The following is a 57,671-nucleotide window of genomic DNA, read 5'->3' as shown; positions in this document are numbered from 1 at the left end:
TGTTTGACGCAATCCGAACGGAAAACCGCTTCGCACCTTCCTGGAACTGCTCTATTCGGCTGCCGTTGGCATCTCGAAATCCGCTGCCGCGTCGACGATCGGCGTGTCGCGGCGGTAGGGCCGCCAGCGAAGCTTCGCGCCGATCTCGCGCGCCAGCTTGTGGCCGCTGTGAACCGCATGGGCAATAGCGCCGGGCGCCAGCGTGTCGCCGATGCGATCGACGCTCTGGATGCCCGCCGCCGCAAGCGCATCCGCCTTTTCGGTCAGCGCCTCGAACAACTCGTTTCGCGGCAACCGCAAGCCGACGATCAGCACCGAGCGGCAAGCCACGCGGGTCTCTTCGCTGGTGAACAGATGCGCCAGCGTCGCCGTCTCGCCATCGAAGGATTTCAGCAGATGCAGCGTCGTCACCGGCACGTTGCGGCGCGCCAGCGCCCGGTGCACCAGCGGCAGCTCGTTGGTCATGATCGTCCATGCGGAGGCATGGCCGGACGGTGTCGCATAGCTGACCGGGATGCCTTGGGCGGCCAGATGCTCGGTGAGGACGCCGCCGATGTAGTAATTGTCGAAATCGAAGACCAGCGTCGGCCCCTCGGGGAGCTTGCCGGCGGCGATGTCGTCGGGTGTGAGCACGTCCGCATGGTCGAGCCGCCCGACGGGGATCTCCATCGACGAATAGAGCATGTTCGTCCAGCGCGCACCGGTCGCCAGCACCAGGCGCTCCGGTGCCAAGTCGATGATCTCGTCGGCGCCGAGCGTGCTCTCGGGATAGAGCGAGACATTGCTCATCTCGCCGATGCGGCCCAGTCGGTACTCGACGACACGATTCCAGGCTGAGAGCCCTGGCAACGTCTTCTCGAAGGTCAGCCGCCCGCCGAAGCCGCGGCTGGCGTCGGCAAGCATCACCTCATGGCCGCGGCGGCCGAGCGTCATGGCGCATTCGAGCCCGGCCGGTCCGCCGCCGACAATGAGGATGCGTTCGGGTCTGCCGGCGCGCTCGACGCGTTCGGGATGCCAGCCGCGCCGCCATTCCTCGCCGGCGGTCGGATTCTGGGTGCAGCGCACCGGCACGCCGTCGTGCCAGCTCGAAATGCAGATGTTGCAGCCGATGCATTCGCGGATCTCGACTTCGCGGCCGTCGCGGATTTTGGCAGGCAGGAAGGGGTCGGCGATCGACGGCCGCGCGCCGCCGATGAAGTCGAGCACACCGCGTCGGATCTGTGACACCATCGTGTCCGGTGAGGTGAAGCGCCCAACGCCGACCACGGGCTTCTTCGTCAGCGACTTGACGAAATCGATGACCGGCTCGTGGCTGCCTTCGCCGGTGAAGCGCGACGCCGAGCAATCCGTGGGGCTTGAGTCCATCTTCACGTCGAACAGGTCGGGCAGGTCGGCCAGAAGTTCGATCAGCTCATGGGCTTCCGAAGGCTGGTTGCGTCCGGGCCGGCCGCGCAGTTCCTCAAGGCTCACACGAAGCGCGACACCGCAATCCTTGCCCACCGCGTCCTTCGTCACCTCGATCATCTCGCGCACGAAGCGGACACGGCTCCCGATCGAGCCGCCATATTCATCGACGCGATGATTGTATTCCGGCAGCAGGAACTCGTAGCCGAGATAGCCCATCCCGGCATAGACATAGACGACATCGAAGCCGGCCGTGCGCGCCTTGCGTGCCGCTTCGGCCTGGCATCTCAGCACCTCCTTGATATCGGCCTTGTCCATCGTCTTCGGCCGCAGATTGCCCATGAAGCCGACATGCGTGGCCATCCACGAAATGCCAGATGGCGACAGCGGCGGCAGGCGGCTTGACCGGTTCATCACCGATGCGCCGCCATGCCATAGCTCCACGCCGGCAAGCGATCCATGGCGGTGCACGGCCTCCGTCATCAGCGCATGAGCGCGGATGTCGTTGTCGTCCCATAGCGTCGCGAAAGGCAGCGGCGCATCGTCCGAAGTCGGGTCGATCGAGCAGGCCCCCGTGCAGATCACGCCCCATCCGCCTTCGGCCTTGGCTTCGCGAAATGCCGCGCGAACGCGCGGCAGCGCGTTGGTCATCCCGCTTGCGTGCGGCACCTGATAGAAGCGGTTCGGCGCGGTCACCGGTCCTATTGCTACCGGCTCGAACAGGATTTCGTAACGGGGGTTGCACTGCATCGTGGCTTCTCAAATGCATTGTTGAACGATCGTTCAACAAAGATATGCGAGATCTCTCGTGGACGCAACCACAGAACATAACCACTGCACATTTTGGCCTCAGCGAAACTGAGGCATCGCGCGAGAGGGCAGCTAGTAAGAGATCCGATTTCGACATCCCGGTCCGGGCTCCAAATGCCACGGGAGCTTTGCGCCTCATGTCGGCCCTAGACGTCAGCTTGGACATCGCTCAAAACGGGGCGTTCTATCGGATCCATAACGCCCAAGTCTGACCCCTGATGGAGTGCCGGCGTCAAAAAGTGCGAACGACTTGGTTGCTACAGGCAGCAAACCTTGGCCTTGAACGGAAGATTTCCAGATCACCGGTGGCGCGTGGTGACAGTTTGGGCATGCCGTCGAAATGCGGGACCGCGTTCTTACGTTGCCGAACGCGCCTCGGCGCGATGCTTCCCATGTTCACGGCGAGAGCCGTCGAATTCATTCGCCGGCGTGCGCCTGGGCAAAAGCGCGCCGGCGTGCCGTTCTTCCTCTACCTGCCGCTGACCGCGCCTCATTCTCCCGTCGTGCCGAACAAAGAGTTCGAGGGAATGTCCGGCATCGGCGCATACGGGGACCTGGTCTGCGAGATCGATGACCTCGCCGGCAAGATCAGGAGCGCGCTTGCTGAAAACGGCCTGCTTGAGAATACCATCTTTGTGTTTGCGAGCGACAATGGACCGGAGTTTCAGACGGCGGACGATGAAGGCGCCTTCGAGCGCGCCCGCCGCACCGCGCTTGTAGTGATACAGCGGCGGCGGCTCCTCGAGCCGTCGCCTTAGTTATGGACAACCGGTGCGCCGCCTTGCGGACGAAGCGCATCACTTGTCAGGCGGTGGTGCCTCCGCGATTCCAATCACGCCCACGGTCGCCAAAAGCCTCCCACCCGTTCGCGGTGACGACCACGGTATCTTCCAGCTTGATATAGCCGCGCCTGTGTGGATGGGTGGTCTCGATGGAAAGGACCATGCCGGCTTCCAGTGGTTCGGGGCCATGGTCACCAGGGTAAGGTATCGGCCCATGGCTGGTCAGACGCGGGGCCTCGTGACTGATAAGGCCCATTCCGTGCGCTACGAAATCCAGTGCATTGGCGTGCGACGAGCGGCGGATTACGGCTTCGGCGGCCTCGAAAATCTCGGTGCCGATCGCGCCGGCTCGGATCGGTTTGCGGGATGCCATTTGGATCTCGTCGATCTCGCCCAGCAGGTCCTCAAGTTCCGCGTCAGGTTCGCCGAATATGGCCATGCGGGCGAGGTCGCCGATATAACCCTTGTAGCTCCCGCCAGAATCCAGCGACAGCACGTCGCCCTCGCGCCAGAAAAGCTTCTCTGTCGGTGCGCGGATATGGCTATTCCCCGCCGCGATCAGGCAGTAGTCGAACTCCATGCCGCGCAGGACCTCCTCGCGACGCATCGCCTCGGTCAGGGCCGCGGTCGAGCAGCCGGGCTTGTGTCCGGACATGACGCTCATCATGGCATCGACCACTTTGTCGGATGCGTCGCGTAGATATTCGAGCTCCCTCGGTGATTTGACAGCGCGGAAGCGTTCGAGCGGAACCAGCGCGTCGACGAGCGTGGTGTGCGGGAGGCTGGCACGAAGTGCACGCTCGGCATCGGCGCCAAGGAAGGCCGTCTCGATGCCGATGTGGGCACGATCCAGTCCGAGCGACTTCAAGTGCCTCACGGCCGCGTTCATCGCGCCATCGCCGTACCAAGCCTCGACAAAGTGCGGTGCCCAGAGTGCACCCAATTCACGTTCGCTTTGCTCGGTGCCGATGCCGATGTAGCAGGTCTTGTCGACATGGCCGCGCTGATACACCAGAAGCGGCACATAGCGACCGATGCCTATGGCATCGGCATGGGCGAAGAAGAAGAAACGGTAACCGCCCAGCAGATAGCGGATGTTGTGCTGCGAGGAAACGATCAGGGCGTCCAGGCCGGCCTTGTCAAGAAGGGCGTCGAGCTTGGCTGTATCGAAAGGAACCGCGCCACCGTCGGCGGTTCCTTTGCCCGGTGTCTGCCCATTCATGGTGATGCCTCCTGTCCGATGATAGTCTATTTCTGCTCGTCAAATTCCCGGTCGGTGATCACATTGTTGTGGTCCGCATGTCGCCTGGGCATCGCTAAGGGATGATTTTCCGGTTGCGGAAATCGGCGAGCATGCGCAGGAACATCTCCCGGCTGTCGACGACCTCGCCGAAGCCGGCCTGCCGGATATTGGTGGTGCTCGAGACGACGTCGTAGCCGCAGCGCAGCACGAAATCGGCGGCATGCCAGAGCGCGATACCGTCATAGGGCGTCGGCACCAGGCCGTGCCGCTTCACCAGCGCGTCCCATACAGGGGCTTTGTCGCGCATGGTTGCGGCGATCGGGATCGTCTGCAACGGCGCCAGCGGCATGTCGAAGAAGTCGGCCACCAGAGGAAAGATCTGCTCCCAACGGAAGAGGTCGCCGTTGGTGACGTTGTAGGCTTCGCCCGCCGGCGCCGCCACGGCTGCCCATTCGGAGGCGCGGGGCGAGGTGGCTGGCATCCGTCACTTGGACTAGAGCGCGATAGGCCTCCGGCGTTCCCGGATAGCGCAGCGGAACGCCGAGCGCCTTGCTGATGGCCGCGTAGACGGCGATCAGCATGACGATGTTGAAGCCGTCGCCGACGACCGAGCCGCAGACGACGTCGGGCCGCAGGATGACGGGCACCCAGTCCTTGCCGGCCGCCTCGGCGCGCACCCAGTCCTCCATCGCATAGTGGAAGTTCGGCGGCAGGTGGCGCGGATCGTCTTCGACGGCGGGCGTCTTGAAGGGGCCGAGATGGACGCCATAGTATTTGGCGCCCTCATATAGGATGACGCGGTCCAGCCCGCCGGCCGCCGCCTCGGCCTGGACGAAGGTGCGCAGCATGGTGAGATGCAGGTCGGCGAACTCGGCCGCGTCGCTGCGGTCCTGGTAGGCAGCGAAGAACAGATGCGTCGGCTTGCCGATGGCTGCGACGGCGCGCGCGACGCTGCCGGCGTCCATCAGGTCAGCCTGGGCATGGCGGATACCGCCTTCCGTCGCCGACTTGCGGCGCGAGAGCGTGGCGACGCTCCAGCCATCGCGCGAGGCTAGATGCTGCGCCAGGGCGTGGCCGATGACGCCGCCTCCGCCCGCCACGAGGGCAAGCCTCTCTTGCGCCATTGCGTCTCCTTTTTCGTGGCCGCCATTGCCGGCCGGCCACGCTTCTTCTCTCGGTCAGGTGAGGGCGGCGCCCGAGAGACCCGCCCTCGACAACCATGCGCCGCCTGGCCGTCAGCCGGGGCGCCGTCCGGGCTCTCCCTTCCCGAATGGGCAGGGAGAGGGCAGCTCGGCTATTTTCCCCAGATATTCTTGTAGGCGTCGATATAGCCGTTCTGCGGATCGTAGATGTTGTCCGGTCCGCCGTCCTTCTCGATGTTGTCAGCGGTGAACAGGTGCACGACCCCGGTGTAGCCGCTATCCTTCTGGCCGGCGAAAGCGCGGTTGAGTTCGTCGACCGACTGCCACGCCTGCTGGCGAAGCGGATCGGCCGCCGTGGCCACCTGGTACTGCTTGGTGCGGATGCGCTGGAAGGCCGCGGGCGAACCATCGTTGCCGATGTTCTTGGGCGCGTCCTCTGGAGAAATACCGGCGGCCTGAAGCGCGGGAGCCATGGCATCGAAGTAACTATCGTTGATGCCCATGGAATAGGTCCACCGCTTGCCGAAACGGGCGAGCAGTGACGTGGTGAGCTGCGGCACGCGGGCCTGCGTATCGTCAAGCGGGGTGACGACAACATCAAGCAGCTCGCACCCAGAGCACTGCTTGATGATGGAGGCCATCATGTCCGACTTCACGATCGCCATGCGATAGGTGCTATCGGTGAAGATGACGACGCCCGCCTTTCCGTTCGAATCGGCCACGACATAAAGAGCCGAAGCCTTGCCGACTTCCGGCGGGGCAGTATTGACGTTGAAGACGATCGGTGGATCGGCAATCGGCCCCGCAACCGGGCCGATATGCCAGCCGTCGACCTTGATGCCTTCCTTGGCCGCCTGCTGCAGGAGATCAGTATACGGGGCAATGTCGACACCGCCGAGCACGATGCCGTCCGGCTTCAGCGCGATGGCCTGCGACAGGGCCGTCGAAACACCGGCTGTGGTGCCGCCGCCGTCGATCAGGCGATATTTCCAGCCTATCGCGCCGGCCGCTTCCTCGACTCCCTTGCCGACAGCGCTGACGCTGGCAACGCGCTGGTCGTTGGAGAGGTAGATGATCGATTTGCCGACCACAGCCTTGGGGCCTGTGGTCGGGCCGGTCCACGGGCCCGACGGCGCGGTGGCGATGGCGGTGAGTTCCTTGGCCTTCTGAAGGAAGGCGTCATCAGCACGCGCGATATTTGCAGTCAGCAGGGCGATCGAGGCCGAGCCGGCCAAGATCGCGACAGCAGAGCGAAGTTTTGACATTTGAATCCTCCCCTTTCTGTTGAGTTCAGACATTTTGGTTTCCTCTCCATGACGTTCATTTAGTTGGTTTGATTGGGTAGTGATGGCGTGACGCAGAAAACCGTCATCAACCGCCTGGCTCCTCCTTTCGACGAGACACTGTCCGGCGGCGCTGTGCGTATCCTGCGATCGCAATCGAGACGATCAGGGTCAGTCCGTTGAAAAGCGGTTCGACATAGAAAGCGCCGCCGAGCTGCTGTAGCCCCGAGATGCCAACGGCCAGGATGAGCACGCCGCAGAGCGTGCCGAGCACGTTGAAGCGACCCGGCTTGATAGTCGTGGATCCGAGGAAGGCGCCGACCAGCGCCGGCAAAAGGTATTCCAGGCCGACGCTCGCCTGGCCGATGCGCAGCTTGGAAGCCAGGACGATGCCTGCGAAACTCGAGACCAGGCTGGATGCAATGAAGACGCCGATAACGTATCTGCGTACCGGAATGCCGTTGAGCATCGCGGCCTTTTCATTGGCGCCGATCGCATAGATATGGCGGCCAAGCGGTAGGCGTTCGGTAATGAGCCATAGGATTGCCGCTGCTACAAGGACGTAGAATGCAGCGATGGGAATGCCGCCGAACTGCAAACCGTTCAGGGCAATAAATCCGGCGGGCAAGGTGCCGATGATCTGTTGCCCGTCCGTGTGCCATAGCGCCAGCGCATAGAGGATGGTTCCGGTTCCAAGCGTGGCGATGAAGGAGTCGATTTGGGCAATCTCGACAAGGGTGCCGTTTATCAGCCCGCACAGTGCGCCGGCGCCCAGCACGAGCAGGCAGGCAAGCGGCCAGGGCAGCCCGTATTCCACCTGTAGACTGACCGCCAGGATGTGCCAGAGCACGATGCCGTAGCCGACGGTTAGGTCGATCCGACCAGACATCATCGGCACCATGGAAGCGAGCGAGAGAAGCGCGATTATAGCCTTGTCGCTCAGGATCGAGCGGAAATTGAGATATGTCGGGAACGTCGTCGGCAGCGCGATCGAGAAACCGATGATGATCAGCACCATCAGGATAGGCAGTCCGTAGACAGGAATCTGGCGGATTATCGATTCGCGGCGTGTAAGGCCGGCGAGTTCAGACCGCGTCGGCTCGATGGCGTTAGATTTGATCGTTTGCATGGGGCGACCTGTTGCCTGCCTGCGCAGGGGTTACGCGCGCGGAAGCGGCGGCGATGAGGTTTTCTGTCGACAGGTCTGACCGGTCGATCTCCGCCACGACCTTCCCGCGGTCGAAGACCAGAGCGCGGTGGCAGACCTTGGCGACCTCTTCGAAGTCGGTCGACACGATGAGGATTGCGGCGCCAGCCTTCAGGGCCATCTCGAAGAGCCTGTAGATCTCGGCGCGTGCGCCAACGTCGACGCCGGCGGTCGGATCGGCCAAAACGTAGACTTTGCCGCCAACATGCAGCCAGCGACCCACGATCACCTTTTGCTGATTGCCGCCCGAAAGAAGCTCAATCGCCAGTGCCGGATCGTTCGGGCGCAGCCCAACGTCCTCGCCAAGCTTGCGTGACCGGCGTGTCTCCGGGCCTGGCAACAGGAAAGAGAGCAGCCGACGCCCAGCGGCGACGGGATTCAAGAAGAAGTTCTCGCGGATCGACAGGTTCGGTACCACGGATTCGCCGACGCGATCGGCGCCGACGAAGTTGATGCCGAGATCCATCGCCTGCTTCGGGTTGGCTGGCCTGATTGGAACGCCGTCAAGGCTGATTAATCCGCTTGTCGCCGGGGCAAGTCCGAACAGGGCACGGCCAATGTTTTCCTGGCCGGCGCCGCGAAGCCCGACCAGGCCGACGATCTCGCCGGCGTAGATCTCTCCGCTGACGGGTCCGGCCGAGCCAATCATGGTCCGCTCGAAGATCAGCCGCGGCGCACCCTGTTTCTGCGGCGCCGTGCGCGCGACGGGCGCGGGCTGGCGCCCGACGATCAGCAGGATCAGCTCTTCCGGTGTCGTCCCCGCGATCGAACGCTCGCCGGCGACCTGGCCGTCTCGCAGGACGACCACGCGATCGGCGATCTCGAACACCTCGTCGAGGCGGTGGGAGACATAGATCAAGCCGACGCCGCAGGCCGAAAGCTGCCGAAGACTGGAAAACAGCCGGGTTACCTCGTCGGCTGGCAGGCTGGCGGTCGGCTCGTCAAGCACGATCACCTCGGCATTCGCGGCCAGCGCGCGGGCGATGGCGACCAGGGACTTCTCGATGCGGCTCAGGCTCTGGACCCGGATCTCCGGATCGATCACCGCACCCAGATGGCCGAGCGCGTCGCCGGCGCGGCGGGCAGCCTGATCCCAGTCGATCAGGCCGTTCTTCATCGGGTAGCCGAGCGTCAGGCAGATGTTCTCGGCGACCGTCATCCATTCGATCAGGCCGAGATCCTGATGGATGAAGGTGATTGGAAGACGCCTGAGCGCTGGTCCGGAGACCTGCGTGCCGCGAAAGTCGATGTCACCCGCGTCCTGGGTATAGACGTTGGCCAGGATCTTGATCAGGGTCGACTTGCCGGCCCCGTTCTCGCCAAGCAGCGCAAGCGTTTCGCCGGCATTCAGATCAAGGCTGACGCCGTCGAGCGCGCGGGTGCCGCCGAAGCTCTTGGACACGGCGCGGACCGAAAGCAGCGGGGCATTCTCTCGCGACAATTCGGCCATGGCTTCGGGTGTCGCTTCTGAACTGGCGAGCATGTGCGTCTCTCTCCCCGCCGGTGCGCCGATGCGCTCCGGCAACGCCGATCTATGTCGGCTTGACGACGTATCCGTAGGCGGCGTTGCTGCGCTGGCCGCCTTCGTTGAGATAAGCCAGCTTGATCTTGGCCAGGTTGTCCTGTTCCCAGGGCGAGAGGTCGCCCTCGGTGATCGGGATCTTGTAGTGGCGGGCAGCATTCAGTCCCAAAATTGAGCTTTTGACCCGGCCGTCCGGCTCTCCCATGGGCGCGTAGCCGAAGCGCTTCTGTAAGTCCTCCGGGATTTCCAGCCGGCGGAAGGCTTCGATCTGCCATTGCGGGGTGCCCTGCCAAACGGCATCGGTTCCCCAGAAGACGTGATCGTAACCGAGACCCTTTATCAGCATGCCGAGCATGGCCGAGGCTATTCGCGGGCTGGTGACCGCGACGCTGGCGAAGCTGGTGCCAAGGTCGGCGTAGACATTGCTGACATCATACTTTTCGGGGATACGGGCGAGGTCGCTGACCCATTTCAACTCGCCTGTACGCTCGTAGTCGGCAAGGTCCTGGACGAAGTCCTGAAGCTGTACAGCAAGCGCGGCGTGATAGATGACGAAGCTGAGCTGAGGCCAGTCCTTGGCGGCCTTGCCGACATCGTCGGCCGTCGCATACTGCCAAGCGTTCGGCATGGAGCTGGCATAGTCGGCCGGCAGCAAGCCCTTGTGCACGCAAACCGTGGTGATGCCGGCCTTCAGCGCCTTCTCGTAGAAGGGATACATCTCCTTCTCGTCATCCATGCGCCAGGGATAGCGCGCGGTCTGCGGCACGATCGGATCGCCGACGGTGTAACCCTTCCAGCTCGTCGGCTTCAGAACCTCGATGGCGCGGTCGACCTCGTCCATCCAGCCGGGCTGTTTGGGGGAAATCAGCGCATGGTAGTAGAGCCGCTTGTTCTTGGCTAAACCGTTGACGAAATCGGCGGCTTCCTTGATCTGATCATTCGACAGGAAGGTCTGGTCCCAGTCGTCGGTTGGCGCACCGGACAGGAGGCCAATGTGGGTGTCGCTGTCGAAATAAATCTCCTTGAGAAAATTATCGAACTTGTAGAGGTCGAGAGTCAGTTTGGCCGATGGCCCGAGACCGGGGTTCCAGCCATGGTCCGCGGCCCAGCGCGCGGTATCGAGGAGCCCATCCCAGGCATAGTCGTCGCGCACGAAATGCACCTGGTCGTCGAAGACGAACTGCTTTGCGAATTTCTTCTGGCGAGCCAGCGCTGCGCTAAGATCCTTCGTTTCATCCCTGTCGATGGCGAACAGGGATCCATAGACCTCATTCATGGCAACGAAGGCGGTTGCCATGCCCATCGGACTACGCAGGAAGCGCGGCAGATCCATGCCGAGCTTCTTGCCGTTTGTTTCGGCCATGCTCTTGATGCGCGACTCGACTTCCTTCTGCTGCTTGTTCTGCGGCAGCGGATTGAACTCGGCGTTGGAGACCATTTGCGTAGGCACGGGCGAACGAAACGCCACCTCGTCTGCCGGGGCCAAACCCGCCAGTTCTCGCTCGCTTAGGAAACTCATCAAGCTCTCCCTTCGATGCGGCGTGAACTGCATGGCCGATACGATCGAGGGAAATGCTATCGTCCGAGGAACGAGAAGTTAAATCGATATTTATTCGCCGTTTTGATAGATTTTTTCGATCAAAATTTGAAAGGGCAGAGCCCTTGACATACCAATCCTCAGCTACCCAGTTTAAAGGGCATCCCGTGTTGGCAAGGACCCGGCGATTTTGATCCCGTACACGACGGCAGGCGCCCTAGAGCTTTGTCGAGCTGTAGGACTGTCGCACGACACAAAGGCGAACACGGATGGAAATGCGTTCTCTGGGACCTGGCGGTCCTAAAGTCTCCCTTGTCGGACTCGGCTGCAACAATTTCGGTTGGCGAATAGACCGCGACGCTACGCGAAAGGTGATCGACGCCGCGGTCGATTGCGGCATCAATTTCTTCGATACGGCGGATATCTACGGCAAATCACAGTCGGAACAGCTTATTGGAGAATTGCTCGGCTCCCGGCGTAAGGACATCGTGCTGGCGACGAAGTTCGGCAAAGGACCCGGCGCGGTGGCAGGCGTGCGCGGCACGCGTGCCTACATCCGTCAGGCGGCCGCGGCCAGTTTGAAGCGACTGCGCACGGACTGGATCGACGTCTACTATATGCATGAGCCGGATCCTGGCACACCGATCGACGACACGCTTGGCGCACTGGACGAGCTGGTGCAGGAAGGCAAGGTGCGCGCCATCGCCGCCTCGAATTTCTCCGTAGCCGACATCAATGGGGCCACGGCCTCGGCGAAGCGCAATGGAACAGCTGCCTTTATCGCTTCGCAGGAAGAGTATCGCCTGACGGAGCGTCGCATCGAAAAGGACGTCTTGCCCAACCTCGACAGGCTCGGCCTTGGCCTGGTGCCATTCTTCCCTCTTGGTGGCGGCGCACTCACTGGAAAATACCGGCGCGACCAGGCCATGCCGCAGGGAACGCGTCTGACCGAGGTGGAGATCAGGGGGCAGAACCGTTTCCTCGACCCGCATTGGGATCATATCGAAGCGCTCAAGTCCTTCGCCGAGACCCGTGGCCGCACGCTCGTAGAACTGGCCTTGTGCTGGCTCGCCCAGCGTCCCCGCGTCGCATCCATCATCGCCGGCGCAACGAGGCCTGAGCAGGTAGAGGCTAACGCCCACGCTGCCGGGTGGAAGCTGACGCCAGCCGAGATGGCTGAAGTGGACACGATCGTTCCGGGCCCTGCCGTCGCGGCTTGAGCCGTGCGATGCGCCTGCAAGAAACGCGCTGCGCGATGACTGCCGCGCCGAGCCGAAAATTCGTGCTGGCGCGCCGCCCAGGGCGCGCCAGCATTGCCTTATGCCGCCAGGGCTATGATCTCGTGCACCTGCGCGCTCTGGATGTCGCCCGCTTCGCCAAGTCGGGTCTGGCTTGCGCGCTCCAGATGGGCGACGACGGCTCCGGCCGAAACCGTGGTAGGCGCCAGTTCCGAAATTCGGACAGGACAGCCCATGCGGCGGAAAAAGTCTTCGGTCAGGTCGATGGCGCGTTCGGCCGCGCGCTTGTCGTCGGCCTCGTCGACCTTCCAGACGCGGCGGGCATATCGCGCGAGCATGACCTGTTTGGCGCCGCGCTTGTAGCGCAGCAGCGAGGGCATGATCAGCGTCAAGGAGCGGGCGTGGTCGACGCCGTACAGTTCTGTCAGGGCGTGGCCAATCATGTGGGTCGACCAGTCCTGCGTGATGCCGGCGCCGATCAGGCCATTCAGCGCCTGATTGGCGGCCCACATTATGTTCTCGCGCGCCTGCGGCGTGTTCTGCTCGACCAGCATCGGCCCCCATTCGATCAGAACCTCGAGCAGCGCCTCACTGAAGCCGAACTGGACGGGTGTATTGCCTGGCGCCACCAGATACTGTTCCAGTACGTGGGTGAAGGCGTCGACGGCACCGTTAGCGCGCTGGCGACGGTCGAGCGTCGCCATGGTCGATGGGTCGAGGATCGCGAAGCGGGGCCGTATCGCCTCGCAACGGAACGGAATTTTCAGCTCCCTCACTGTGCTCGTGATGACGGACACGGGATTGCTCTCCGAGCCCGTGGCGGGCAGGGTCAGCACCACACCGACGGGTACGATCTGCTGGGGCCAGTCGTCGGCGCGGAGCTTGTCCCACGGATCGCCGCCGGCATGGACGACCGCGCCAAGGAACTTGGCGGCGTCCGCGACCGAGCCACCGCCGACAGCCAGGATGAGGTCGACGTTATCGCGGCGGACCTGCTTCGCGGCCTTGAGGATCGTCTCGTAGTGCGGATTGACCTCTATTCCCCCGAATTCAGTGACAATGGCTTCAGGCAGCGCTGCACGCACCTGCTGGTAGACACCGTTGCGCTTGATGCTGCCGCCGCCGTAAAGCAGCATGATCCGGCTCTTGCGGGGCACAAGCGCGCCGAGCTCGGCGATGCTGCCTTCGCCGAAGGCAATATGGGTGGGATTGCAAAGCTGGAATTGCATCATGGGCCTCATTGCTGTTTTGCGTTTCGCAATCGCTTGCCCGATGCGCGTAATGATTTGAAACACAGAACGCCCGCCTCCGCCAGCCCCGTTTGTTCAACGCCGACCATCGCCGCGGCCGGCAGAATTAGGAAACATCCTCATGCCTTCATCTCCTGCAATTTCGATTGCCGTCCTCGACGACTATCAGCGCATCGCCTCATCGATGGCGAATTGGCACGGCCTATCCACTCGCGCCAAGGTCAGCTTCTTCCACGATCACGCAGGCGATGCCGATGACCTGATTGCACGCCTGTTGTCATTTGATGTCGTCGTCCTCATGCGCGAACGCAGCCGGATAGATGCGACGGTGATTGAAAGCTTGCCCAGGCTGAAACTCGTGGTCACCGTCGGCACATGGAACGCGGCAATCGACATGGAGGCGGCCCGCAAGAGAGGCGTTGTCGTTTGTGGCACGGAAGGCGGCGGATCGCACGGGCCGTCAGCACTGACCTGGGCACTTATCATGGCGATTACGCGTAACGTGGCCGCGGAAGCGGCATCCGTCCGGGCGGGAGGCTGGCAGACCAGCCTCGGCTACGAACTCGCCGGCAAAACCCTCGGGCTGCTTGGACTTGGCACTCTGGGGATGGCTGTCGCGCGCTATGGCCAGGCGTTCGGAATGCGCGCCATAGCCTGGAGCCAGAATTTGACCCAGGAAATCGCGGCCGAGGCCGGCGTGGAGCGGGTCGAGAAGAACGAGCTGTTCCGTAACGCGGACGTGCTGAGCGTGCACTACAAACTCAGCGAGCGCAGCCGCGACCTCGTCGGCGAGGATGAGATCGCGCTCATGAAGCCAACAGCCTATCTGATCAATACCTCACGCGGTCCTATCGTGTCGGAAAAGGCGCTGATTGCGGCACTGCAGGAGCGCCGGATCGCCGGTGCGGCGCTGGATGTATTCGATCAGGAGCCGCTGCCGCCCGAGCATCCGTTCCGCTTCCTTCCCAACGTGCTGGCCACGCCTCATATCGGCTATGTCACTGAAGAGACGTATCGCCGCGCGTACGGCCAAATCGTCGAGAACATCCATGCCTGGCTACAAGGTTCGCCGCTGCGCGTACTGAACGAATAAAGTGTTCGCCGCAAAGATTGCCTCTGCTTATCATTATCCGGGCAAACAATCGATTTTTCCACCCTAATGCCAGCTGCTACTTTCGCGGCATCATGGGAGGAAATCATGAAAGCCACCAGCCTAACAGTTGCCGCCTTGGCAACGCTGCTAGCATCGGCCTCGGTCGGTACAGCATCGGCGGATCCCTTATGCAAGAAGGAAGACATCCGCTTCGTCAATTCGATGCGCGAGATCGCGCAGCCCTACCATGGTGACCTGGACAAGGGTGGTCGCCTGTTCCTGCAATCGGTCGGGCTGAGTGATAAGCAATACGTTCTTCAATTGAACCAGGGCGATTCCGACAAGCAGGTCTCGCTCATGCGCGCGGTGCTGGCCAGCAATCCGAACTGCTCAATCTTCAACGTCGAGCCGAACAATCTGCCGGCGGTCCAACTCATGGTGAAAACCGCCAATCAGACTGGCGCGTGGATCGTCACGCACTGGTCGCACCCGGATGGCTTCTATCCATATGACGGCAACGATCAGTGGATCGCGCACATTGGGGTCAACAGCTTCGATGCCGGCGTGTCGATTTCGCAGGCGATGGTCAAGGCCATGAACGGCCAGGGCGGCATCGTCGCGTTGCAGGGCATCCTGGACAACAAGCCCGCGCAACTCCGTTTTGCCGGACTGCAGAAGGTGCTGGGCGACAATCCCGGCGTCACGCTGCTGGACCAGCAGACCGCAAACTGGGACCGTTCGCAGGCGTTTCCGATCGTCCAGGCGTGGCTGTCGAAATACGGAGACAAGATCAAAGGCATATGGGCCGCCAACGACGACATGGCTCTCGGCGCTGTGGAAGCGCTGCGCGCGCAAGGCCTTGCCGGCAAGATACCGGTCGTGGGCGCCGATGGCATACCCGAAGCGATCCAGGCAGTGAAGAAGGGTGAGATGACGGCAACCGTCTCCAGCGACGCCTACTATCAGGGCAGCATAGGCTTCGCCATGGGCTACTGCGTGCTGACCGGGCAGGCGCCGACGCCAGCTTCGTGGACGAAAGAGCAACGCAACTTCAACCTGCGCCTCATCGCTATAACCAAGGACAACGTCGACCAATATCTCAACCCCCCGCCGGCCAGCGCCTATGCCGGCGACTGGGCCTGCGACAAGTTGTGGAGCCGGGACACCGGTCCTGCCGACTGAGATGGCTCCGGGACCGGCGTGTCTGATGCGCCGCGCCGGCTCCGCAACGCATGATTTGCCTGGATGGCAGAAATGAACAACGGCAGCGTTGGCGCGCAGGAGCAGCCGCTTCCATTGTCTCCTGCTCGGCCGGCACGGCGCAGGCTCTCGGGCGGCCTCGTGTCGTGGGCGCCGGTGCTGGCGCTTGCCGCGCTTGTCGCGGGCTTTTCCCTGGCGCAGCCGCAGTTCATCGGATTGGCAAATCTGCACACGCTGACAAGCCAGGCAGCGATACCGGTCATCCTGGTGACTGGAATGACTTTCGTCATTCTCCAAGGCTCGATCGACCTGTCCGTAGAGGGTGTCATGGCGGCCTGCTCGTTGACTTTTGCCCTGCTCGTCCACAACAGCAGAACCGGACTCGACCTCGGCGTCGTGGCAATTCTGGCTGGCTTGCTTCTGGGCGGCGGCTTTGGCTGCATCTCTGGATTGCTCGTCACGAGGCTGAAGGTGCCGTCCTTCATGGTGACCTTGGGTATGTGGTCCGTCAGCGGTGGCATCGCCATGCTGGAATCGGGCGGCCAGCCGCCGCAGATCCTGGACCTGCAACTGCGTGGCTGGGCACTGGGCGACACGCTGGGCATCCCGCATCTCGCCTATATCGCCGTCGCCTTCCTTGCCGCCGGCCAAGTACTGCAATCGAACACCCGCTTCGGTCGCTACAGCTACGTCGTCGGCTGTTCCGAGCCGATAGCGCGGCTGTCGGGCATTCGGGTTGACCGGTTCAAGGTGCTGGCCTTCGCGTTCGCCGGCCTGTCGGCGGGACTTGCCGCCGTGCTGGAGTCAGCACGGCTAGGAGTAGGTCACGTCGAGATCGGCGCCAACCAACTGTTCGTGACGCTGACGGCGGTGGTCATTGGCGGCACGTCGCTGGCTGGCGGACGCGGTGGTGTGATGCAGTCCTTTGTCGGTGTCCTGATCCTGACGGTTCTGTCTAACGGCATGATCTTTGTCGGCGTGACGCCCTATCTCCAGACCGCAATGCAAGGGCTCATCATTCTGGTCGCGGTTATCGCTACGAACTGGCATTCCCGTGACCGCCTCAAGGTGGTGAAATGAACGCGCCGCAGTTGTCCGTCGATGGTGTTGGCAAGAGCTATCCGGGCGTGCGTGCGCTGAACGATGTCAGCCTATCGATCGGCTCTAACGAGATCGTCGGTCTGATCGGCGAAAACGGCTCCGGCAAGTCGACGCTGCTGAAGATCATGGGCGGGCTCATCCGGCCAGACCAGGGTCGGGTGCTCGTGCGCGGACAGCCGCTGGCCAATTTCGGCGCCGCCGCCAAGGCTGGCATCGGAATGGTCTTTCAGGAACAGTCGCTGCTGCCGAACGTCACGGTGGCGGAAAATATCCTACTCGGCTGCGAGGGCGATTGCGTCCGGCTGGGTCTCTACGACTGGCGCAGACTCAATGAACGCGCGCGGCGGCATCTCGCCAAGTTCGGTTCGGACATAGCACCGGACATGCTGGCGGGCAGTCTCTCCTTTGCCCAGCGGCAGTTGGTCGAAATGGCCAAGGCGCTTGCCGTGGAAGACCAGATCGACAGCAATCCCATCGTTCTGCTCGATGAGCCGACCTCGGTCCTGGATGCTGGCGACATCGACAAAGTGCTCGGCCAGATCTTGCGCTTGCGCGAGCGCGCCTCGGCCGTGTTTGTTTCACACCGGCTGGATGAGGTGCTGCATGTTTGCGATCGCATCTATGTGATGAGCAACGGGCGTTGCGTGGCGGAGCGGACCGCCTCTGCCACGCCTGCAGAGCTCCAAGGCCTTATGCTTGGCCATTCTCTGGCACAGGAATACAGCCGCTCACAAAGCTCTTGCACTTTTGACAAGATAAGCCTGAGTGTGCGCAACCTTTCAAACGAACGGACATATAGCAACGTCAGTTTCGATCTGCACGCCGGCGAGATTCTAGGCATTGCCGGCGTCGAGGGGTCAGGCCGCGAAAGCATTTGCCGGACAATCTACGGCGCCGAGGCGCCGAGCTCGGGGCAAATACTGCTCGATGGACGCAATATTCGGCCTCGCGGTCCGCGTGAGGGTGTCCGGCTTGGCATCGCCTATATTCCATCCGAGCGCAGAGTCGAAGGCATCGTCTCGGAAATGACCGTGCGCGAGAACATGACGCTGGCACATCTTGGCGACCTGCAAAGCGGCATCTTTCTGGACTTCCGACGTGAGCGGCGCTTGGTCAGCCATTGGGTCGAGCAGTTGCGGATCAAGACCCCTTCAATGGATGCCTCGATTGGCCACCTGAGCGGCGGCAATCAGCAGAAGGTCGTGCTGGCCAAGTGGTTGATCGCCGAACGGCCGCGCATCCTTATTCTCGACCATCCGCTGCGGGGGCTCGACGTCGGCGCAAAAGCAGAAATCTTTCGACGCGTCCGTGAACTCGCGCAGAGCGGCATCGCAGTCCTTATCATCGCCGACACTCTGGAGGAACTGATTGCCTTCAGCGACACGATCCTTGTCATGCGCGACGGCGCGATCACTGCCCGGTTTGCCGCTGCCGAGCATGTCCCAGAGCCGATCGACATCATCCGGCACATGATCTAGCGATGCCAAAATCAGCCTTCCGCTTGTCATCCCTCGGGGTCAGTCTCGCACCAGCAGGCGTGCTCGTCGTGCTGGTCCTTGGTATCGGCGCAGTGCAGCCATCCTTCCTCTCGCTCTATAGCCTGAGCGTGCTGGCCGCCGAATGCGTTCCCATACTTTTGCTGTCGCTCGCGCAGACCGCGGTGATTCTGCTCGGCGCGATCGATCTGTCCATCGCCGCGGTCGCCTCGCTGGCTTCTGTGCTGGTTGCGCTCCTGCTGCCTGGATATGGTGTAGCGGGACTGGCTGCGGTGCTTTTGCTATCGACGCTGGTCGGTGCGGGGCAGGGCTACGTCCAGTTCAAGGCGCAGATTCCCTCCTTCGTGGTGACACTGGCTGGAATGGGACTGTGGTCCGGCGTAGCGCTGTCGATCGCGCACACCACTGTTCCGGTCAGCCGGAACTATGATCTGGTCGGGTGGATCGAAGGAACGCTCGTCGGGTTGCCGGTCTCCTTTCTGGTGAGCATCGCAGCCGGGCTGATGCTTTGGCTGTCATTCCGATGGTCCAGAATGGGGCGCTATGTGCGGGCGATCGGCCTTGGCGAAAGCGCGGCCATCCTTTCGGGCGTTCCGGTCGGGGGCATCAAGATCATGGTGTTCGCCCTCTCGGGGTTGCTTGCCGGCCTGACGGGCATCGCCTCCGTGGCGCGCACCTATAGCGGCAATCCAAGCGCAGCGACCAGTCTGCTGTTGCCGAGCATCGCAGCCGTCGTCGTCGGAGGCACAACGATCACCGGCGGGCTGGGCGGGTTCGTTCAGACGATCATCGGCGTTCTGGTGATAACGGTGCTGCGCGTCGGCATTGCTGTGGCTGGCGTCGATCCGGGCTATGAGCCGCTTTGCTACGGGCTGGTCATAATCGGCGCCGTCGCCCTGACAACAGACCGCATTCGCCTCGCGGTGGTGAAGTAGCCCTAACTGTTCAAACGAAAAGACGGTACTCAGCTACCAGATCGCGCATCAACTGGATGACCTCCTGCAAGCCCGAGTTTGCTTCGCCGGGTTGGTAGCATATGGAGACGCGGTGCCCGTCCATAGCAGGCACCACGTTCAACCTGCGGACCTCGCCTCTAGCGACCCGGTCGGCCATAACACGGGTGGGGATGAGCCCGACTGCGAGCCCGTTGATAACAGTTGGAATAGTCACTGAAAGACTGTTGCACATGCTCAACCTTAGAGGTGTCGCGCCCGCTTGACTGAACCAGCGCATGGCTGTGGTGTATAACCTCGCCGGCGGAGGCGGGATGATCAGGTGGTGCGCGCACAGGTCCGCGGGAGAGAGCGAGCCTAGCGGAATGTTGGTGTTTGGTCCAACATACCAGCTTAGCTCGTTCGTGCCGAGCGGCTCGCGGCGGATGTCGTGATCGATGTCGGGCTCCGACATAATGGCGACGTCGAGCACCTGCTCGGAAAAAAGCTTGCCAAGTGAGGCTGTGTCGCCAACCTGGACCGAGGTCTTCAGCGATGGGTAGCGCGACTCCAGACGGTTGAGCAACTCGGGCAGACAGATCAGCGCGAAGGTCTCGGTCAACCCCAGTCGCAATAGCCCCATCAAGGGATTGCGGGTCCGAAAACGATCGGACAGCTCCGTGGCAGTTTGCAGCATGCGGTCGGCATAGGCGATCAGTGCGGTCCCCTCAGCAGTGACGCTGATCTTGGGGCCGCGTCGCACGAAAAGCTGCGCGCCCAATATGTCTTCAAGCTCATGGATACGCTGGGAAATGCTGGGCTGGGTAAGCCCGATATGCTGTGCGGCGGCATGAAACGAGCCAAGCCGAACGATACGTTCAAAGGCAATCAGCTGGGCAAGGGTCAATCGCATGATTGGGCATACCTATCATATGGCGAGAGAACAATCAATTTTGCTAAACCCTTTCTCTTTGATAGGGTCAGCCCACACTCGCTCTCGGCGCATGGAAAAACGATGCGCGCTACCGCCCGAGCACGGGGAGGGAGGGTGAATAGGAGCGAAAACAAAGCTCTGTTGGGAGGAAGATGTGAAGAAGAAAGCATTGATTGCTGCTGGCCTGGCAGCATTAGGGATTCTTGCGGTTCAATCGACCACCGCTGCCGCAGATGACAGGCCGACAATCCCGGTCATCGTCAAGGATACAACCTCGTTCTATTGGCAGATCGTGCTCGCTGGCGCGCGCGCCGCCGGCAAGGAGTACAATGTCAACGTGCCGGAACTGGGAGCCCAGTCTGAAGGGGATATCGCCGGCCAGATTTCGATCCTCGAGAATGCCGTTGCCGGCCAGCCCGCTGCAATCGTCATCTCGCCGACCCAGTTCAAGGCGCTTGGAAAGCCGATCGATCAGGCCGCGAAAACCACCAAGGTCATCGGCATCGACGGCTCGGCCGACACCAAATCGCTGACCTCATTTCTCGGGACCGACAACATCGCTGGCGGCGCCGCTGCAGCCGATGCCCTTGCTGAAGGCGTCAAGGCCAAGACCGGCAAGGTTGAGGGCGACGTCGCGGTATTGACCAACATCGCGGGCCAGGATTCGGGTGACCGTCGCGTCAAGGGTTTCATCGACCAGGTCAAGGCCAAATATTCTGGTCTCAACATCGTCGCCAACAAGATCGCCGACGGACAGGCGACGACCGCCCTGAACAACACCACTGATCTCATCACCGCCTATCCCAAGCTGGTCGGCGTGTTCGCCAATGCGCTGGTAATGGGGCAGGGAGCAGGCCAGGCGCTCGCCGAGAACAAGGCGCAGGACAAGATCACGCTTGTGTCGTTCGACAGTGATGACAAGACAGTGAAGATGCTGGCTGACGGCGTGATCTATGCCATGGCGGTGCAGAATCCGTTTCGCGAAGGCCATGATGCGGTGAAGATCGCGCTCGATGCCTCGCAAGGCAAGGACGTGCCGGCCACCGTGGACACCGGCGTCACCATCATAACCAAGGCAAACATGGACTCCGACGCCTCGAAAGCCCTGCTCAGCCCGAAGGTAAACTGATACTGGCCAGATAGAAAACAGAGCGGAAAGCCCATGACAGGGCCGCACCTCCCCGGGGGCTCAGGGGCGTCGTTGGTGGCGTCTGCGTTAGAGATCTTGCCGTCGCGAGCGCAGACCCACACGACGCCCCTGATGACCCTGAGGAAGCTGGACAAGCAATTCCCCGGGACATATGCCTTGAAGGCTGTGGACCTCGACCTTCAAGGCGGTGAAATTCATGCCATCGTTGGCGAGAACGGCGCCGGCAAGTCCACGCTCATCAAGCTGCTGACTGGTGCGTACGAGCGAACGGGCGGTGAAATCCTCTGGCAGGGCAAACCGGTCGCGCTGGCAAGTCCACAGGAAGCCATCTTGCTCGGCATCAACGCCGTGCATCAGGAAATGGTGCTGTGTCCGCACCTCAGCGTCGCCGCCAATATGTTCCTGGGCGATGAGAATACGAAGCTGTCATTCCTGAATGATCGCGCGATGGAGCGCGAGGCGCAAAAAGTCCTCGATGACCTGGGTTTCGAACTGAACTCCAGGACGAATTTAGCGTCGTTGCGTATTGGCCAGCAGCAACTGGTCGCCACTGCCCGGGCAGCTATCCGAGGCGCCAAGCTGATCATCTTTGACGAGCCGACCGGGTACCTGACGCGGAATGAAACCGAGCAGCTCTTCAACCTGATCCGGCGCCTGCACAAGCAGGGCGTGACAATAGCGTATATCAGCCATCGGCTGGAGGAGATCTTCGAGCTGGCCGATCAGGTTTCCGTGTTGCGCGATGGTTCTCTGGTGTCAACACGCAACATCGCGGATGTCGATCAGGCGACGCTCATTCGCGATATGGTCAATCGATCGATCACCGACCTGCACTATAAGGAGAAGGTGGTTTTTGGCGACGTCCTGCTGGAAACGCGACACCTCCGGGGGCCGGGCTTCGAGGACGTTTCGCTAACCGTGCGCCGCGGAGAAATCGTCGGCATGTACGGCCTCATCGGCGCCGGACGCAGTGAATTTGTACAGTGTGTCTTCGGCCGCAACAAAGTGATCTCCGGCGAGATGATATGGCGCGGCAATGCCTACAAACCCGCCAATGAATCCGCTGCCATCAAAGCTGGCCTTGCGCTCGTGCCGGAAAGCCGGCGCGACCAAGGTTTGTGCCTTAACCTCAGCATCAGCCACAACATCAATCTCACGGTGTTCGACCAGCTCCGCCGCCACTTCATCGTCGACACGCGCGCCGAAGGCGACCGAGCAGAGAAACAGATCCTGGACCTGCGTATTGCCACACCGTCGCGAGCGGCGCTGACGGGAACGCTGTCGGGCGGCAATCAGCAGAAGGTCGTGATCGGCAAGTGGCTCAATCATGGTGCGGACCTTTTCATCTTCGACGAACCGACCGTCGGCGTCGACGTAGGTACCAAGATCGAGATCTATCGACTGTTCGCCCAACTCCTGAAAGCCGGGGCCGGCATCATTCTCGTCTCCTCTTATCTGCCCGAGGTCTACGACCTGGCGGATACGTTGCACGTGTTCCGGCGCGGTAGACTCGTGGCAACGCACAACCATCGCGACGCCAGGCAGGAAACGATCCTCTCTGAAGCGATCGGAGGCGAAGCGCGTCCGGTTTCGGCCTAGTTCAAATCCGGCACGCGAAGCTCAACCTCAGGCGGATAGGTGCTGACCATTTCCGACGGCAAATCAACCGAAGCGCAGTTGCCAATCTCGTAGATAAATTCGAGCTTTGCCTCAGTGTCGAGGTGATAGTGTACGTCCGGGCCGAATTCACCGGTCTGCAGAATGCCGATGCCTTTGGTCTGAAGGGCCTTCAGGATACCTGGAATCCGGTCGTCAGGGACGAACTCCTTTATATGGTGGAAACCGGCGCCCTTCTCTTCGAGAAACTCGGCGAGGTGGGTAGGACCGTAGACGGGTTGGATCAGTTCGATCTGCGTGTCGCCCATAGTTGTGGCGGCGATCAGAAACTTGAATGGCTCCCCGATTGGCTTGCCGTTCACGAGCAAGTTCTTCATTGTTTTTTCGGTGAAGGTCAGAACCAACCAAGGGCCGACGGCGAGATTGTCGATCCAGGCCTGCATGCTCTTCTCAAGATCCCTCGTCACGAAGCCGATCTGAAAAATCCGGCGCTTCGCGTTTTGTTTGGCGAGTTCTTCATTTGTCATGGCTTTTTCCAAGTGCTGAATTCGAAAACGTTAGCATTGGCAGCGACTTATAGAAAGGCGGACAGATGATAGAATTTTCTTATCCTCGTTAGAGGAAAATTCGATTTTTTCCGGTGTCTCGCGACTGATAGGGTTCAACTTTGCACGGTACCAAGCCGCCGAGAGCTGGACCGAAGTGCTCGCGATGCCGCAAGCCGGCTTACGATACCGTTGGAAATGGCCAAGCTTTGCGCGGCAGTGAGGAGCGCCATAGTGGAGAGTGAAATGACGGAACCCAGGCTGGCCGTAGTCGCCGGCGGGTTAGGTGTGATTGGACATGCGGTTGCGGAGCACCTTGCGTCGCTCGACGGATGGCAGGTCGTGTCTGTATCCCGCCGGCCCGGGCCATCCGGCGGCAAGTTTCGCCATCAACGGATGGATCTTCTCGATCCCGAGGCCACCCGCACGGGTTTGTCTGCGCTTGGCAAGCCAACCCATCTTTTCTTTGCCTCTTTCCTCCGTGCCGATCCTCAGCAGCAGGTTGATCTGCACGTCGAGATGCTGCGCAATTTCGTCAATGGCGCAGCGGCCGCCGGCGGCCTGAAGCGCGTCGTTCTTTACGAAGGAGCGATGTATTACGGATCCTATCTTGGACCATTCAAGACGCCGGCGATCGAAAGCGATCCACGTGTACTGCCGCCCAATTTCTATTATTCGATGGAGGACTGGCTGCATGCCGAGGCTGCAGGAAAGCCTTGGGACGTCGTGATACTGCGGCCAGACCTCGTCTGCACGTCGGGTTTCGCCGATGGGCATGGCTTCAACATTGCACTGCTGATTGCCGTCTATGCGACGATCTGCAAGGAACTGGGCCTGCCGCTGCGGTATCCCGGCTCGGCCGCGGCCTACCATGCGCTGGCTCAGGTGACGGATTCGGCGCATCTCGGACGCGCTTCCGCCTGGGCGGCTCTGGAAGCGCCGGCGGGCGAAGCCTTTAACGTGGCCAACGGAGACTTTTTCCGCTGGGAGCAGCTTTGGAATGCGGTCGCCCGCTTCTTTGACATGCCGCTTGCCAACCAGCAGCAGATCTCGCTCACCACGCTTATGTCGGACAAAGGGCCGATCTGGGAAGGTATCGTCAAGAAGTATGGCTTGGTGCCGCACCCCTATGAGGCGATCGCTTACTGGCCGGCAGGCGACTTTGTCCTGAACTGCGGTTACGACGTGATGACGAGCACCATCAAAATCCGCAAAGCCGGATTTCCTGATGCTGTGGATACCTGGGAGATGTTCGAGCGAATGTTTTCAGGGTTTCGCCGACAGCGGCTCATCCCGTGAAGTGGACACATTCCAATGAGCCACAAGGACGTTGCCTCCGCTGCTGACATCCCCTCCACCACCGTTCGGCGCGGTGCCGTTCCCGCGCGCTTCGGTTTCTTGCGAGGACTTTCGCTGGCTGGCCTGCTGCTGGTGATGTGGGCCGCTCTATCGGTGACGACAGACACTTTCCTGACGCATACGAACTTCGTCAACTTGGCTCGGCAAGCCTCGATCTGGTCGATCATTGCCATTGGCCAGACTTTCGTCATCATCACAGGCGGAATCGACCTGTCAGTCGGCGCGGTGATCGGCTTCACCGGCGTAGTGGTTGCTATGCTGATGCAGGCCGGGCTGCCTATTTGGCTCTCGATCGCTTTGACGCTCCTCGTCGGCGCCGCAATTGGTACTTTTCACGCGTTCGGCGTCCTGCGGCTTGGACTGCCGCCCTTCATCATGACGCTGGCTACGCTGACTTCGGTGCGCGGCATTGGGTTCATCATGACCAATGGCGCGCCGCTTTCCGGATTTCCCGACCCGTTCACCGATTTTTCCGTGGGTTCATTCTTGGGCATTCCATTGCTTTTCTGGGTTGTTATCGCTGTTGCAATTCCGGCATATCTGCTTCTTCATCACACAAGTTACGGTCGCTATATCTTCGCCACTGGATCGAACCGCGAAGCTGCACGGCTCTCCGGGGTGAACGTTACAGCGACGATCTATTTGGTATATATAATTTCTTCAACGCTCGCTGCGCTAGCGGGCGTGCTTACCGCATCGCGCATTGGAGTAGCCATCGCCGGGACGGGTGAGGGGTGGGAACTGCAGTCGATCGCGGCATCCGTCATCGGCGGTACCAGTCTGTTCGGTGCAATAGGCACCGCCTACGGACCCCTCTTGGGCGCGATGCTGATCAGCACCATCAATAACGGTGCCAATCTCGTCAATATCAATTCGTTCTGGCAGCAGGTGATTACCGGCGGCCTGATTATACTCATCGTCTTCATCGATCAGTCGCGGCGCAAAGGTCGCTGACTTTCAACGATTGGACCGTCAATGAAAAGCCAACATACGGCCATGGTAGAAATCACGCAGGCGGGGAGCGGGATCTGCGCGCGACTGGCGGGTGCGGGTCTGCGACCGACCAGGCAACGCATCGCCTTGGCCAAAATTCTGTTCTGTCGGGGCAACCGTCATCTTACGGTGGAAGACGTCTATGCCGAGGCACATCAAGATCGCATCCCGGTCTCTCTGGCAACGGTCTATAATACGCTGCATCAGTTCACGGAACTCGGCCTGCTTCGCGAGATCTCTGTCTCTGGCGGAAAGACCTTCTTCGATGCCGACACCAGTGAGCATCCACATTTCTTCATCGAGGACGACCAGAGCATCCGCGACATCACACCGGCGATGATGAATGTCGAGCGTGTGCCCGAGCCACCACCCGGCTTCGAAGTTGACCGCGTCGAGATCGTCGTGCGGCTGCGTCGCGTCACCTAGCCACAACATCCAATCGATTTTCAACTGGTAGCCGAGCTACTTGCCCGGACAGGCATTGCTTGACTACGCCCAGGAGGACGCAATGAAGAAAATCTTGAACGATCCTGCAAGGTATGTGGACGAGGCGATAGAGGGTTTGGTTGCCGCATATCCCGACATTTACTTTCAGCCCGAGCGGCGCATCGTTACGCGCGTGGGCGGTTCGACCAAGGGCAAAGTCGGAATCGTCACGGGTGGCGGCTCCGGCCATCTGCCCATATTCACGGGCTATGTAGGGCAAGGGCTGCTAGACGCTGCTGTCATCGGGGAGGTCTTTGCCTCACCGCCGTCCGACCGCATGGCGACCGCCATGCGGCTCGCCTCCGAGGGAGCGGGCGTTTTGCGGCTCTACGGCAATTATGGCGGCGACGGAATGAATTTCGACATGGCAGGTGAGATTGTGGAGTTCGAGGATCGCATCGCGTGCACCACCGTGCGTGTTGCAGATGACATCGCGTCGGCCCCACCTTCCGAAGCCGCCAAGCGCCGTGGCGTCGCCGGCATGGTCTACGCCTTCAAGATAGCCGGTGCCCGCGCGGAGGAGATGGCCGACCTCGCGGAGGTGACACGCATGGCTCAGAAGGCTGCTGATTCCTGCCGCTCCATCGGCGTGGCGTTGACACCCTGTATTGTGCCTCAGGCCGGTAAGCCGACCTTCCTCCTGGCAGATGATGAGATCGAGATGGGCATGGGCATCCATGGCGAGCCGGGCATATGGCGCGCCAAGCTCAAGAGCGCGGATGAGCTCGTGGACGAGATGCTCGACAGGCTGCTGGCTGACATGCCCCTCTCGCGAGGCGATCAGGCCTCCATTCTCGTCAATTCCCTCGGGGCAACCCCGCTTGAAGAGCTATATATTATGTTCCGGCGGGCGAAGAGCAGGCTTGCCGACCTGGGCGTCAACGTCATCATGCCATTGGTCGGCCGTTTCGCCACCTCGATGGAGATGACGGGCGCAACAATCACACTCGCAAGCATCGATGGCGAAATGGAGCGACTGCTTAAGGCGCCTTGTCACTGTGCATTCTGGAGCGTGCGGTGATGGTGGACACCGGATTCAAGTCGGATGACCTGGCAAGTGCCGCCACCGCTATCGCAGCGGGTGTAAGCTCAGCAACCTACGAGCTAAATGACCAGGACGGCAAGCTCGGCGATGGTGATCTGGGGATTACCGTTTCGGCCGGCTGGCAGGCCGTTGCCGAGGCCGCCAAGAACTTCCCTCCTGATATCGGCCTGAGTTTCTTAGCTGCCGCGAAAGCTTTTCAAAGCGTTTCGTCGTCTTCCTTTGGAACGATCGTGGCCTCAGCCTTCATGGCGATCGGGCGCCAGACACACGGCACGACCGAAATAGCCTGGCGGGATGTACCTGACCTGTTGGCAATCGCCCGTGACGCCATGATCGCCCGTGGCAAAGGTTCCCTCGGCGACAAGACAGTGCTCGACTCCCTCGAGGCCGTGAGAGTGGCTTTGGCTGGCATCGATGATCCCGTCACGATGCGCCTGGCGGCTAGCCACGCCGCCAACGCCGCGCTGGAGGCGTTCCGCCAAAAAGCAAACAAGCTCGGCCGGGCACGGATGTTCGCCCAACGTTCGATCGGCCAAGACGATCCCGGCATGCTGGCTTTCAGCCGGATCATTGCCGCGCTTCCGGCCTGAGAAAAACCTCCAATTGATAACTTCATCCAATCGTAGAAGGCAAAAACTATCGATTTTCCATGGTCACTGTCTGCTGGTAGCTTCAAACAATCGTTAGTGAAGACAGGACGAGGGCCACCCTGCCGGCCTGGTCCATAAGAGGAAATTTGCAATGAGCTTTCTAAGTGATCGCGAGCTGGCAGAACTGGTTCCTGCCGACGAGGCGGCGTTCCGGTCGCCTGTCCCGACGCAGATGATCTCAAACGCCGAGTTTAACCCGCTGCCTCAGAACTCGAAGCAGAAAGAGGTCGAGGCGCGCATCAAGACGTTCGCTGAGAGCAACGGGTCCAAGCACGGTATGAATCTTCCGAAATTCCTTCGCAGCCCGATGGGTATGGCGGCCGCCTTCGTAGCGATGAACGAGGTCTACGGCCCGCTGTTCGACATCGACCGGGATGAGTCAATCGATCCCGGCGCTGCGATGGCACGGCAGAAAAAGTTTGCCAAGCAATTCGTGTTCGACGGGCAGGTCCATTTCGTGCGTGACGACTACACTTGGGACGAGCATGTCGACCTGGCGCGTTATGCATCGGACCATGGCTGGAACCCGGCGCTTGGTCCCTCCAGCCGCATTACTCTCGACATGTACAAATTCGACAATTTCTTCAAGGAGATATACTTCGACAGCGACACCACGATCGGCCTTCTTTCGGGGGCGCCTACTGACGATCCGGACAAGACTTTCCTGTCGAACGATCAGATCAAGGAAACCGCCGACTTCGTCAATGGATTGGCGAAAAACAAGCGCCTCTATTTTCACACTATGATCACGCCGAAGTCGCCCGGCTGGATGGATGAGGTCGAGCGCGCCATTGAGGTGCTGCATCCGACCAGTTGGAAGGGCTACACGGTCGGTGATCCCATCCTGCCGGAAACCTCCCGCTATCCTTGGCGCCTGGACGATGAAAAGGAGATGTATCCGTTCTACGAGCGCATCATCAAAGCGGGCATCACGACCGTCTGCATCCATAAGGGACTGCTTCCGGCCGACTATGCGAATTCGATGCCGAACAGTTGGAAATATGCGTCGGTCGACGATGTGGGCAAGGCCGCAAAGGACTGGCCGCAGATCGACTTCGTCATCTACCACTCGGCCCTGGCTGTCTTCCAGCAAGACTTCGTGGAGGACCTGGCGCATTTCGAGCGCACCGGTGAACTGCGCTGGGTCAGCGATCTAGCGGCGATTCCTGAAAAGTTTGGAGTTAGCAACGTCTATGCAGACCTTGGTACGGTGTTCGGCTCATGCTGCACGACCAGCCCGCGGGTTGCCGGTGCAATGGTGGGCATGCTCGTCAAAGGTCTCGGGTATGATCACGTCTTCTGGGGAACCGATGCCGTGTGGCAGGGTGGGCCGCAGTGGCAGATCGAGGCATTCCGTCGCCTGGAGATTCCCGAAGACCTTCAGAAGAAATTTGGCTATGCGCCGCTCGGCGAGCCGGATGGGCTGATCAAGAAGTCCATCCTCGGCCTTAACGGTGCTCGCCACTACAAGATTCCGCTGACCGAAGGTGACCTTTCGCAGTGGGAACAGGATGGCATCGGTAAGATGAAGCGCGCTTACCTTCGCGACGGCGGCGAAAGAAGCAACGCCGCATACGGATATGTGCCCCGGACCTGAGATCGGAGTGACCGGTCGATTCGATTGTTGCTGCGCAAAAGGCCAAGCATGTCCAAAATGATCAATGTTGTTAAGGCGGCAGCAGCGAGCGGTGAGACAATCCGCGGCGTCCATCTTACCTATCCGGCGCCCCCGGCGATTGAAGTTCTTGCGAGATCCGCCGGCTTGCAATTTGTCTATATCGATACAGAGCATGGCAGCTTCGACTGGCGCGACATCGAAACTGCCTGCATCACGGCGGAGCTGTGCGGAGTTACTCCGATAGCTCGAGTGTTCGACCGCAAGGCATCTACGATCTATCGGTTCCTGGATCGGGGCATCATGGGTATCGTCGCACCCCACGTCGAAACGCGAGATGATGCCATGGAGGTTGTTGACGCCAGCTACTTCGCGCCTATTGGCAAAAGGTCGTTTGGCTCAGGTCGACCGGAATACGGTACCGAAATCGGTGACAAGCGGCAGTATATTCGCGAATGCAACAAGCGCGTCTCCGTCTGCCTGATGATAGAAAGCCGTCAAGGAATTGATAATATCGCAGAAATGGCAAGCCTGCCTGGCATTGATTACTTCAGTTTTGGGCTGATGGATCTCGCGCAGGACCTCGGTCACGCTGGCAATCCGGGCCATCCGGAAGTGCAGTCGGCATTTTCATTGGGTGCCGAGCGCGTCCGAATGTCGGGAAAACGTGTACGCGAGGATTTCATGAACTTCTGTTGGATCAACGACCTCCTTATTGCCGGCGCCCAACAGATGTTCAAGACAGCTGATGGCGTGGACGGCTCTGCGCTTTTGCGCGTCAATCGTCAGGCGCCTGACGGTACGCCGCTTCCGGCTTAGGAACAGAGCTTAGTCGATGGATCGTCAAGCGGTTGAAGAAGCGGCCCGGCTGCTTATATTGGCTCGGCGCGATCGCTCATTGGTTGACAGACTTCCGCCTGATAGCCGACCGCACTCTGCGGCGGAGGCTGAAGCTATCCAGCATGCGGTCGTAGCAGGGCTCGGCGACCGTATTGCGGGATGGAAGGTGGCGCTCTCCGAAGAGTTCGGCGTCATGCGCGGTGCTCTTTTAACCTCCCGGGTCTATGCAACTGAAGCTCGCATTCCTGCCGTCGAGATGCCAGGATTGTGTATCGAAGCAGAAATAGCATTCCGCTGCGATGCCGATTTGCCACCGCGGCGGGAGGTCTATCTGCGCGCAGAAATAGAAGACAAAGTGACTGCGCTGGTAGGAATGGAGGTGGTGGATTCGCGCTTTCGCGATGCCGCAAATGTTCCGGCCATCGAGCGGGCCGCAGATTTCATGTCGAACGGCGGCTTTGTTGTCGGCAAGGTGCGAGCGGACTGGCGAGGGCGTGACTTCATGGCCTTGGCGGCGAGCGTTATAGTCAACGGCGAGGCTGTCGTGGACCGGAAAGTCGGCGGGCTCGCTCCGAAAGATCCAGTTATTCCTCTTGTTGCGCTTGTTAATACACTGCGGGAAAGTACGGGGCTTTTCAGAGGGCAGATCGTCACCACCGGCACATATTCCGGTGTGACCCGATGCAGCCCGGGAGACACGGTACAGGTGGTGTTTGACGACTTCGGCGACGCGACGGTCCGCTTCGCCTGAGAATGAAACCGGAGACTAAAGATCGACGCCGCCGACGACAACAGCGCTGGCAGATGCCCCGTGGCGCATGGATCCGCCGCCGGTCCAATCGTGGCTGGTGGCCGAACCAGCTCGACGTTGCTGTCCTGCATCAGCAATCGAACCTCTCGGATCCGATGAATGAAGATTTCGGCTACGCCAAGGAGTTCGCAACGCTCGGCCTCGATGCGGTGATCGCGGACCTGCACAAGATCATGACGGATTCGCAGGACTGGTGGCCGGCCGACTTCGGCCATTGCGGGCCGCTCTTCATCCGCATGGCCTGGCACAGCACCGGCGTATCGCATCGGCATAGTTGAACAGATTGTCGAAGAAATTGTTGCTCCATCTGGTCGGCGTCGTCGTCCAGGTCACCTCGGGGCCCGAGGTGATGGCGTCGTCGCCAATGCTGGAGGCATATTTGCTCGACCAGCCGAGGCCCTGCGTCTCGATGCTGGCGATGCTTTATGCAACGCTCTCAAGGACGATCCAATTCGTTATGGGAAGCACGCGCCGTGCAAGCATGACGCCGCTAGCTCACAAACCTCGACGCGAACTCCGCGTCCTCAAAGCTGCGGTCGACGGCCGGGCGCGAGCAGTCCTCGCGCCCAAGTGCGATGAAGCTTTGTCGCGGGTTCCGCTGAAACGAACTGCCGAGGCCAGTCGATATCGCCCGGTCGATACTCTTCCTCGTTTCGCCGGTCGCACGTTTCATCACCGGTGACAGCCTCAGGGTCGATGGAGGCTGGACAGCGCTAGCTCGACGTCGTCCGATCAAGACTACGGCGATCAATGTGGGCAACCGATCGCCGAAAGTTTGCATAATCATGGTTTCAGCCACTCCGTGCCGCGGAATAGAGTCGGTCAACGAAGACCGCGGCAATGAAGATCATCCCCAGGATGACCAATTGCAGGAAGCTGTCGACCTGCAACAGGTCCATACCGTTCTGCAGGACGGTGATTAAGACGCCGCCTAGCAGGCAATTGAACACATTCCCCAATCCGCCCCGCAGCGACACACCTCCGATCACCGCGGCCGCTATACTCTGCAGCATGAGGCCACCACCCATGTTCGGCTCGCCGGACCCTGTGCGGGCCGTGAGCAGGATTGCCACCACCGCCACAACCACGGAACACACGACATAGGCGAAGAGCGCGTATTTGCTGGTCGGCAGGCCTGCCACCACCGCCGCCCGGGGATTGCTGCCCACCAGATAGAGGCCGCGCCCGAAAGTAGTGTAATTCAGCATGAAGTGGAGGATGACGAGCACCAGCACGCAGACTGCGACCGACACGGGAACGCCCGCCACATTGGCGCGGCTGAACACGTCCGTGAACGCGACCGGCAGCCCAAAAACCGGAAAACCGCCGGACACTGTCGCGGCAAAACCGGCCGCGACGCCCTGCGTGCCGAGGGTGGCGACGAAAGGATTGACGCCCAGGAACACCACGCAGGCACCGTTCACCATCCCGACGAACAAGCCTATCGCGAGTGCGGCCACGATCGCCGCGAAGATGGCGAGGCCGATGGAGTTGGGATTGCCAGCCAGCATGCCCGTCATGACAAGGCCAAGCGTGACGCTGATCGCCGACAAGCCCGTACCCATGGACAGATCGAAGCCACGCACCAGAAGCACGGTCAACTGCGCGGCGGCAAGCATGACGAGATAGCTCGACTGCGTGAGCACGTTCATGACGTTGCGCGTGGCGATGAAACGCGGCTCCTGATATGTGAAGAACGCGCAGATCAGGATCAGCACCAGCGGCAGCAGCCCATAGGAGGCGACGACCTGCCGGATGCGGTTTTGGCGGATCCTGACCCTCGACCCAACGATGTCCGTGCTCATGCTCTGGCCCTCAAGCGGCTTGCGCCTTCGACGGCCACGGCCGCTACCAGCAATACACCGATCACCATGGCCTGAAGCCGCGTATCGACCCGGCTGAGATTCATGCCGTTGGCGAGGATCGCAATCAGCAGAGCACTCAAAGCCACGCGTTCGACCCGACCGACGCCGCCGCGCAGCGATACGCCGCCGATGACGGCGGCCGCCAGGCTCTGCAGCATGAACTCCTCGCCGAGCGTGCCCTCGCCGGAGCCGACACGCGCGGTGAGAAGCACGCCGGTCAGGGCTGCAAGGAAGCCACAGAGCACATAGGCCGCGACGAGACAAAGATTGGAGCGGACGCCGGAAGCGCGTGCCGCTTCGATATTGCCGCCGACCGCATAGAGATGCCTGCCGAAGGACGTGCGCCGCAGCATCAACCAGGTCAAGGCGACGACCACTATGGCCAGATAGACATTGGTCGGCAGGCCGAACCAGCGGAGTTGCGCGAAGTCGTCGGTGAATTCCGCCGGCATGCCATAGATCGGCGTTCCGCCGGCGCTGTAAAGCGCGATGCCCGAAGCGATCATCATCGTGCCCAGCGTCACCATGAAGGGTGAAACCTTCAGCAGCGAGACACAGAGCCCGTTGATGAGTCCGATGAGGCCGCCTGCGGCAAGCGCCGCCAGAATGCCGAGAACCACGACCAGATAGGCATGGTTTGGCATCATCGGCTGCAACCAGGCCATGGTCAGAGCGCTGGCGACACTGGCCAGCGCGATCACGGCGCCAACGGAAAGGTCGAAGCCGCCGACGATCAGCACGATCGCCTGACCGACCGAGATGATCACGAGGTTCGACGCGTTGCGGACCACGTCCACCATATTGGTCGACGCGTAGAAGTTCCGGTTCAGCAGACCGAACAGGACGACCAGCACGACGATGAGGATCGTGGATATGCCGAGGCCGGCAACAAGGGAACCGAACGTGCCGCGGGCGGCATTGCGGCTTCCGCTCCCAAAGGTGACATTCCGCAACTTTGCCATGCTTCAGCCTGCCATGCCGATGTTGAAGAACGCGTTCAGTATGGTCGTTTCCGCAATGTCGCTGCCCGCGAAGTCGGCAACGAGGCTGCCCTCGCGCATCACATAGACGCGGTTCGACAGATGCAGGATCTCGGGCAGCTCCGACGAGATGAGCAGGATCGCGGCGCCGTCCGCCACCAGCTTGGCGATCAGCTCGTAGATCTCGGCCTTGGCGCCGACGTCGATACCGACCGTCGGCTCGTCGAAGATATAGACCTGCGTTGGCCGGCTCAGGCCGCGCATGAGCATGACCTTCTGCCTGTTGCCGCCGGAAAGGGACGAAACCGGCTGCTCGATGTCCGGCGGCCTGAGCCGCAAGCGCTCGGCGATCGACCTGATGATGGACCTTTCGCTCCCGCGTTTCAGCAGCCCGTGGCGGGAGAATTTCGTTTCGCGAATGGCGGCCATCGAGGCGTTCTCCCGAACGGCTCGCGAGGGCGCCAGGCCCTCGGCGCCGCGGTCGGACGGGAAATAGCAGACGCCGCGGGCAAACATCTCGCTTGGCGCCGGTCGTTGGACGGTCTCGCCTTTCACGACGAGCCGGCCGTCGCTGATCCTGTCCAGGCCGAAGATAGCGCGGCCGATCTCCGATTTTCCGCAGCCGACGAGACCGGCCAGCCCGACGACCTCGCCCGCCTTCACCGAGAGTGAAACGTCGCGCACGCGCCCGTCGGCCGTGCTGAACTTGGAGACCTCGAGCAGAGTCGCTGCGGGCTGATGGTTGATGCGGGGGAAGAGCAGGTCGATCTTGCGGCCGGTCATCAGCTCGACCAGGCCGACATCACTGACCTCGGCCATCGCGCCGGAGGTGATCCGCTTGCCGTCGCGCAGCACCGTGAAGCGGTCGGCGATCCGGCGCAGTTCGGCCATACGGTGCGAGACATAGATGATGCCGACCCCGCGCGCTTTGAGCTTGAGGATGAGTTCGAACAACTTCTCGGCCTCGCGGTCGGTGAGCGATGCTGTCGGCTCGTCGAGGATGAGCAGATGCAGGTCCTGCAACAGGGCCTTGGCGATCTCGACCATCTGTTGCTGGGCGCGCGATAGCTCGCTTACCAGAGCCTTCTCGTCCAATTCGAACCCGAGTTCGTCGAGCAGCCTGCGAGCGGTGGCCTGCATGTCGGCTATGCGCAGCAGGCCGCTGTTGGTCGATTCTCGGCCGAGGAACAGGTTCGAACTGACATCCAGCTCGGGGATGAGGCTGAATTCCTGGAAGACTGGACTGATGCCGAGGGAGCGAGCGCGATGCGGGGTCAGATTGCGGATCTCTTCACCGCGATAGAAGAACTCGCCGGAGTCCGGGCGCCGCGAGCCTGCGATGATGTTGATCAGCGTCGATTTGCCGGCGCCGTTCTCGCCGACCAGCGCATGGACCTCTCCCGCCCGCATGTCGAAATCGATATGATCGAGAGCAAGCACGCCCGGAAAGCGCTTAGTGATGCCGGTGAGGCGTATCAGGTTGGCGCCGGCATTCGGATCGTTGTCCTCGCCGAGGGTCACGGGCGTGCCCGCGGCGATGGCACCCTGATTGGGCGACCAGCCTTTCGACTTAGACCGATCGGTCGGTCGGGTGTCGCCGATCTGCTCGCCAAAAGCTTGCCCGGAAAGCCCGGTTGCGTCCACAACGACGCCCTCAAGGCGCGATCTCGACATAGACATTGCGTATGTGCTTCACGAAATGCGGCCTCAACCGCTGCGTCCATTCGGAGGGTCCTGCTATCTTCCTGTATTCCGGGCTTTCGAGCACAGCCGGCGATTCAAGCTCGTAAATAGCAAGGTATTTCGGCTCGCCCTCCAGGGCGAGGAAGCGCTTTCCCGACAGGAAGCCTGGGCATGCCATTCGCTCGGGATAGTGCTCCTCCCGATACCATCTGTTGAAATCGTCCTCATGCGTCGGATCGATCTCGATCATCACCAGCAGCAGGCCGCGTTCGCGTTTCGTAACTTCCATGTGACGTCCTCGGCGGCTCCTCGTCATTGACCTGCATAACGACCTGATCGGCAGATCGCATGCCGGGTCCGGTGGTGACGCAGTCGACAATGCCTCCAACCGCCTGAGGTCACCATCTATGTCCGGCGTCTGTTGACGTGTCGACACTTCCATCGAGTGACGATGAAGTCAAGGTACAATTTCAGGGAGTAGCCTTCCTGCGCGACGCGGCGGCCAGTCAACTTCGAAACCGCTATTTGTTCCGATTTTGTCAGCTGACATTGAGCTTTTCGGCGGACGCATAGGGAGCGCTGCAGCCTTGGAGAAACGTTTCGACTTCTAGGTCGACCTATCGGCCCTCAGCGAAGTTTCGGCATATATGTCGACACATGTGGTAAAATAAGATCGATTGAATTCGCGCTGCCTTGCCGGCCTAGACGTCGCGCGTCAGCGTGCCTGCTTCCGCCTCACGCTCCAGCAGGGGCTTGATCGATTTGAATGCGCCGCTGAGATTGGAGTAGACAAGGGCCTTTGCCAGTTCGGCATCGCCTTCCTCAATCGCGCGGAAAAGCCGGGCGTGATCCTCGAGGGAACGATCCATGCGGCCGGGTTGCCGGATGCTCAATCGACGTAGCCGCAACGTGCGCAGGATCAGGGAATTAAGGAACCGCTGCATCGTGCGGTTCGCCGATATTTCCGCGATACGCTCGTGGAATTCGACGCCAGCCCAGAAATAGGCTTCGGGATCACCGAGCGCATGGCGCAATTTCGTCACCGTCTCCCGCAGCCGCTCCAAGCCGGCAGTATCGACCTTCCTTGCAACATCCGCGGCGATGGCCATCATGATCGTGGCGCGCACCTCGTAGAGCTCGGCAATGTCGGCCATGGTCGGCGCGGCCGCACGTGGGCGGCGGCGGGGCAGGATCTCGACCAGCCCCTCCTTCTCGAGAAGCAGCAGTCCCTCGCGTGTGGGCGTACGGCTTGTCTTGAAGGTGCGCGCCAGTTCCACCGAATTGATGTCGGCGCCGGGTGGCCGGATGCCCTGCAATATGTCGGCGCCGACAGAGCAGGCAATGTCCGAAACGAGTGATGGCCGGTCGTGACGATCGCTGATGATCCTGCGGATCACCGCCTGGAATTTCTTGTGTGTCTCGTAGTCCCGCGTCACTGCTTGACCTCCGTTTCCAATCTCTCGATCAGCAATGCTGAGCCACATTTCGCGTATCTGCCAATGTCAGTTGCTGCAATTGTCTGGGTGATGGCTGTACGACAACCAAGCCGAAGCAAATTGAAGCCGGGTTGAATCCTATTCAGTCGACCAAAAAAGGCAAATCCACCTCGTGTTCGCTGAAACAGGCTTCGCCGGTGCGCGACGATTGGGTCCGCGCACCGGCCAAGCTGCCTGGGAGGCTACGTGAAAACTGGGCGGCGCGTGCTCTTCCCGGCCGCCCTGTAAATGTCCGTCAATCGACCGAGAAGACCGGCTTCCAGTTATCTGGGCCGAATTCGCCCGAGAGGTCGTATTTACCGACAGTATCCTTGGTCACCATGATCGGCGTGGCGGTAAGCCGCTTGTCGAACGGCATCTTCTGGAGGACACGCACAGCCTGGTCGACGCCGATCACGGTAGTGGCCACGCTGCCCTGAAGCGGGGCAGCAGTCACTTCGCCCGTCTTCACCAGCGCCATGCTGCCGGTGTTCAGATAATCGCCGATGACGGAAATGTTGGCGTGGCCTGATTCCCTGATGGCATTCGGCGCCACTTCATTCATGACGGCATTACCGATGATCGCCTTGGCGTCGGGATAGGTATGCAGGGCGTCCTCGACCAGGCGCTGCTGTTCGTTCTTGGTCGTGTTGCCCCACATGGTGGCGAGTATCTTGATGTTCGTCCCCTTCAGCGCATCCTGATGCGCCTTCTCGCCGACGGCAGCCCAGTTGGCGGCCTGCGGTCCAGGAAAATCCAGGATACCGACTTCGCCGGTCTCGTTCTTGAAGAGTTCCTGGCTGAACTTCGCGGAAGCATAAGCCTGCTGATAGTTGTCGGGGAAGACGCCGGCATCATAAGGCATGTTTGGCGATACCATGTTGTCGACGGCGATCTGCGCAATGCCGGCGGCCTTGCCGTCCTCGACCTTGCGCACCAGCCCCTCTTCGGAGATCGCCTGGAACAGGATGGCGTCGGCTCCCAGGGCGACGCAATTGTCATATTGCGAGAGCTGTTTCGTCAGGTTCTGGAAACCGCCCGCGTCGAAGATCGTCATCTTCAGACCGAGCCGCTTGGCCTCCTGCACGAAGGCGTAGTTGATGCCGATAAAGACACTGTCCGTCAGCGTCGGCATCAGCACGCAGAGATGCCACTTCTGCTTCACCTCCTCAGGCTTCAGCAATTCATATTGCTTGGGAGTCGACTTGTCGCCTTCCCACGCATTCACCGGATAGGGCGCCCAGCCCCAATTCTTGACATCTTCTGCTTTGGCGCCGGTCACGCCCGCGATTGCAGACAGGGCAAGCCCGACCGCCAGTCCAAGTTTCATTCTCATATGCACCTCCCTTTTGATAAACGCACTCATTCCAGCCAGAACGTTCGATCTTGCGAACATCGTCAGAAGGTCTCCAGACCTTGGAGAAAGCGTGCGCCGGCCTCCGCCACGTCGACATCCTGCTCGGCGGAACCGCCGGACACGCCGATGGCGCCAATCACCTCGCCGCGGTGGGTGATCGGCACGCCGCCGCCGAAGATCACCATCGGCTGCCGGTGAGAGACTTCCAGGCCGTAGAACGGGGCACCGGGCTGCACGAGCGGCATGAGATCGCTCGTGCGCGCATTCACGGTTCTTGCCGTAAAGGCCTTGGCCTGCGCGATCTCGATGCTGCCCAGAAGCGCCTTGTCCATCCGGAGGAAGCCGACGAGCGCGCGCCCCGAGTCGATGATGGCGATGCTCATCGGCACACCGATCTGCGTCGCGCGTTTCACGGCGGCTTCGATCCCGCCTTGCGCTGCCTTGGCCGTGATGCTTTCGCTCATCCGATCATTCTCCCCGACAATTTTCCCCGGCCGCTTTCCGTCAGTTGTAAGCACCGCCGTTGATGGAAATGGCCTGCGCGGTCGTGAAGGCTGACTCGTCGGAGGCGAGATAGAGAACGAGCGCCGCAACCTCGTTCACCGTCCCTTGCCGTCCGAGCGGCGTGCTCGATTTGACGGCCTGCACGGTCGCCGCCGGACCGCCAAGGAAGTCGATGACCGGCTGGTTGAACGGCGTGTCGACCCAGCCAGGGCAGACGGCATTCACCCGGATCTTGTGCGGCGCGAGCTCAAGCGCCAAGGCGACCGTGAAGCCGTTGATCGCGGCTTTCGAAGCGGAGTAGGTGGTGAGTCCTGGCGCGCCGCGCAGGCCCGCCATCGACGATATGTTCACGATCGAACCGCCGCCTGCCGCCTTCAGATACGCAATGGCATGCTTGCTTGCCAGAAAGGTCGAGCGTGCATTGACCGCGAAGACCGTGTCCCAGAGGTCCACGTCGACATCGACCGCCGCTTTGTGAGTGATCATCCCGGCATTGTTGATCAGGACGTCCAATCCACCGAGCCTGTCGATTGTTTCGTTGAGAAGGTCCTTGACGTCCGGTTCCTTCGTCACATCGCAGCGTACGAAATGGGCTGCCGCGCCCAGCCGTCCGACGAGCTCCTTCGCCGCCGTCTCATTGATATCGGCAATGACGACGCGCCCGCCTTCTTGCACGATCATCTCGGCCGTAGCGCGGCCGATGCCAGTCGCCGCACCGGTGATCAGCACATTCCTTCCGGCAAGACGCCCGGACATGGAATTCCTCCGCTATGCGATCGCTCTTGCTCGTCCGACCGCTCTCACTTATGTCGACACTTAATGTGCTAGGGCGGCATTGTCACGCAGAAAATGTCGACACGTCGAAAAAATTAAACATGGCATATTTCGCAGAAATCGCCAGAAAATTGGGGATTATTTGCGCATTGAGCAACGCCAGTCAGGTCAAAAGTGTCCGTACTATAGCAATCTGGTCCCTTGACAGTGGAGCATAAATGTCGACACAGTGGCCATGCAATCGGACAATACGGCGAGACGGGTTGCAGTTAGACAATGCCGGCAGGAGAAGATGAATGACGATGGGAGCGAGCGGCCTTCTGACCGGTACGCTGGAACATTTGCGGCGTCCGCTTGTGCGCAACATCAAGGAGGGCCAGCGCGTGCTTGTGCTTTCCGACACCGAGCACGATCCACGTGTGTGGCAGGCGATCATGACGATCCTGGCCGACATCAAGGCCGACACGACGCTGACGCTGTTCAGCCGCCGGCCTGCCGACTACTACGACCCGCCAGAGGCCGTCTGCGAGGCCATGCTGAAGTCCGACGTCAACGTGCTGGTGGCATCGACCGGCATGTTGCACTGCCGGGCGAGCCTGAGGTCGATGGAGGCCGGCATTCCTTCGATCTGCCTTGACGGCGGCATGCGACTCGAATGGCTTCAGTCAGGCGCCATCACCGATGACATGCGGCAGATCGCTGTGCGCAAGCACTATGTCGGCAAGAACGTGTTCGGCGAAGACGCCAAAGTCTGCCGCGTCACGTCGCGCTACGGCAGCGACTTTACCTATCATGTCGAGGGGAAGATCTGGGTCCCGCCGCTGCCATCGCCAGATTTCGACCCCTACAAGATCATCAACTTCCAGAAGGACGAGAACCGGCCGGCCGGCAAGCTCTATTACTATCTTTACCCCACCGGCGAGTTCAACGTCGCGCCGATCGAAGGAACGGCCAACGGCAAGCTGGTCATAGACCTCACCATGCACCATCTCGGTCTGCTCGGCAGTCCGATCGAACTCATCGTCAAGGACGGCAAGGTGACGAAGATCGTTGGCGGCGTGGATGCCCGCATCCTTAGGGATTTCCTCGAAACCTATGGCGATGAGAACGCCTATATGTTTCCGGCGGAGGCCTCGGTGGGCGTCAACGCCAAAGCCGTCATTCGCGGCATTCAGCGCGAGGACAAGAACGTGCTTGGCACGATGCATTTTGGGCTTGGTACGAATGTCGACGTCGGCGGGTCCATAATGTCGAAGATCCATATGGATGGAGTCATCCTGGAGCCGACGCTTTATGTCGACAGCGTGAAACGGATCGAGCACGGTCGCTTCCTGGTGCCGATCGAGGGCGAAGGCGCATAGCCCGCCTGTGTGCCGAAAAGGAGTTTGCGAGCCAGCGGGCGCGAAGGCCATGATCTTGAGCGGTATCGCCGAGGGTGAAGGGGACGGGCTGGTCCTGCTCCACCCAATCGGCCTCGATCACACATTCTGGGAACCAGTTTCGAGTGCGCTCGGGGGCCATTGCCGGATCCTCAGGCTCGACCTGAGGGGCCACGGCCGTTCGGGCGCGCCCGACAGCCGCCCGCCGATCCAGACTTATGCGGCCGATATCCACGAAACGATCGGCAGCTTCGGCCTGGAGAGACCGGCGGTGCTCGGCGTGTCGTTCGGCGGGATGGTCGCGCAAACGCTGGCGCTCGCTTATCCGGACTCGGTATCCCGGCTGTTGCTCTGCGCCTGTCCGGGCGGCATCCCGATGGCAGCGCAGGACCAGATGTGCGAGCGAGGCCTTGCCGCGGAGCGCGACGGGATGGCCGCCATTGTTCCAGCTACGCTCGATCGCTGGTTCACGGCCGGGTTCCTTCACGATCCTGTTGTCGAAAGAGTGCGGCAGCGATTGCTCACGAACGATGTGCGGAACTGGTCCGACGGCTGGCATGCCATAGCGGACTTCAATGCCTTTCCCCATCTGGGCGCGCTCCGGATCCCGACGCTGGTCGTTGCCGGCGAGTTCGACAAGGCGACGTCGAGGGAGGCATCGGCGGCGCTCGCAGCCGCCATACCCGGCGCAACACTGACCGTCCTGCCGGGCGCGCCGCACATGCTGCAGATCGAGACCGGGGCGCAATTCGCAACGACGGTGGGAGATTTTCTTCGATCATGACATGCGAGCTTGAACGATCATGAAGGTGGTTTTCATCGGCGTGTCGCATTGGCACCTCGATCTTTACATGGCGCCGTTTCTGGACGTGCCGGATGTTGAACTCGTCGGTATCAGCGATCCCGATCCGGAGGTTGTCCGGGCACTGTCGGCTCGGTTCAAATGCGAGGGCGACACGGATTTCAAGCGACTTTGCCGCAAGCTGAAGCCGGATTTCGTCTTCGCGCTCGGCCGTCATATCGACATGCCCGGCGAAGCGGAATTCCTCATCACGGAACGCATCCCCTTTGCTATCGAAAAGCCGTGCGGTCTCACCCGGCGCGACGTTGCCAGGATTGCGGAGCAGGCCGATCGCGCGGGCGTCTTTGCGGCGGTGCCGCTGGTTTTTCGAAACGGCGATTTCACCGACCATCTGCTCCGTCAGAAGGCGCGGGAGGACTTCCACTATATGTCGTTTCGCTTCATCGCCGGCTTTCCCGCCCGCTACCGGGCGGCCGGCTGCGCGTGGATGCTCGATCCGGCGCTGTCGGGTGGGGGTTCGACGATCAATCTCGCGGTGCACTTCTTCGATCTCGCCCTCCGCCTGCTCGGACCCGATCTACGCGTGCTCGGCGCGACGATGGGGAACACGGCCTGGCACGAGGCGATCGAGGACTATTCGATCGTCACCCTCGAGCGGAAGGGGGCGCTGTGCGTCATCGAGACCGGCTATCTCTATCCCGCCCCGACCAGTTCCTTCGACATGCATTATGCGTTCCGCTCACCCTCGCACTACGTGATCGCGCATGGCCCGCAGACCGTCGAGAGCTTGGGCAATGATGGGCAATCGGAGACCTGGCAATCGATCACCACAAACGTACCGCACTACCGGACCTTCGTCTTCGACGTGCTGGAGCGGGCGAGGGCTGGCGAGAAGCCGCTGGCGACGCTCTCGGACATGGTGCCGATCATGGGGCTGATCGAGGACGCCTATGCAAAGGCCGGAAGGCAAGCCTTCCACATGCCAGGAACAAACCAGGGGAACGCCAATAGTGGATGAGACATATGAGATCATCGTTGTCGGCGCTGGTTCGGCCGGCGCCGTGGTGGCGGCGCGGCTCAGTGAAAATCCCGCCTGGAAGGTGTTGCTCCTCGAAGCCGGTCCGCCGAACAAGAGCGTGTGGCTGCATGTGCCGATCGGCTTTGCCAAGCTCTTCACCAACGCCAAATACAATTGGATGTACAACACCGATCCGGAGCCCCATATCGACGGGCGCAGGATGTTCACGCCGCGCGGCAAGACGCTCGGCGGCAGCAGCTCGATCAACGGCATGATCTATCTGCGCGGCGTCCGGACCGACTTCAACCATTGGCGTCAGATGGGCAATGTCGGCTGGAGCTATGACGACGTGCTGCCCTATTTCCGCAAGCTCGAATCCTACGCCGGCGGAGACGATGCCTATCGTGGTCGCGACGGGCCGATCGAGGTCACTGACGCCGAATGGCGCAACGACCTGACCGAGGGCTTTATCGCGGCCGGTCGCGAGCTGGGGCTGCCGCGCAATGACGGCTTCAACGGCCCTACGCAGGAAGGGATCGGCTACTTCAACCTGTCGCAGAAACGGGGGATACGCAACTCTACGGCGCGCGGTTATCTGAAACCGGCCCGCGGCCGGCCGAATTTGCGCATCGTCACGGACGCGCTCGTCGAGCGCGTCATCCTCGACGGGCGCCGTGCGACGGGCGTCGAATACAGTATCGGCGGCGAAAGGCGTCGCGCGAGCGCCGGGCGGGAGATCATCGTGAGCGGCGGCGCCATCAATTCGCCTCAGCTCCTGCAACTTTCCGGCATCGGCCCTGGGCAGCTGCTTTCGGACCACGGCATAGAGGTCAGGCACGAGCTCCCCGGCGTCGGTGAGAACCTGCACGACCACTTCAACTGCAAGACCTCGATCCGCGTCAGCCAGCCGCTCACCGTCAATGACCACGTCAGGAACTGGCGTGTGCGGGCGCTTGCCGGCCTGCAATATGCGCTCTACCGCAATGGCGCCTTGACCGTAGCGGCTGGCGTGGTCGGCGTCTTCGCCAAGAGCCGGCCCGAGCTGGAAGTACCGGATCTGCAGGTCCATTTCTTTCCGTTCTCGGGCGATGACCTGTCCGTCGCGCCACATCCCTTTTCGGGCGTTACGGCGATCGTGAACCAGCACCTGCCTGAGAGCCGCGGCCATGTCCGCATCACGTCGAAAGATCCGCGAAAGGCTCCTTCCATCCTGGTCAACTACCTCAAGGAAGAGATCGACCAGAGGACGACCGTGGCAGGATTGCGCTTCGTGCGCCGCCTGTTCGGCACCAAGGCGATGAAGCCCTTCTACGTCAGCGAGATGAAGCCGGGCCCTGCCGTCCAGACCGACGAGCAGTTGCTCGCCTATGCAAGAGCCAACGGCGATTCCACCTATCACCTGTGCGGAAGCTGCCGCATGGGCATGGAATCGGCAAAGTTCAGCGTGGTCGACGACCGGCTGAAAGTGCACGGACTGGAAGGCCTGCGTGTCGCCGATGCATCCATCATGCCGCAAATCACCTCGGCAAACACCAACGTGACCTCGATCATGATCGGCGAGAAATGCGCTGATATGGTAAAAGTCGATATCCAATGTTGAGACGTGGGTCGACACGCATAGTTCTGGAACTTCTGGTTTGCGGTAGAGCGCGTTGATCCTGGCGATGCGTTGTCCCGCGGTCTCGACGACAGGACGCTGGGCGTGATCAGGCAACGCGCAGGCTTGCCCTTGCGAACCAGAGAAACGGCACGACGCAACCCCCTTCGACGGCAGCTTTCGCGGCCTTCGCTGCCACAAGCGCTTCGTGATTGCCGCCATGCGGGGCCCCGACCATGCCCGCCTTCCCGAGCAAAATCGTCGGCACTCAGGCCATGTGACTTGCCATGGCTGAATTGTCAGCCTTGACCATGTCGGCACATTTCTCGCCGATCATGATCGAGGTTGCATTGGTGTTGCCAGAAATCAGCCGCGGCATGATCGAGGCGTCGGCAACGCGCAGACCATCGATGCCGTGGACGCGCAGCCTTTCGTCGACCACCGACAGCATGGCCTCCTTCGGCCCCATGCCGCATGTCCCGCAAAGATGGTAGCAGGATTCGCCGCTTTCGGTGACATAAGCGAGGATTTCGTCGTCCGTCCTCACATCCAGACCGGGCTTGAGCTCCTGCTCGATCAAGCCTTTGATCGGCTCGGTGGCGTGGATTTTCATCGCGAATTTCATCGCTGCAACGGTCAGCACCTTGTCTGGCTCGGCCTGCAAATAATTGCCCTGGATAAGCGGATGCACCTGCGGACTGTTCGACTTGATGCGGATGAAGCCGCGGCTTTCCGGTCGGTGTGGATTGACGAGGACGCTGAAGCCCGGGAAGGGATGCAGCCCCTTGTCGAAGCCGTCGGTCGAAAAGGCGAAGAACTGCAACTGGCAATCGGGCTCGGAGAGTTCGGGGCTAGAGCGGAAGAAGGCTGCCACTGTGCTCGCGCCAACCGCGAGCGGACCCTTGCGGGTGAGGATATATTCCGCACCGAGCAGCATCCGCTGCGGCAGGGTGGCGACGCGTTCGTTCAGTGACCAGCTGCGGTTGATGCGATACATCAACCGGCCAGCGTAGTGATCCTGCAGATTCTCACCCACGCCCGGCAGGTCGAGCTTGACGGGCACGCCATTTTCCCGAAGCAGTTTGGCCGGGCCGATGCCGGAGAGCTGCAGCAATTGCGGCGAGTTGACCGCACCGCCGGAGACGATCACTTCACGACGAGCCTTGACCGTCACCAACCGGTCGCCCTGGTGGTAGATTACGCCGGTCGCCCGGTTGCCCTCGAGCACGATCTGCTCGGTCATCGCCTCGGTGACGATGTGGAGGTTGCTGCGGTGGCGGGCCGGAACCAGATAGCTGCGCGCCGTGGTGCTGCGCCGGCCGTTCCTGGCGGTCACTTGGTAATAGGCCACGCCTTCCTGCTCACCGCCGTTGAAATCGTCGGTCCGCCGGAGGCCGGCGGCCGCCGTCGCCTCGATATAGGAGTCGCAGAGTTCCGTGCGCCAGGCGGGTTCTCCGATTTTGACCGGTCCTTCGCGGCCGTGGAATTGGTCGTCGCCGCGCTCATTGGATTCCAGCTTCTTGAAATAGGGCAGGACGTCCTCATAGGACCAACCGGCATTGCCGAGCTGGCGCCAGACATTGAAGTCGCTGGCGATGCCGCGGACATAGACCATGCCGTTGATGGCGCTGGTGCCGCCCAGCGTCTTGCCGCGCGGCTCGTAAATGGTGCGGCCGCCGAGATGGGGCTCCGGCTCGGTCATGTATTTCCAATTGTAGCGGCCGTCATAAAAGGTCTTGGCGTAGCCGATCGGGATATGGATCCACGGGTTCCTGTCCTTCGGGCCGGCCTCGAGCAAAAGGATACGCCATGCAGGATTTTCGCTGAGTCGCCCCGCAATGGCCGCCCCGGCGGAGCCGGCTCCGACGACGATGAAATCATATTCCGATGTGGGCACGTCCTTTACCTCCTGTCCCTGTCGCCGGGTATGGCCATCGGTCCTTTCCGACGGCGCGCCGCCCGGCACTCGTTAAACTGTGCGCCTCTGCTGCAGCGCCATCAGCGCGCCAAGCAGGACGAAACCGAAGATGATGCTGCGCACGGCGTCCGGAAGCATGGTTCCGGTTATCAGCACCTGCAGTGCGATCAGCAGCAGCACGCCACCTATGACGCCGAGATAGGTGCCGCGTCCGCCGGTGATCAGCACGCCGCCGGCGACGACCACGGCGATCGACGGCAACAGATAGTTGCCGCCCATGTCGAGATTGGCAGCACCATTGAAGCCGACCAACAATATGCCGACCAGTGCTGCGCAGAAGCCGCTGATCGCATAGACCGTGATCAGGGTCGAGCGGACGTCGATGCCGGAGAGATTGGCGACATTGGCATTGTTGCCCACCGCATAGATGTTGCGGCCAAGATAGGTCCATTTCAGCACCGCGACCGCGATCGCCACGAAGACGAACATCAGCCAGATAAGCGGCGCGAGCCCAAGCACGGTGCCGTTGGTCAACCACAGCATGGCGGGAGGCGCCATGCCCGTCGAGGAGCCTTGCGTGTAGAAGAGCGTCAACCCCTGCAGGATGCCGTTCGAGGCGAGCGTCATGACGATCGGCGGCAGCCCGAGCACAGCGACGCCGATGCCGTTGACCGCACCCGTCACGATGCCGCAGGCCAGCACCAGCGGAATGATCCATGCCAGAGAACTGCCATCGCTGGCGATGCTTGCAAACAGCGCGCCGGCAAGCGGAATCATCCACGGAATCGACAGGTCCAGCCCCCCGGAGAGGACCACGGCCGTCTGGCCGAAAGCGAGAATGCCGAGGAATGTCGAAAGGATGAGCAGCGAGCGGAGGTAGCTGTAGCTGAGATTGCCGATATAGAGCCAGGTCACCAGCACGACGACGACGAATGTGATATAGGCCGGCAGGGCCAGCCGCAGGTTTTCCCAATTGCGGTCGATCCAACGGATGCTTGGGATGGCGCCGGTCTTGCGCCGGTGGATAGGCAGCGTGACCGGATTGCCGCGTGGCCGTCGCCCGCTCCATAGCGCACCGCGCAAACGGCGTGCGACGTCGGCGATGTTGTGCAGGAACGAGTCTCGCGCGCCGATCATGCCGACAAGCACCGCAAGGATCAGCACAAGGCCGTCGGCGATCGGGGCGAGATAGGCCGGCAGGTTGAATATCAGCAGGATGTTGATGAACATCATCAGCAGGTAGGCGCCGATCACCGAGCCCACGAGCCCGCCGCGGCCGCCGCCGAGAGAGGTGCCACCCAACACGACGGCGGCGAAGATCGGCAGCAGCATCGGATCGCCGACCAGCGGATCGCTGCCGCCGCTCTGGGCACTCAGAAATATGCCGGCCATGCCGTAGAAGAAGCCGGCAAGCGTGTAGGTCATCAGCTTGACGCGGCGCACACCGATGCCTGCCGCAAGTGCAGCGGCCTCGTCGCTGCCGATGGCGTAGATCGCCGTACCGAAACGGCTGTTCTTGATAAAAAGCCACAGGACAACGGCGCATGCGATGACGACGAAGGCCGCGGGAAGCACGTTTTCGATCGCGTTGCCTCCGAGGAAGTCCATGAACGGCCCGGCGACATAGCCGCCCGGCGTCGGGCTGACCAGCAGCGCCAAGCCCTGCACGATGAACAGCGTGGCCAGCGTCACCACGATCGGCTGCATGCGCAGATAGGCGATGAACAGGCCATTGAACAACCCGACCGCTCCGCCAACGGCGATGCCGAGCAGCCCGACCAGCGCCTGGTTGCTGATCGAATCGGTCATCAGATTCCCAACGATCACGTTGACGAGCGAAATGACTGCACCGGCGCTCAGGTCGAAGCCGCCCGTCAGGATGACCAGTGTTTGCCCCATGGCGGCGAGCGCAAGCGTCCCGCCGCCGCCGATCGTGGTCTTCAGGTTGAAATAGCTGAACGCGTCGGAGGTCGTGCCGTTCACCAGCAGGAAAACGACGATGTAGAGAATGACCGCCAGAAGCACATTGCGGTTCTTGCGGGTGTAGTAGGTGAAATTGCTCGTCACGACAGACACCATCAGGCGGCTCCAACGATCGCTCTCTGAGCCGTGCTCCGCGAGCCGTGGCCCAATGCCGCCCGCATGATCGTCTTTTCAGTCATTTTTCCGCCGCTATCGTCTAGGATTTCGGCGACCCGTCCGCCGTAGAGGACGACGACCAGGTTGCAGAGATTGACCAGTTCCGGCGTCTCGCTCGAATAGAGCAGCGCCGCGCCGCCGCCTTCCGCGAAAGCCTTGATCAACAGATAGATTTCATGCTTGGTGCCCACGTCGACGCCACGACAGGGATCGAACAGCAAGAGGATGCGCGGTTGCATCAGCAACGCCTTGGCCAGCACCATCTTCTGTTGGTTGCCGCCGCTGAAGGCACCGGCACGGGTATAGAGCGCGCGCTTGTCCACCTGCACCGTGTCCATGGCCGTCGCCACGTCGTGGATTTCCCGGCGGCTGTCGATGAAGCCGAAGCGCGTCATCCTGTCGAGAGACGATGCGGCTACATTGTCCTGGCCGGAAAGTTCGAGGAAAAGTCCCTCCGTCTTTCGTTCCTCGGGCACCAGGGCAATACCTTGGTTGATGGCCTGGCGTGGTGAGGCATAATAAGTCAGCTCGCCGTCGATACGGATTTCGCCCCTGGTAATGGGCGTTGCGCCATAGAGTCCCATGAACAACTCCGCCTGCCCCATGCCTTGCAGGCCGGCAATACCAACGATTTCACCAGGATTGAGGTCAAAGGAGCAGTCGGAGAGCCGGCGCTCGGTAGCCATGCCCTTGACCGAGAGCAGCGGCTTGAGGCTGGGCTTGGCCACAGGCTTGGGGGGGAAGGTGGCGTCCAGTGATCGGCCGATGATCAACTCCACCAGTTCCTCATCACTGACAGAGGAGGTTTCGAAACTGCCGACATCCCGGCCGTTGCGCAGCACGGTGACGTGTTCGCAATAATCGCGGACTTCCGGCATCTTGTGCGTGATCATGACGACGGTGACGCCGCCCGCCTTGAGGTCTGCGATGATCCGGCTCAGCCACTCGATCTCGCGGCCGGACAAAGTCGACGTGGCCTCGTCGAGGAAGAGGATCTTCGGATTGCGGAACAGCGCGCGGGCGATCTCCACGCGCTGGCGCTGGTTGAGGCTCAGGTCGCGCAGGTCTGCCCTGAGGTCGATATCGGTGAGCGCCAGCTTCTCGAAATGCGCCTCCACGATCTGCCGTGCCTTCTTCCGGTCGATCTGCCCTGCGAGCCTTACCGGCTCGTAAGCCAGGATCATGTTCTGCAGCACGGTGAGGTCGGGCGCGAGCGTCAGTTCCTGGAAAGCCGTCTGCAGCCCGTGCCGATGGGCATCGCGCGTATTGCGGAATTCAACTTGCTGGCCATGAACCTTGATCGTGCCTGAATCGGGCTGGATCAGGCCGCTCAGCAACTTGATCGTCGTGGACTTGCCGGCTCCGTTCTCGCCGAGCAGCGCGTGCGCGCCGCCGGCGCGCACCGAGAAACTTGCTCCCGCCAACGCCTTGGTCGCGCCGAAGCTCTTTGTCAGGTCGAGAGCCTCAAGCGCCATTGTCTGTTGCGGCATAATGTTCCTCCCGCCCATTGCTAGCCTGGTCTCAGTCCTCACCCGGCATAGTGTCGACAGATTTTTTTCAGAGAAACCCTTTATGTGTCAAGCGCGTCGGAAGGAGCGTGGAATGGCGAAATCGTCGGTGGGACGCGATTGTTGTACCGGTTTCCTCGCTTAAAATAAGGTATTGACAAGGAAAACGGCAAAATCGGAGCTTTTTTGTTGGCTAACCTGCGACATTTTAAGCGGCTTCCAGAATTTTTGGAAAAAAAGGGAATTTCTCAATTAGTGTGGACACTTTTCGCTTTATGTGCATTTTTAGGGGCGATTTCCGTCCAGAGAGGTCGGCCGTATCAACTTGGAAACGTCATCTCCCTTGGGGCCGGCCGGATGCCCCGACATGGGCAGGAGGAATTCCGCGCCATGACGCAGAAAGGCATGCTGATCGTCACGACCAATCCTCCCGCCGACTTCGAGGAGGAGCTCAACGCCTGGTACGATACCGATCATATCGCCGAACGGCTTGCCGTTCCCGGCTTCGAGACCGGCCGCCGCTACGCGATGTCGAACATTGCCCGCCGCTACCTGGCGCTTTATGACATGCGCAACGTCGACGTTCTGCAGTCGCCGGCCTATCTTGCCGTGTCCGGTGATAACGTCACCCCTTGGACACGGCGTGTCATCAATCGCGGGCGGTTCGGGCGATACCCGACCGTCCAGATCTATCCGGGCGATGCGCTGACGACGCTTGCCTCGCGGCTTCTTTTCCTGGGCTTCAGCGGGGTCGATCGCGCGCTTGCCCAATCGGTGATCGCCAGCGCGGAACGCAACTTTCCCAAGGGGGCGCATGTGCGCCAACTACGCGTATTCGCATCCGTGGAAGGCGACCGGACGGCGGATTTCTTCGTTATCGTCGAAGGCCACGGCGCGCTCGATACGCTGTTTGATCCTGTCGCCTTTGGTGTGCTCGGCGACCACCTCGACGTCGTCTCCCTTTATCTGCCCTATTGATGTCGCGGAAGCGATGCGGGGCATCGGTCGGCCGGCTGAGTTCATGAAAAATAGCATCATACCCCATATCGACGAAGGTCCGACCACCGGGCTACCGGTTCTGCTCATCCATCCCCTGGGCGCCGACCAGACGTTCTGGGACGGGACGCGGAAGCATTTCAGCCCGGCAATCCGCAGCGTAAGCTGTAACCTGCGCGGTGCCGCCGGTACGCCGGTTCCCTCCGATCCGGTAACGCTGGAGCGCACGGCGGCGGATATCGAGGCCGTGCGGCAGGCGCTCGGCATCGAGGGGATGATCGTCGTGGGATGCGCGGTGGGCGCAATGGCCGCTGCCGCCTATGCGGGGCGTAGTCCGAACCGGGTGAGGGGCGTGATCCTCTCCAATCCGGCAAGCGAGATCACCGAGGCTGCCGGCGCAAACCTCACGATGCGAGCCGAGGCCGTGCGGCGACGCGGCATGGCGGCATTGCTGCCCGACGCCATCGCCAATGCCTTTCCTGGATATATGGAAACCGAGCTGCGACGCGACTACGAGCAACGCTTCATCACGCAACCGGCGGAAGGGTATGCGCTCGCAGCGCTCGGCGTGGTCGGCGCAAGTGTGGCGTCTGATCTCGAGAGCATTGCCTGTCCCGTGCTGCTGATCGCCGGTAGACGCGATATGCTGCTGCCGGTGCATCAGGCGCAAAAGTGCAAGGCGCGACTGCGAAACAGCGAACTTATGGTTCTGGAACGCGGTGCGCATTTCATTCCCTATCAGGAACCGACGTGGTTTGCGGAACAAGTCAACCGCTTCACCCGGCAATATGAGACGGCGTAGCGCGGGCATCACGGCAATGCAGCATGTGTCGGCTGCCGGGAAGTGTGACATGGATTTGTACCGGTCGGTGTCTTCGGGAGGGCAATCAACTTGATGACGAGCGAAGAATCCCTGGCAAATGCGCGCAACACCATTCGGCGGATCATCGCCGGGCACGATGACGGTCCTTCGCTGGTCACCCAGATTGCCGTGGATGTCGGAGGTGAGATCATCGAGGACATGATCCCTCCTGGCCACGACCTCAACTCCGTCGAACTGGCGCGGCGATACAACACCAGCCGCACGCCGATCCGCGAAGCGCTGATGCTGTTGGAAAAGGAAGGGCTGGTCGATATCCCGCCCCGCCGCCGTCCGCGCTCGGCTCTCCACGACATCCAGACTATAAACGAGATCTACCGCACGCGGGCCACGCTACTGGGGCTGATCTCCGCCGACGTCGCCACCGGCGCCACCGAGGAAGAGGTCGCCGGATTGCGTGATCAGGTGGGCAGGATGGAGGAGGCCTGTCGCGCCGGTGACATCAAAGCCTATGTCTGGGCCAATATCGACTTCCATGACCTCAATGCACGCGCATCGAACAATCAGACGGCCAAGCGCATCGTCGAATCCCTCCTACTGCGCACAATCAGCCTGCGGCGCTGGAGTTTGTCACAGCCCGGCCGAATGGAGCAGTCGCTCGACGATCACCGGCGGCTGATCAAGGCCTATGAGACGCATGACGACCAGCTCGCGACCGCTCTGGTGCGGGCCAATCACTTGGCGGCGCTGCGTCAGCTCGAACGGCTGCTGGCCACGCCTGACACGCGCTTCCGGAGAACAGACGCCTAGTCCCCTGTGGCCGGCAATTCGGCCGCGTCGAATGCCGGACGCCGCTTCGAGGAGAAGGATCATGCACGCGATTGACTATGACGACATCCGCAATGCCATCGAGGCCGCCCGCACAAAGGCCGGTGAAATCGGCCGCGCCTTCAGCATCGCCATCATGGATTCCGGCCGCAATCTGGTAGCCTTCACGCGGACGGCTGGCGCGCCGCTGGGCACGATAGAGGCTGCGCAGGGCAAGGCCTACGCCGCCGCCTCGCTCGGCATGTCCACCAGCGATATCGATCCGCTGGTACAGCCGGGCGCTGCGCTTTTTGGCATGGCACAGGCCCATAGACATCCCTTCATCACCTTCGGTGGCGGCATCCCCTTCCGCCGCAACGGTGTGCTGCACGGCGCGGTGGGCGTCTCCGGCGGTTCGTTGACCGAGGACACGGCGATCGCGGCGGCTGCAGTGGCCTCGCTCGAAGGCGTGGCATAGGCGGGACGCGGGATAAATGTCGACACCTTCCCTTTGGCCGCTTTCGAGGGCCGATCGCGGAATTGTCGCGTTGCCGCATCGGAGCTGGGACCTTAGGATGTCGTCGAGATTGCCAGCGACGGGTCGTAGTTGAAAACCCTGCACCTATCGCAATCTTCCGATGACAGCCGATAAGAGCGGTATTCCCGGCACTTTGTGCTGAGAACGCCAGCCGGCGAATAGATTGCCGACGGTCTTTCGAGTATCCGGGGCCGGAAAGTTCGCCGTCGTTTCGGTCCTCTGCGGAGTGACGACACAATAGTCTCGATTTCCCGCGAAATTGGCCTTGACAACCTATCGGGTTTGATAAAGTGTCGACATTACTTAAGATCGGAGATCCTAAGTTGGATCGATTAAAGGCTGCAGACACAGGACTGGGGTGCTTGGGCAGCCGTCGGGAGTGAGGTCACAAAACTTGAGGAGGAACATCTATGGGCACATTGCTTAGAGTTTGTACCGTGCTGATGGCGACCCTCGTCGTCCTTGGCGGGGTCACGATCGATGCATTTAGCAAAGACAAGCCTTACAAGGTCTATCTGAGCCTGAGCTATGCGGGCAACGACTGGCAGACGGAAGCGGAAAACATGATCCGCGCGCTGGCGGCCTCGTCGACGATGCGCGACAAGATCACGCTTGAGGTCCAGGTTGCCGGCCCGGATGCGCAGAAGCAGAGCCAGCAGATCAATGCCATGGCGCAGGCCGGCGCGGACGCGATAGTCATGTACGGCGTCTCCGAAACGCTACTGAACGGCGCCATCAAGAATGCCTGTGACCGCGGCGTCACCGTCATCGCCTATGACTCCTTCGTCTCGGCTCCTTGCGCCTACAATATCACCACCGATGCCCAGGAATTCGGCCGCATCAGCGCCGAATGGGTGGTCAAGCAGATGAACGGCAAGGGCAACCTGCTGATGGTCAACGGCGTGCCGGGCGCGTCCTCCGACCAAGCGCGCATCAAGGGCGCGATGAGCGTCTTTTCCAAACATCCCGACATCAAGATCGTCGGCACGATCGCCGATATGTGGAGCGAATCCGTTCTGCGCTCGGAACTGTCAAAGTTCCTCGCGGTCCATTCCTGGGACGATATCGATGGCCTTTGGATCCAGGTCGGCTGCTACACGGCGGCCGCCATGCAGGACGAAGCCGGCGTGCCGGATGCCAAGAAGAAGCCCTGCGCCGGTGAAGCGCCGAACGGCCACCGCATTCAGATGCTGCCGGCCGACCAAAAAGTAGAAGGCACGCAGGGCGCTTATCGGCCCATGGGCTATCCGAGCATTTCGCTTGCTTCCCCCCCCTTCGAAGGTCCGCTGGCGCTGAAATATGCCGTAGACATCCTCGAAGGGAAGAAATTGCCGAAGCTGACGATCGTCCCGATCCCGACCTTCACCAGCGAGCACATCAAGCTCTGCAAGACCGGCTCCTGGCAGGAAATGCACGATACCGGATGCAATGCCTTCGACCCGACCATCATCAGCAATCCGGGTTGGTTCTCGGACATCTATTCGCCGGAGCTGCCGGAGATCGGACTCGAGGCCGCGCTTCACGGAAAGCCGGAAAAGTAAAATCGCAGGCTGCTGAACAACAACCGGGCATGGCGGTCGCCATGCCCGTTTTTTTCGTCTTTACACGCAAACCGCATTTGCCGCGAGAATTGGCCGTTACAGGCGCATGCCCTTCCGGAAGGATCCCTCCTTGCCGCGCCCTGTCTCTGCCAGCCGTGCAGGGCGCACAGTTTCTAGCAGTGCCTACGATATCGATCGCCTATCCCCAAGCCTTTGTTTTGTCGATCCCGGGTCGTGCTGCGTCCATCGTGGAACGTTTCGAAGCGGGAATTTGGGATAGATGACGACCTATGTCTGCTGGAGTGCTTGGCGCACGTTGCTCCACACCTTCTTTCGTGGTGTCTGCTTTCGCGCCGAGGCAACGGCGCTCGCGATAGCTACTGAGAGGTGGCGGGAGGAAAGGCAGCTTCTGCAAAAATGCTGCCCGACACCGGACTGTCAGCAGACGGCCCGATCTGGGTCATTCACTAGGAGGCAGACCCGCGGTTACATCACCGATATCTCGAAGCCAATAGTTAGTCTTGTTCATCATCCTTAGGTTCGCCAGACCATACGAGAGAATACGAGGGAAACGGGTTGGCGAACCATCCGCTAACATATTGATTTCCTGTAGAAAACGATGACCCTCCGGGCCTGCCACATTGGTCGCCCAGTTTCGAGGTTCTTTCGACCGGTCACTATCATTTTCGGAGGTCGGAAGTTCGTCTCGGCGTGTGATGAACCGTCGCTGATGGGTTCAAAGTAGCCCGTCGTGATGGCGTGTGGGTAGCAGGCTTGCCGCGTCCCCCTATTGAGATCAGCCGCGGGTCTTTGCCCTTGAGTTCATCTAGATAGTCGGCCCACCATTGCATCATCTTGACGCGCTCTTCCCAGTGCTCTGCGCGCGCATAGGCACGACGAACGTCGTTGTTCTCAATGTGGCCAGTTGCCGCTCTATGGCATCCGGATGCCACTTACCGCATTCGTTTAGCAGAGTTGATGCCGTTGCTCGAAACCCGTGGGCCGTCGCTTCGTCTTTGCTGTAGCCCATACGACGTAAGGCGGTATTCAATGTGTTGTCGGAAATCGGACGGGAGGGTGACAGCACACTTGGAAGGCGCAACGCTCCAGCGCCCGAAATTTCCTTAAGCTGCGTCAGGATATTCACAGTCTGCCTTGCAAGGGGTACCCGGTGCGGCCGTCGCATTTTCATGCGTGCTTCAGGGATGGCCCACACCGAGCTTTCGAAATCGAACTCTTCCCATTCGGCCGCGCGCAGCTCACCGGGACGGGGAAACATCAGCGCCATCAGCTTCAGGGCGGCTCGGGTTGTAGGCTGGCCATCAAACGTTTCGATCGCCCTCAGCAAGCCGCCCAAGGCCTTCGGTTCGGTAATCGCGGCACGCGGAGTGACGGTAGGACTGATGAGTGCGCCCCTGAGGGCGAACGTCGGATCTGCCTCAGCGCGTGCAGTCGCGATTGCGTATCGAAACACACTCCCGATGGTGGAGCGTAGTCGCCTGGCGGACTCATATCGACCGCGAACCTCCACGCGACGGAGAGCGGTAAGGATTGTGGCCGGATCGATCTCCCGAATGCACCTGTCGCCGATTGTCGGATGGGCAAAGTCGAGCAGCCATTTGACTTTGCTGATCGTCCTGTCAGCACGTCCCTCCTTCTTCAGCTTGTCAACATATTCGTCCGCGATTGAGCGAAAGGTGTCCTTTGGCGAACTAGCTTTCTGGAACTTGCGCTGCTGCGCCGGGTCGGCACCAGCCTTGAGGAGGCGTTTGGCTTCATCGCGCGCTTGGCGGGCATCCGCGAGAGAAATGACAGGATAGCTGCCCAGAGACAGCAGCTTCTGCTTCCCCTCGAACCGATAGGCAAGGCGCCATAGCCTTGTTCCCGATGGCTGGACCCATAGCTGCAGCCCGCCTCCGTCGGATAGCTTCTGGAGCTTGGACGCGGGCCGGGTGTTGCGGCATTTCACGTCGGAGAGAGCCATTGTGGAACCTCCTGTTTTGGCGCTTCGATACCAACAGGGTCTCAGATACCAGCAAAAATACCAACACCTCGCCCCGTTGGACGAAATTTGCCGAACTGCGATGAAATTCGCCCAAGTACATCTCCCATGCCGAAAAGGTATACAAATTCAGTGATTTGCGGAGACTGAAGCGTAGAAGCTTCGGCGCAAGGGAGTGTGGGGAGAATGCCCTTCCCGAGAGATGGGTGACAGTTCATTCCGGATAGATGGGTTACACTTTCGGCCCTTTGCGAGGAGAGCAAGGTGCCCTGGAAGGAGTGTAACGTCATGGAAGAGCGGCTGAAGTTCATCGCCCGGCTGCTGGACGGCGAGAAGATGGCCGTGCTTTGCCGTGAGTTCGATATCTCGCGCAAGACCGGCTACAAGATCCTCACGCGCTACAACGACAGCGGCCTTGAAGGGCTGACGGATCGGTCGCGTCGGCCCTACCGCCATGCCAATCAGCTTCCGTTTCAAATCGAGAAGCTGATTGTGCGTCTGAAGCAGGACAAGCCGACATGGGGTGCGCCGAAGATACGCGAGCGGTTGGCCAGGCTGTACCCGGATGTGCACCGGCCCGCGATCTCGACGGTGCATGCGGTTCTGGACCGGCACGGCATGGTCGAGCATCGCAAGCGAAGGCGCAACAGGGCGACGGGGACACCGCTTTCAAACGGCTATCG

The 57,671-nt window shown here is 61.1% G+C and carries 49 protein-coding genes and 2 pseudogenes; 28 read left to right on the top strand and 23 right to left on the bottom strand.

Annotated elements, in window-relative coordinates; translation table 11 throughout:
* Positions 1-51 precede the first annotated feature (51 nt).
* Entirely contained in the window at positions 52-2,154 is a 2,103-nt protein-coding gene (locus FJ414_RS07750; protein ID WP_140643088.1) for an FAD-dependent oxidoreductase, read from the bottom strand.
* A gap of 365 nt (positions 2,155-2,519) precedes the next feature.
* Between FJ414_RS07750 and FJ414_RS07745 the strand changes: the two genes are divergently transcribed.
* The gene (locus FJ414_RS07745; protein WP_181181557.1) at positions 2,520-2,972 is read left to right on the top strand and encodes a sulfatase-like hydrolase/transferase; all 453 of its coding nucleotides are present in this window, start codon (positions 2,520-2,522) and stop codon (positions 2,970-2,972) included.
* Positions 2,973-3,018: 46 nt separating this feature from the next.
* Here FJ414_RS07745 and FJ414_RS07740 read toward each other — a convergent pair whose 3' ends face one another.
* The 7 genes from FJ414_RS07740 to FJ414_RS07715 form a co-directional block, all read right to left on the bottom strand.
* On the bottom strand, positions 3,019-4,218 hold the full coding sequence (locus tag FJ414_RS07740; protein WP_140643084.1) for a Xaa-Pro peptidase family protein: 1,200 nt from the start codon (positions 4,216-4,218) through the stop codon (positions 3,019-3,021).
* Between the two features lie 94 nt (positions 4,219-4,312).
* Positions 4,313-4,513: a hypothetical protein gene (locus FJ414_RS31655; RefSeq protein WP_210239655.1), complete on the bottom strand. Its 201-nt coding sequence runs from the start codon at positions 4,511-4,513 to the stop codon at positions 4,313-4,315.
* Positions 4,479-5,363: an NAD-dependent epimerase/dehydratase family protein gene (locus tag FJ414_RS07735; protein WP_210239654.1), complete on the bottom strand. Its 885-nt coding sequence runs from the start codon at positions 5,361-5,363 to the stop codon at positions 4,479-4,481. Before FJ414_RS07735 ends, FJ414_RS31655 begins: the two co-directional genes overlap by 35 nt.
* Before the next feature lie 170 nt (positions 5,364-5,533).
* A complete protein-coding gene (locus tag FJ414_RS07730) occupies positions 5,534-6,820 on the bottom strand; it encodes a substrate-binding domain-containing protein (RefSeq protein ID WP_246672323.1) in 1,287 nt (428 codons plus the stop codon).
* Positions 6,753-7,793: an ABC transporter permease gene (locus FJ414_RS07725; protein ID WP_140643082.1), complete on the bottom strand. Its 1,041-nt coding sequence runs from the start codon at positions 7,791-7,793 to the stop codon at positions 6,753-6,755. The genes FJ414_RS07730 and FJ414_RS07725 overlap by 68 nt, the downstream gene beginning before the upstream one ends.
* Entirely contained in the window at positions 7,774-9,321 is a 1,548-nt protein-coding gene (locus tag FJ414_RS07720) for a sugar ABC transporter ATP-binding protein (RefSeq protein WP_140643300.1), read from the bottom strand. The genes FJ414_RS07725 and FJ414_RS07720 overlap by 20 nt, the downstream gene beginning before the upstream one ends.
* 82 nt (positions 9,322-9,403) lie before the next feature.
* Positions 9,404-10,912, bottom strand: coding sequence for an amidohydrolase family protein (locus tag FJ414_RS07715; protein ID WP_140643079.1), 1,509 nt, complete (start codon positions 10,910-10,912; stop codon positions 9,404-9,406).
* A 287-nt stretch (positions 10,913-11,199) separates the two neighbouring features.
* Between FJ414_RS07715 and FJ414_RS07710 the strand changes: the two genes are divergently transcribed.
* The gene (locus FJ414_RS07710; protein WP_140643074.1) at positions 11,200-12,150 is read left to right on the top strand and encodes an aldo/keto reductase; all 951 of its coding nucleotides are present in this window, start codon (positions 11,200-11,202) and stop codon (positions 12,148-12,150) included.
* 98 nt (positions 12,151-12,248) lie between these two features.
* On the opposite strand, the gene FJ414_RS07705 is transcribed toward FJ414_RS07710, so the two are convergent.
* Complete coding sequence (locus FJ414_RS07705; RefSeq protein WP_210239653.1) at positions 12,249-13,397, bottom strand: iron-containing alcohol dehydrogenase; 1,149 nt, start codon at positions 13,395-13,397, stop codon at positions 12,249-12,251.
* 142 nt (positions 13,398-13,539) lie between these two features.
* Here FJ414_RS07705 and FJ414_RS07700 point away from each other — a divergent pair, with 142 nt between their 5' ends.
* The 5 genes from FJ414_RS07700 to FJ414_RS07680 all read left to right on the top strand — a co-directional run bounded on the left by FJ414_RS07700 (position 13,540) and on the right by FJ414_RS07680 (position 19,243).
* Positions 13,540-14,511 carry a D-2-hydroxyacid dehydrogenase family protein gene (locus FJ414_RS07700; RefSeq protein WP_140643070.1) on the top strand — a complete coding sequence of 324 codons (972 nt, stop codon included), beginning with the start codon at positions 13,540-13,542 and terminating at the stop codon, positions 14,509-14,511.
* A 105-nt stretch (positions 14,512-14,616) separates the two neighbouring features.
* Positions 14,617-15,693 carry a sugar ABC transporter substrate-binding protein gene (locus FJ414_RS07695; protein ID WP_181181556.1) on the top strand — a complete coding sequence of 359 codons (1,077 nt, stop codon included), beginning with the start codon at positions 14,617-14,619 and terminating at the stop codon, positions 15,691-15,693.
* 72 nt (positions 15,694-15,765) lie between these two features.
* Positions 15,766-16,791, top strand: coding sequence for an ABC transporter permease (locus tag FJ414_RS07690; RefSeq protein WP_210239652.1), 1,026 nt, complete (start codon positions 15,766-15,768; stop codon positions 16,789-16,791).
* Entirely contained in the window at positions 16,788-18,290 is a 1,503-nt protein-coding gene (locus tag FJ414_RS07685; protein ID WP_140643064.1) for a sugar ABC transporter ATP-binding protein, read from the top strand. Before FJ414_RS07690 ends, FJ414_RS07685 begins: the two co-directional genes overlap by 4 nt.
* A gap of 2 nt (positions 18,291-18,292) precedes the next feature.
* Entirely contained in the window at positions 18,293-19,243 is a 951-nt protein-coding gene (locus tag FJ414_RS07680; protein WP_140643062.1) for an ABC transporter permease, read from the top strand.
* 10 nt (positions 19,244-19,253) lie between these two features.
* Here the strand turns inward: FJ414_RS07680 and FJ414_RS07675 are convergent, their stop codons facing one another.
* Positions 19,254-20,153: a LysR family transcriptional regulator gene (locus FJ414_RS07675; protein ID WP_140643060.1), complete on the bottom strand. Its 900-nt coding sequence runs from the start codon at positions 20,151-20,153 to the stop codon at positions 19,254-19,256.
* 205 nt (positions 20,154-20,358) lie between these two features.
* On the opposite strand from FJ414_RS07675, the gene FJ414_RS07670 reads away from it, so the two are divergent.
* The gene (locus tag FJ414_RS07670; RefSeq protein ID WP_246672334.1) at positions 20,359-21,303 is read left to right on the top strand and encodes a substrate-binding domain-containing protein; all 945 of its coding nucleotides are present in this window, start codon (positions 20,359-20,361) and stop codon (positions 21,301-21,303) included.
* Positions 21,304-21,435: 132 nt separating this feature from the next.
* Positions 21,436-22,923 carry a sugar ABC transporter ATP-binding protein gene (locus FJ414_RS07665; protein WP_181181554.1) on the top strand — a complete coding sequence of 496 codons (1,488 nt, stop codon included), beginning with the start codon at positions 21,436-21,438 and terminating at the stop codon, positions 22,921-22,923.
* On the opposite strand, the gene FJ414_RS07660 is transcribed toward FJ414_RS07665, so the two are convergent.
* Positions 22,920-23,468, bottom strand: coding sequence for a VOC family protein (locus FJ414_RS07660; RefSeq protein ID WP_210239650.1), 549 nt, complete (start codon positions 23,466-23,468; stop codon positions 22,920-22,922). The two genes, FJ414_RS07665 and FJ414_RS07660, sit on opposite strands and share 4 nt — an antisense overlap.
* Before the next feature lie 264 nt (positions 23,469-23,732).
* Between FJ414_RS07660 and FJ414_RS07655 the strand changes: the two genes are divergently transcribed.
* From FJ414_RS07655 to FJ414_RS07615, 9 genes and pseudogenes are all read left to right on the top strand, one after another.
* On the top strand, positions 23,733-24,785 hold the full coding sequence (locus FJ414_RS07655; protein WP_140643052.1) for an SDR family oxidoreductase: 1,053 nt from the start codon (positions 23,733-23,735) through the stop codon (positions 24,783-24,785).
* Positions 24,786-24,800: 15 nt separating this feature from the next.
* Positions 24,801-25,799 (top strand): ABC transporter permease, encoded by a 999-nt coding sequence (locus FJ414_RS07650; protein ID WP_140643050.1) that lies wholly within the window; start codon positions 24,801-24,803, stop codon positions 25,797-25,799.
* A 21-nt stretch (positions 25,800-25,820) separates the two neighbouring features.
* Positions 25,821-26,264 carry a Fur family transcriptional regulator Irr gene (gene irr, locus FJ414_RS07645; RefSeq protein WP_246672322.1) on the top strand — a complete coding sequence of 148 codons (444 nt, stop codon included), beginning with the start codon at positions 25,821-25,823 and terminating at the stop codon, positions 26,262-26,264.
* A gap of 82 nt (positions 26,265-26,346) precedes the next feature.
* Positions 26,347-27,345, top strand: coding sequence for a dihydroxyacetone kinase subunit DhaK (locus FJ414_RS07640; protein WP_140643048.1), 999 nt, complete (start codon positions 26,347-26,349; stop codon positions 27,343-27,345).
* The gene (locus FJ414_RS07635) at positions 27,345-27,959 is read left to right on the top strand and encodes a dihydroxyacetone kinase subunit L (RefSeq protein WP_140643296.1); all 615 of its coding nucleotides are present in this window, start codon (positions 27,345-27,347) and stop codon (positions 27,957-27,959) included. The genes FJ414_RS07640 and FJ414_RS07635 overlap by 1 nt, the downstream gene beginning before the upstream one ends.
* 151 nt (positions 27,960-28,110) lie before the next feature.
* Positions 28,111-29,616: an amidohydrolase family protein gene (locus FJ414_RS07630; RefSeq protein WP_140643046.1), complete on the top strand. Its 1,506-nt coding sequence runs from the start codon at positions 28,111-28,113 to the stop codon at positions 29,614-29,616.
* 48 nt (positions 29,617-29,664) lie between these two features.
* Complete coding sequence (locus tag FJ414_RS07625) at positions 29,665-30,453, top strand: aldolase/citrate lyase family protein (protein ID WP_140643044.1); 789 nt, start codon at positions 29,665-29,667, stop codon at positions 30,451-30,453.
* A 16-nt stretch (positions 30,454-30,469) separates the two neighbouring features.
* Positions 30,470-31,225, top strand: a complete 756-nt coding sequence (locus FJ414_RS07620; protein WP_140643042.1) for a fumarylacetoacetate hydrolase family protein — start codon at positions 30,470-30,472, stop codon at positions 31,223-31,225.
* Between the two features lie 21 nt (positions 31,226-31,246).
* Positions 31,247-31,542 (top strand): annotated as a pseudogene (locus tag FJ414_RS07615) (catalase-peroxidase); the annotation flags it as partial.
* 534 nt (positions 31,543-32,076) lie between these two features.
* On the opposite strand, the gene FJ414_RS31730 reads toward FJ414_RS07615, so the two are convergent.
* The 8 genes from FJ414_RS31730 to FJ414_RS07565 form a co-directional block, all read right to left on the bottom strand.
* Entirely contained in the window at positions 32,077-33,090 is a 1,014-nt protein-coding gene (locus FJ414_RS31730) for an ABC transporter permease (RefSeq protein WP_140643040.1), read from the bottom strand.
* Positions 33,087-34,112, bottom strand: coding sequence for an ABC transporter permease (locus FJ414_RS07595; protein WP_140643038.1), 1,026 nt, complete (start codon positions 34,110-34,112; stop codon positions 33,087-33,089). The genes FJ414_RS31730 and FJ414_RS07595 overlap by 4 nt, the downstream gene beginning before the upstream one ends.
* 3 nt (positions 34,113-34,115) lie before the next feature.
* Entirely contained in the window at positions 34,116-35,804 is a 1,689-nt protein-coding gene (locus tag FJ414_RS07590) for a sugar ABC transporter ATP-binding protein (RefSeq protein WP_140643035.1), read from the bottom strand.
* On the bottom strand, positions 35,785-36,102 hold the full coding sequence (locus FJ414_RS07585) for a DUF4286 family protein (RefSeq protein ID WP_140643033.1): 318 nt from the start codon (positions 36,100-36,102) through the stop codon (positions 35,785-35,787). Before FJ414_RS07585 ends, FJ414_RS07590 begins: the two co-directional genes overlap by 20 nt.
* A gap of 412 nt (positions 36,103-36,514) precedes the next feature.
* On the bottom strand, positions 36,515-37,297 hold the full coding sequence (locus FJ414_RS07580; protein WP_140643031.1) for an FCD domain-containing protein: 783 nt from the start codon (positions 37,295-37,297) through the stop codon (positions 36,515-36,517).
* Positions 37,298-37,544: 247 nt separating this feature from the next.
* Entirely contained in the window at positions 37,545-38,624 is a 1,080-nt protein-coding gene (gene torT / locus FJ414_RS07575) for a TMAO reductase system periplasmic protein TorT (protein WP_181181553.1), read from the bottom strand.
* 62 nt (positions 38,625-38,686) lie between these two features.
* A complete protein-coding gene (locus tag FJ414_RS07570; protein WP_140643027.1) occupies positions 38,687-39,109 on the bottom strand; it encodes a heme-binding protein in 423 nt (140 codons plus the stop codon).
* A 40-nt stretch (positions 39,110-39,149) separates the two neighbouring features.
* Positions 39,150-39,905, bottom strand: a complete 756-nt coding sequence (locus tag FJ414_RS07565; RefSeq protein WP_140643025.1) for an SDR family NAD(P)-dependent oxidoreductase — start codon at positions 39,903-39,905, stop codon at positions 39,150-39,152.
* Between the two features lie 314 nt (positions 39,906-40,219).
* Between FJ414_RS07565 and FJ414_RS07560 the strand changes: the two genes are divergently transcribed.
* The 4 genes from FJ414_RS07560 to FJ414_RS07545 are packed head-to-tail and all read left to right on the top strand — an operon-like array spanning position 40,220 to position 44,722.
* On the top strand, positions 40,220-41,284 hold the full coding sequence (locus FJ414_RS07560) for a hypothetical protein (protein ID WP_140643023.1): 1,065 nt from the start codon (positions 40,220-40,222) through the stop codon (positions 41,282-41,284).
* 55 nt (positions 41,285-41,339) lie between these two features.
* Positions 41,340-42,086: an alpha/beta fold hydrolase gene (locus FJ414_RS07555; protein ID WP_181181552.1), complete on the top strand. Its 747-nt coding sequence runs from the start codon at positions 41,340-41,342 to the stop codon at positions 42,084-42,086.
* A gap of 19 nt (positions 42,087-42,105) precedes the next feature.
* Positions 42,106-43,122, top strand: coding sequence for a Gfo/Idh/MocA family oxidoreductase (locus tag FJ414_RS07550; protein ID WP_140643019.1), 1,017 nt, complete (start codon positions 42,106-42,108; stop codon positions 43,120-43,122).
* Positions 43,115-44,722 (top strand): choline dehydrogenase, encoded by a 1,608-nt coding sequence (locus tag FJ414_RS07545; RefSeq protein ID WP_246672321.1) that lies wholly within the window; start codon positions 43,115-43,117, stop codon positions 44,720-44,722. The genes FJ414_RS07550 and FJ414_RS07545 overlap by 8 nt, the downstream gene beginning before the upstream one ends.
* 265 nt (positions 44,723-44,987) lie before the next feature.
* Here FJ414_RS07545 and FJ414_RS07540 read toward each other — a convergent pair whose 3' ends face one another.
* The 3 genes from FJ414_RS07540 to FJ414_RS07530 form a co-directional block, all read right to left on the bottom strand.
* Positions 44,988-46,616, bottom strand: a complete 1,629-nt coding sequence (locus tag FJ414_RS07540; RefSeq protein ID WP_140643015.1) for a GMC family oxidoreductase N-terminal domain-containing protein — start codon at positions 46,614-46,616, stop codon at positions 44,988-44,990.
* A gap of 72 nt (positions 46,617-46,688) precedes the next feature.
* The gene (locus FJ414_RS07535; RefSeq protein WP_140643013.1) at positions 46,689-48,716 is read right to left on the bottom strand and encodes an ABC transporter permease; all 2,028 of its coding nucleotides are present in this window, start codon (positions 48,714-48,716) and stop codon (positions 46,689-46,691) included.
* A complete protein-coding gene (locus tag FJ414_RS07530; protein ID WP_281405794.1) occupies positions 48,716-50,251 on the bottom strand; it encodes a sugar ABC transporter ATP-binding protein in 1,536 nt (511 codons plus the stop codon). Before FJ414_RS07530 ends, FJ414_RS07535 begins: the two co-directional genes overlap by 1 nt.
* Before the next feature lie 438 nt (positions 50,252-50,689).
* Here FJ414_RS07530 and FJ414_RS31415 point away from each other — a divergent pair, with 438 nt between their 5' ends.
* The 5 genes from FJ414_RS31415 (at position 50,690) to FJ414_RS07510 (ending at position 54,986) form a co-directional block, all read left to right on the top strand.
* Positions 50,690-51,262, top strand: a complete 573-nt coding sequence (locus tag FJ414_RS31415; protein ID WP_181181551.1) for a DUF4286 family protein — start codon at positions 50,690-50,692, stop codon at positions 51,260-51,262.
* Between the two features lie 43 nt (positions 51,263-51,305).
* The gene (locus tag FJ414_RS07525; RefSeq protein ID WP_181181550.1) at positions 51,306-52,082 is read left to right on the top strand and encodes an alpha/beta hydrolase; all 777 of its coding nucleotides are present in this window, start codon (positions 51,306-51,308) and stop codon (positions 52,080-52,082) included.
* Positions 52,083-52,175: 93 nt separating this feature from the next.
* Positions 52,176-52,910, top strand: a complete 735-nt coding sequence (locus tag FJ414_RS07520) for a GntR family transcriptional regulator (protein ID WP_140643006.1) — start codon at positions 52,176-52,178, stop codon at positions 52,908-52,910.
* Positions 52,911-52,971: 61 nt separating this feature from the next.
* The gene (locus FJ414_RS07515; protein WP_181181549.1) at positions 52,972-53,385 is read left to right on the top strand and encodes a heme-binding protein; all 414 of its coding nucleotides are present in this window, start codon (positions 52,972-52,974) and stop codon (positions 53,383-53,385) included.
* A 503-nt stretch (positions 53,386-53,888) separates the two neighbouring features.
* Positions 53,889-54,986 carry a sugar ABC transporter substrate-binding protein gene (locus FJ414_RS07510; RefSeq protein WP_246672333.1) on the top strand — a complete coding sequence of 366 codons (1,098 nt, stop codon included), beginning with the start codon at positions 53,889-53,891 and terminating at the stop codon, positions 54,984-54,986.
* 680 nt (positions 54,987-55,666) lie between these two features.
* On the opposite strand, the pseudogene FJ414_RS07505 reads toward FJ414_RS07510, so the two are convergent.
* Positions 55,667-56,970: pseudogene (locus FJ414_RS07505) on the bottom strand (integrase arm-type DNA-binding domain-containing protein).
* A gap of 306 nt (positions 56,971-57,276) precedes the next feature.
* On the opposite strand from FJ414_RS07505, the gene FJ414_RS07500 reads away from it, so the two are divergent.
* Positions 57,277-57,671 (top strand): helix-turn-helix domain-containing protein (locus tag FJ414_RS07500; protein WP_140643000.1); only part of this gene is annotated, 395 nt, incomplete at its 3' end.

It is taken from the genome of Mesorhizobium sp. B3-1-6, assembly GCF_006439555.1.
GTDB lineage: Bacteria > Pseudomonadota > Alphaproteobacteria > Rhizobiales > Rhizobiaceae > Mesorhizobium.
This window is presented reverse-complemented; position numbering and strand designations above follow the sequence as displayed.

Excerpts from the sequence above, each read along its gene's own strand:
- FJ414_RS07750 (WP_140643088.1), bottom strand. The coding sequence starts at position 2,154 with ATGCAGTGCAACCCCCGTTACGAAATCCTGTTCGAGCCGGTAGCAATA.
- FJ414_RS07740 (WP_140643084.1), bottom strand. The coding sequence starts at position 4,218 with ATGAATGGGCAGACACCGGGCAAAGGAACCGCCGACGGTGGCGCGGTT.
- FJ414_RS07735 (WP_210239654.1), bottom strand. The coding sequence starts at position 5,363 with ATGGCGCAAGAGAGGCTTGCCCTCGTGGCGGGCGGAGGCGGCGTCATC.
- FJ414_RS07725 (WP_140643082.1), bottom strand. The coding sequence starts at position 7,793 with ATGCAAACGATCAAATCTAACGCCATCGAGCCGACGCGGTCTGAACTC.
- FJ414_RS07720 (WP_140643300.1), bottom strand. The coding sequence starts at position 9,321 with ATGGCCGAATTGTCGCGAGAGAATGCCCCGCTGCTTTCGGTCCGCGCC.
- FJ414_RS07715 (WP_140643079.1), bottom strand. The coding sequence starts at position 10,912 with ATGAGTTTCCTAAGCGAGCGAGAACTGGCGGGTTTGGCCCCGGCAGAC.
- FJ414_RS07710 (WP_140643074.1), top strand. The coding sequence starts at position 11,200 with ATGGAAATGCGTTCTCTGGGACCTGGCGGTCCTAAAGTCTCCCTTGTC.
- FJ414_RS07705 (WP_210239653.1), bottom strand. The coding sequence starts at position 13,397 with ATGCAATTCCAGCTTTGCAATCCCACCCATATTGCCTTCGGCGAAGGC.
- FJ414_RS07700 (WP_140643070.1), top strand. The coding sequence starts at position 13,540 with ATGCCTTCATCTCCTGCAATTTCGATTGCCGTCCTCGACGACTATCAG.
- FJ414_RS07695 (WP_181181556.1), top strand. The coding sequence starts at position 14,617 with ATGAAAGCCACCAGCCTAACAGTTGCCGCCTTGGCAACGCTGCTAGCA.
- FJ414_RS07690 (WP_210239652.1), top strand. The coding sequence starts at position 15,766 with ATGAACAACGGCAGCGTTGGCGCGCAGGAGCAGCCGCTTCCATTGTCT.
- FJ414_RS07685 (WP_140643064.1), top strand. The coding sequence starts at position 16,788 with ATGAACGCGCCGCAGTTGTCCGTCGATGGTGTTGGCAAGAGCTATCCG.
- FJ414_RS07680 (WP_140643062.1), top strand. The coding sequence starts at position 18,293 with ATGCCAAAATCAGCCTTCCGCTTGTCATCCCTCGGGGTCAGTCTCGCA.
- FJ414_RS07675 (WP_140643060.1), bottom strand. The coding sequence starts at position 20,153 with ATGCGATTGACCCTTGCCCAGCTGATTGCCTTTGAACGTATCGTTCGG.
- FJ414_RS07665 (WP_181181554.1), top strand. The coding sequence starts at position 21,436 with ATGACCCTGAGGAAGCTGGACAAGCAATTCCCCGGGACATATGCCTTG.
- FJ414_RS07660 (WP_210239650.1), bottom strand. The coding sequence starts at position 23,468 with ATGACAAATGAAGAACTCGCCAAACAAAACGCGAAGCGCCGGATTTTT.
- FJ414_RS07655 (WP_140643052.1), top strand. The coding sequence starts at position 23,733 with ATGACGGAACCCAGGCTGGCCGTAGTCGCCGGCGGGTTAGGTGTGATT.
- FJ414_RS07650 (WP_140643050.1), top strand. The coding sequence starts at position 24,801 with ATGAGCCACAAGGACGTTGCCTCCGCTGCTGACATCCCCTCCACCACC.
- irr (WP_246672322.1), top strand. The coding sequence starts at position 25,821 with ATGAAAAGCCAACATACGGCCATGGTAGAAATCACGCAGGCGGGGAGC.
- FJ414_RS07640 (WP_140643048.1), top strand. The coding sequence starts at position 26,347 with ATGAAGAAAATCTTGAACGATCCTGCAAGGTATGTGGACGAGGCGATA.
- FJ414_RS07635 (WP_140643296.1), top strand. The coding sequence starts at position 27,345 with ATGGTGGACACCGGATTCAAGTCGGATGACCTGGCAAGTGCCGCCACC.
- FJ414_RS07630 (WP_140643046.1), top strand. The coding sequence starts at position 28,111 with ATGAGCTTTCTAAGTGATCGCGAGCTGGCAGAACTGGTTCCTGCCGAC.
- FJ414_RS07625 (WP_140643044.1), top strand. The coding sequence starts at position 29,665 with ATGTCCAAAATGATCAATGTTGTTAAGGCGGCAGCAGCGAGCGGTGAG.
- FJ414_RS07620 (WP_140643042.1), top strand. The coding sequence starts at position 30,470 with ATGGATCGTCAAGCGGTTGAAGAAGCGGCCCGGCTGCTTATATTGGCT.
- FJ414_RS31730 (WP_140643040.1), bottom strand. The coding sequence starts at position 33,090 with ATGAGCACGGACATCGTTGGGTCGAGGGTCAGGATCCGCCAAAACCGC.
- FJ414_RS07595 (WP_140643038.1), bottom strand. The coding sequence starts at position 34,112 with ATGGCAAAGTTGCGGAATGTCACCTTTGGGAGCGGAAGCCGCAATGCC.
- FJ414_RS07590 (WP_140643035.1), bottom strand. The coding sequence starts at position 35,804 with ATGTCGAGATCGCGCCTTGAGGGCGTCGTTGTGGACGCAACCGGGCTT.
- FJ414_RS07585 (WP_140643033.1), bottom strand. The coding sequence starts at position 36,102 with ATGGAAGTTACGAAACGCGAACGCGGCCTGCTGCTGGTGATGATCGAG.
- FJ414_RS07580 (WP_140643031.1), bottom strand. The coding sequence starts at position 37,297 with ATGTGGCTCAGCATTGCTGATCGAGAGATTGGAAACGGAGGTCAAGCA.
- torT (WP_181181553.1), bottom strand. The coding sequence starts at position 38,624 with ATGAGAATGAAACTTGGACTGGCGGTCGGGCTTGCCCTGTCTGCAATC.
- FJ414_RS07570 (WP_140643027.1), bottom strand. The coding sequence starts at position 39,109 with ATGAGCGAAAGCATCACGGCCAAGGCAGCGCAAGGCGGGATCGAAGCC.
- FJ414_RS07565 (WP_140643025.1), bottom strand. The coding sequence starts at position 39,905 with ATGTCCGGGCGTCTTGCCGGAAGGAATGTGCTGATCACCGGTGCGGCG.
- FJ414_RS07560 (WP_140643023.1), top strand. The coding sequence starts at position 40,220 with ATGACGATGGGAGCGAGCGGCCTTCTGACCGGTACGCTGGAACATTTG.
- FJ414_RS07550 (WP_140643019.1), top strand. The coding sequence starts at position 42,106 with ATGAAGGTGGTTTTCATCGGCGTGTCGCATTGGCACCTCGATCTTTAC.
- FJ414_RS07535 (WP_140643013.1), bottom strand. The coding sequence starts at position 48,716 with ATGGTGTCTGTCGTGACGAGCAATTTCACCTACTACACCCGCAAGAAC.
- FJ414_RS07530 (WP_281405794.1), bottom strand. The coding sequence starts at position 50,251 with ATGGCGCTTGAGGCTCTCGACCTGACAAAGAGCTTCGGCGCGACCAAG.
- FJ414_RS31415 (WP_181181551.1), top strand. The coding sequence starts at position 50,690 with ATGCTGATCGTCACGACCAATCCTCCCGCCGACTTCGAGGAGGAGCTC.
- FJ414_RS07525 (WP_181181550.1), top strand. The coding sequence starts at position 51,306 with ATGAAAAATAGCATCATACCCCATATCGACGAAGGTCCGACCACCGGG.
- FJ414_RS07520 (WP_140643006.1), top strand. The coding sequence starts at position 52,176 with ATGACGAGCGAAGAATCCCTGGCAAATGCGCGCAACACCATTCGGCGG.
- FJ414_RS07515 (WP_181181549.1), top strand. The coding sequence starts at position 52,972 with ATGCACGCGATTGACTATGACGACATCCGCAATGCCATCGAGGCCGCC.
- FJ414_RS07510 (WP_246672333.1), top strand. The coding sequence starts at position 53,889 with ATGGCGACCCTCGTCGTCCTTGGCGGGGTCACGATCGATGCATTTAGC.